Origin of the sequence: Planktotalea sp., from assembly GCF_965659345.1 — a bacterium.
Taxonomy (GTDB): Bacteria; Pseudomonadota; Alphaproteobacteria; order Rhodobacterales; family Rhodobacteraceae; genus Planktotalea.
This window is the reverse complement of sequence record NZ_CBFHVK010000006.1, coordinates 1-55,154: the sequence shown is the minus strand read 5'-3', so window position 1 is coordinate 55,154 and position 55,154 is coordinate 1. Positions and strand designations below refer to the sequence as shown.

57 protein-coding genes (1 of these 57 running past the window's edge) are annotated in these 55,154 nt (G+C 53.3%); 23 read left to right on the top strand and 34 right to left on the bottom strand.

Annotated elements, in window-relative coordinates; all coding sequences use genetic code 11:
• The 4 genes from odhB to lpdA all read left to right on the top strand — a co-directional run.
• Nucleotides 1-1,166, top strand: partial view of a 2-oxoglutarate dehydrogenase complex dihydrolipoyllysine-residue succinyltransferase gene (odhB, locus tag ACTG3Z_RS06040; protein WP_439141916.1) — the 3' portion only. The gene continues 325 nt to the left of window position 1, outside the view; only the last 1,166 of its 1,491 coding nucleotides appear in the window; the start codon falls outside the window, past its left edge; its stop codon occupies nt 1,164-1,166.
• Between the two features lie 206 nt (nt 1,167-1,372).
• Nucleotides 1,373-2,356, top strand: coding sequence for a glycosyltransferase family 2 protein (locus ACTG3Z_RS06035; protein WP_439141914.1), 984 nt, complete (start codon nt 1,373-1,375; stop codon nt 2,354-2,356).
• Nucleotides 2,353-2,742 carry an MAPEG family protein gene (locus ACTG3Z_RS06030; protein ID WP_439141912.1) on the top strand — a complete coding sequence of 130 codons (390 nt, stop codon included), beginning with the start codon at nt 2,353-2,355 and terminating at the stop codon, nt 2,740-2,742. Before ACTG3Z_RS06035 ends, ACTG3Z_RS06030 begins: the two co-directional genes overlap by 4 nt.
• An 88-nt stretch (nt 2,743-2,830) precedes the next feature.
• Complete coding sequence (gene lpdA / locus ACTG3Z_RS06025) at nt 2,831-4,219, top strand: dihydrolipoyl dehydrogenase (RefSeq protein WP_439141911.1); 1,389 nt, start codon at nt 2,831-2,833, stop codon at nt 4,217-4,219.
• 33 nt (nt 4,220-4,252) lie between these two features.
• Here the strand turns inward: lpdA and ACTG3Z_RS06020 are convergent, their stop codons facing one another.
• Genes ACTG3Z_RS06020 through ACTG3Z_RS06010 form a run of 3 tightly spaced genes read right to left on the bottom strand, consistent with a single transcriptional unit; the run spans nt 4,253 to nt 6,599 of the window.
• Complete coding sequence (locus ACTG3Z_RS06020; RefSeq protein WP_439141909.1) at nt 4,253-4,990, bottom strand: lysophospholipid acyltransferase family protein; 738 nt, start codon at nt 4,988-4,990, stop codon at nt 4,253-4,255.
• Nucleotides 4,987-5,889 (bottom strand): cell division protein FtsX, encoded by a 903-nt coding sequence (locus ACTG3Z_RS06015; RefSeq protein ID WP_439141907.1) that lies wholly within the window; start codon nt 5,887-5,889, stop codon nt 4,987-4,989. Before ACTG3Z_RS06015 ends, ACTG3Z_RS06020 begins: the two co-directional genes overlap by 4 nt.
• Nucleotides 5,886-6,599, bottom strand: coding sequence for a cell division ATP-binding protein FtsE (locus ACTG3Z_RS06010; protein ID WP_439141905.1), 714 nt, complete (start codon nt 6,597-6,599; stop codon nt 5,886-5,888). Before ACTG3Z_RS06010 ends, ACTG3Z_RS06015 begins: the two co-directional genes overlap by 4 nt.
• A gap of 193 nt (nt 6,600-6,792) precedes the next feature.
• On the opposite strand from ACTG3Z_RS06010, the gene ACTG3Z_RS06005 reads away from it, so the two are divergent.
• Nucleotides 6,793-7,614 carry a zinc-ribbon domain-containing protein gene (locus tag ACTG3Z_RS06005; protein ID WP_439141904.1) on the top strand — a complete coding sequence of 274 codons (822 nt, stop codon included), beginning with the start codon at nt 6,793-6,795 and terminating at the stop codon, nt 7,612-7,614.
• 9 nt (nt 7,615-7,623) lie between these two features.
• On the opposite strand, the gene ACTG3Z_RS06000 is transcribed toward ACTG3Z_RS06005, so the two are convergent.
• The 5 genes from ACTG3Z_RS06000 to argH all read right to left on the bottom strand — a co-directional run bounded on the left by ACTG3Z_RS06000 (nt 7,624) and on the right by argH (nt 13,530).
• Entirely contained in the window at nt 7,624-10,215 is a 2,592-nt protein-coding gene (locus tag ACTG3Z_RS06000; RefSeq protein ID WP_439141903.1) for a TIGR02302 family protein, read from the bottom strand.
• Nucleotides 10,216-10,249: 34 nt separating this feature from the next.
• Complete coding sequence (gene lysA, locus ACTG3Z_RS05995; RefSeq protein WP_439141901.1) at nt 10,250-11,515, bottom strand: diaminopimelate decarboxylase; 1,266 nt, start codon at nt 11,513-11,515, stop codon at nt 10,250-10,252.
• A 122-nt stretch (nt 11,516-11,637) separates the two neighbouring features.
• Nucleotides 11,638-11,955, bottom strand: a complete 318-nt coding sequence (locus ACTG3Z_RS05990; protein WP_439141900.1) for a DUF2834 domain-containing protein — start codon at nt 11,953-11,955, stop codon at nt 11,638-11,640.
• A 16-nt stretch (nt 11,956-11,971) separates the two neighbouring features.
• On the bottom strand, nt 11,972-12,142 hold the full coding sequence (locus ACTG3Z_RS05985) for a hypothetical protein (protein WP_439141898.1): 171 nt from the start codon (nt 12,140-12,142) through the stop codon (nt 11,972-11,974).
• Nucleotides 12,139-13,530 (bottom strand): argininosuccinate lyase, encoded by a 1,392-nt coding sequence (argH, locus tag ACTG3Z_RS05980; protein ID WP_439141896.1) that lies wholly within the window; start codon nt 13,528-13,530, stop codon nt 12,139-12,141. The genes ACTG3Z_RS05985 and argH overlap by 4 nt, the downstream gene beginning before the upstream one ends.
• 21 nt (nt 13,531-13,551) lie before the next feature.
• Between argH and ACTG3Z_RS05975 the strand changes: the two genes are divergently transcribed.
• Nucleotides 13,552-14,124, top strand: coding sequence for a TlpA disulfide reductase family protein (locus ACTG3Z_RS05975; protein ID WP_439141895.1), 573 nt, complete (start codon nt 13,552-13,554; stop codon nt 14,122-14,124).
• Between the two features lie 109 nt (nt 14,125-14,233).
• On the opposite strand, the gene ACTG3Z_RS05970 is transcribed toward ACTG3Z_RS05975, so the two are convergent.
• The 3 genes from ACTG3Z_RS05970 to ACTG3Z_RS05960 all read right to left on the bottom strand — a co-directional run bounded on the left by ACTG3Z_RS05970 (nt 14,234) and on the right by ACTG3Z_RS05960 (nt 16,994).
• Nucleotides 14,234-15,298, bottom strand: a complete 1,065-nt coding sequence (locus ACTG3Z_RS05970; protein ID WP_439141894.1) for a Hint domain-containing protein — start codon at nt 15,296-15,298, stop codon at nt 14,234-14,236.
• A gap of 109 nt (nt 15,299-15,407) precedes the next feature.
• A complete protein-coding gene (locus ACTG3Z_RS05965) occupies nt 15,408-16,343 on the bottom strand; it encodes a lipid A-modifier LpxR family protein (RefSeq protein WP_439141893.1) in 936 nt (311 codons plus the stop codon).
• Between the two features lie 192 nt (nt 16,344-16,535).
• Nucleotides 16,536-16,994 (bottom strand): Lrp/AsnC family transcriptional regulator, encoded by a 459-nt coding sequence (locus ACTG3Z_RS05960; protein WP_439141892.1) that lies wholly within the window; start codon nt 16,992-16,994, stop codon nt 16,536-16,538.
• A 140-nt stretch (nt 16,995-17,134) separates the two neighbouring features.
• Between ACTG3Z_RS05960 and ald the strand changes: the two genes are divergently transcribed.
• A complete protein-coding gene (ald, locus tag ACTG3Z_RS05955) occupies nt 17,135-18,250 on the top strand; it encodes an alanine dehydrogenase (protein ID WP_439141891.1) in 1,116 nt (371 codons plus the stop codon).
• A gap of 55 nt (nt 18,251-18,305) precedes the next feature.
• Here the strand turns inward: ald and mscL are convergent, their stop codons facing one another.
• Nucleotides 18,306-18,719 carry a large conductance mechanosensitive channel protein MscL gene (gene mscL / locus ACTG3Z_RS05950; protein ID WP_439141890.1) on the bottom strand — a complete coding sequence of 138 codons (414 nt, stop codon included), beginning with the start codon at nt 18,717-18,719 and terminating at the stop codon, nt 18,306-18,308.
• Between the two features lie 147 nt (nt 18,720-18,866).
• Between mscL and ACTG3Z_RS05945 the strand changes: the two genes are divergently transcribed.
• The gene (locus ACTG3Z_RS05945) at nt 18,867-19,568 is read left to right on the top strand and encodes a glutathione S-transferase family protein (RefSeq protein WP_439141889.1); all 702 of its coding nucleotides are present in this window, start codon (nt 18,867-18,869) and stop codon (nt 19,566-19,568) included.
• Here ACTG3Z_RS05945 and ACTG3Z_RS05940 read toward each other — a convergent pair.
• From ACTG3Z_RS05940 to pheS, 4 genes are read right to left on the bottom strand one after another with little or no spacing between them, the layout of a single operon-like run.
• Nucleotides 19,565-20,011 (bottom strand): YtoQ family protein, encoded by a 447-nt coding sequence (locus ACTG3Z_RS05940; RefSeq protein ID WP_439141888.1) that lies wholly within the window; start codon nt 20,009-20,011, stop codon nt 19,565-19,567. The two genes, ACTG3Z_RS05945 and ACTG3Z_RS05940, sit on opposite strands and share 4 nt — an antisense overlap.
• A 57-nt stretch (nt 20,012-20,068) precedes the next feature.
• Entirely contained in the window at nt 20,069-22,465 is a 2,397-nt protein-coding gene (gene pheT / locus ACTG3Z_RS05935; RefSeq protein ID WP_439141887.1) for a phenylalanine--tRNA ligase subunit beta, read from the bottom strand.
• A gap of 14 nt (nt 22,466-22,479) precedes the next feature.
• On the bottom strand, nt 22,480-22,797 hold the full coding sequence (locus tag ACTG3Z_RS05930) for a hypothetical protein (RefSeq protein ID WP_439141886.1): 318 nt from the start codon (nt 22,795-22,797) through the stop codon (nt 22,480-22,482).
• Nucleotides 22,797-23,861: a phenylalanine--tRNA ligase subunit alpha gene (pheS, locus tag ACTG3Z_RS05925; protein WP_439141884.1), complete on the bottom strand. Its 1,065-nt coding sequence runs from the start codon at nt 23,859-23,861 to the stop codon at nt 22,797-22,799. The genes ACTG3Z_RS05930 and pheS overlap by 1 nt, the downstream gene beginning before the upstream one ends.
• Before the next feature lie 222 nt (nt 23,862-24,083).
• Here pheS and ACTG3Z_RS05920 point away from each other — a divergent pair, with 222 nt between their 5' ends.
• Nucleotides 24,084-24,338, top strand: coding sequence for a hypothetical protein (locus tag ACTG3Z_RS05920; protein WP_439141883.1), 255 nt, complete (start codon nt 24,084-24,086; stop codon nt 24,336-24,338).
• Nucleotides 24,339-24,539: 201 nt separating this feature from the next.
• Here ACTG3Z_RS05920 and rplT read toward each other — a convergent pair whose 3' ends face one another.
• The 4 genes from rplT to pyk all read right to left on the bottom strand — a co-directional run bounded on the left by rplT (nt 24,540) and on the right by pyk (nt 26,938).
• Nucleotides 24,540-24,905 (bottom strand): 50S ribosomal protein L20, encoded by a 366-nt coding sequence (gene rplT / locus ACTG3Z_RS05915; RefSeq protein ID WP_072632075.1) that lies wholly within the window; start codon nt 24,903-24,905, stop codon nt 24,540-24,542.
• A gap of 13 nt (nt 24,906-24,918) precedes the next feature.
• Nucleotides 24,919-25,119: a 50S ribosomal protein L35 gene (gene rpmI / locus ACTG3Z_RS05910; protein WP_375264335.1), complete on the bottom strand. Its 201-nt coding sequence runs from the start codon at nt 25,117-25,119 to the stop codon at nt 24,919-24,921.
• A gap of 117 nt (nt 25,120-25,236) precedes the next feature.
• The gene (locus tag ACTG3Z_RS05905) at nt 25,237-25,461 is read right to left on the bottom strand and encodes a hypothetical protein (protein WP_439141881.1); all 225 of its coding nucleotides are present in this window, start codon (nt 25,459-25,461) and stop codon (nt 25,237-25,239) included.
• Between the two features lie 31 nt (nt 25,462-25,492).
• On the bottom strand, nt 25,493-26,938 hold the full coding sequence (gene pyk / locus ACTG3Z_RS05900) for a pyruvate kinase (RefSeq protein WP_439141880.1): 1,446 nt from the start codon (nt 26,936-26,938) through the stop codon (nt 25,493-25,495).
• 143 nt (nt 26,939-27,081) lie between these two features.
• Between pyk and ACTG3Z_RS05895 the strand changes: the two genes are divergently transcribed.
• From ACTG3Z_RS05895 to ACTG3Z_RS05885, 3 genes are all read left to right on the top strand, one after another.
• The gene (locus ACTG3Z_RS05895) at nt 27,082-27,822 is read left to right on the top strand and encodes an N-formylglutamate amidohydrolase (protein ID WP_439141879.1); all 741 of its coding nucleotides are present in this window, start codon (nt 27,082-27,084) and stop codon (nt 27,820-27,822) included.
• A 6-nt stretch (nt 27,823-27,828) separates the two neighbouring features.
• Complete coding sequence (locus tag ACTG3Z_RS05890) at nt 27,829-28,722, top strand: DMT family transporter (protein WP_439141877.1); 894 nt, start codon at nt 27,829-27,831, stop codon at nt 28,720-28,722.
• Between the two features lie 84 nt (nt 28,723-28,806).
• A complete protein-coding gene (locus ACTG3Z_RS05885; protein WP_439141876.1) occupies nt 28,807-29,106 on the top strand; it encodes a DUF1244 domain-containing protein in 300 nt (99 codons plus the stop codon).
• Between the two features lie 40 nt (nt 29,107-29,146).
• On the opposite strand, the gene ACTG3Z_RS05880 is transcribed toward ACTG3Z_RS05885, so the two are convergent.
• The 5 genes from ACTG3Z_RS05880 to dgcN form a co-directional block, all read right to left on the bottom strand.
• Nucleotides 29,147-29,785 (bottom strand): hypothetical protein, encoded by a 639-nt coding sequence (locus ACTG3Z_RS05880; protein ID WP_439141874.1) that lies wholly within the window; start codon nt 29,783-29,785, stop codon nt 29,147-29,149.
• Between the two features lie 19 nt (nt 29,786-29,804).
• Nucleotides 29,805-31,244: an OmpA family protein gene (locus ACTG3Z_RS05875; RefSeq protein WP_439141872.1), complete on the bottom strand. Its 1,440-nt coding sequence runs from the start codon at nt 31,242-31,244 to the stop codon at nt 29,805-29,807.
• A gap of 164 nt (nt 31,245-31,408) precedes the next feature.
• Complete coding sequence (locus ACTG3Z_RS05870) at nt 31,409-32,272, bottom strand: D-amino-acid transaminase (protein WP_439141871.1); 864 nt, start codon at nt 32,270-32,272, stop codon at nt 31,409-31,411.
• A gap of 11 nt (nt 32,273-32,283) precedes the next feature.
• A complete protein-coding gene (gene dgcA, locus ACTG3Z_RS05865) occupies nt 32,284-33,249 on the bottom strand; it encodes an N-acetyl-D-Glu racemase DgcA (protein ID WP_439141870.1) in 966 nt (321 codons plus the stop codon).
• A 58-nt stretch (nt 33,250-33,307) separates the two neighbouring features.
• The gene (dgcN, locus tag ACTG3Z_RS05860) at nt 33,308-34,309 is read right to left on the bottom strand and encodes an N-acetyltransferase DgcN (protein ID WP_439141869.1); all 1,002 of its coding nucleotides are present in this window, start codon (nt 34,307-34,309) and stop codon (nt 33,308-33,310) included.
• Nucleotides 34,310-34,590: 281 nt separating this feature from the next.
• Between dgcN and ACTG3Z_RS05855 the strand changes: the two genes are divergently transcribed.
• Nucleotides 34,591-35,547: an L-malyl-CoA/beta-methylmalyl-CoA lyase gene (locus ACTG3Z_RS05855; RefSeq protein ID WP_439141867.1), complete on the top strand. Its 957-nt coding sequence runs from the start codon at nt 34,591-34,593 to the stop codon at nt 35,545-35,547.
• Here ACTG3Z_RS05855 and ACTG3Z_RS05850 read toward each other — a convergent pair.
• Complete coding sequence (locus ACTG3Z_RS05850; RefSeq protein ID WP_439141866.1) at nt 35,544-36,575, bottom strand: zinc ABC transporter substrate-binding protein; 1,032 nt, start codon at nt 36,573-36,575, stop codon at nt 35,544-35,546. The two genes, ACTG3Z_RS05855 and ACTG3Z_RS05850, sit on opposite strands and share 4 nt — an antisense overlap.
• A gap of 90 nt (nt 36,576-36,665) precedes the next feature.
• Between ACTG3Z_RS05850 and ACTG3Z_RS05845 the strand changes: the two genes are divergently transcribed.
• The 7 genes from ACTG3Z_RS05845 to ACTG3Z_RS05815 all read left to right on the top strand — a co-directional run bounded on the left by ACTG3Z_RS05845 (nt 36,666) and on the right by ACTG3Z_RS05815 (nt 43,628).
• Nucleotides 36,666-37,148, top strand: a complete 483-nt coding sequence (locus tag ACTG3Z_RS05845; protein WP_439141865.1) for a transcriptional repressor — start codon at nt 36,666-36,668, stop codon at nt 37,146-37,148.
• Complete coding sequence (locus ACTG3Z_RS05840) at nt 37,145-37,909, top strand: ATP-binding cassette domain-containing protein (RefSeq protein WP_439141863.1); 765 nt, start codon at nt 37,145-37,147, stop codon at nt 37,907-37,909. The genes ACTG3Z_RS05845 and ACTG3Z_RS05840 overlap by 4 nt, the downstream gene beginning before the upstream one ends.
• Nucleotides 37,909-38,715, top strand: a complete 807-nt coding sequence (locus tag ACTG3Z_RS05835) for a metal ABC transporter permease (protein WP_439141862.1) — start codon at nt 37,909-37,911, stop codon at nt 38,713-38,715. The genes ACTG3Z_RS05840 and ACTG3Z_RS05835 overlap by 1 nt, the downstream gene beginning before the upstream one ends.
• Nucleotides 38,716-38,718: 3 nt before the next feature.
• Entirely contained in the window at nt 38,719-39,582 is an 864-nt protein-coding gene (locus ACTG3Z_RS05830) for an FAS1-like dehydratase domain-containing protein (RefSeq protein ID WP_439141860.1), read from the top strand.
• Between the two features lie 130 nt (nt 39,583-39,712).
• Entirely contained in the window at nt 39,713-40,105 is a 393-nt protein-coding gene (locus tag ACTG3Z_RS05825; RefSeq protein WP_439141859.1) for a rhodanese-like domain-containing protein, read from the top strand.
• Entirely contained in the window at nt 40,102-41,316 is a 1,215-nt protein-coding gene (locus ACTG3Z_RS05820; RefSeq protein ID WP_439141857.1) for an NAD(P)/FAD-dependent oxidoreductase, read from the top strand. The genes ACTG3Z_RS05825 and ACTG3Z_RS05820 overlap by 4 nt, the downstream gene beginning before the upstream one ends.
• A gap of 122 nt (nt 41,317-41,438) precedes the next feature.
• Nucleotides 41,439-43,628 carry an NADP-dependent isocitrate dehydrogenase gene (locus ACTG3Z_RS05815; protein ID WP_439141856.1) on the top strand — a complete coding sequence of 730 codons (2,190 nt, stop codon included), beginning with the start codon at nt 41,439-41,441 and terminating at the stop codon, nt 43,626-43,628.
• Between the two features lie 42 nt (nt 43,629-43,670).
• On the opposite strand, the gene arsJ is transcribed toward ACTG3Z_RS05815, so the two are convergent.
• Both arsJ and ACTG3Z_RS05805 read right to left on the bottom strand, forming a co-directional pair.
• Nucleotides 43,671-44,897 carry an organoarsenical effux MFS transporter ArsJ gene (gene arsJ, locus ACTG3Z_RS05810; RefSeq protein ID WP_439141855.1) on the bottom strand — a complete coding sequence of 409 codons (1,227 nt, stop codon included), beginning with the start codon at nt 44,895-44,897 and terminating at the stop codon, nt 43,671-43,673.
• Between the two features lie 7 nt (nt 44,898-44,904).
• Nucleotides 44,905-45,903 carry an ArsJ-associated glyceraldehyde-3-phosphate dehydrogenase gene (locus tag ACTG3Z_RS05805; protein ID WP_439141853.1) on the bottom strand — a complete coding sequence of 333 codons (999 nt, stop codon included), beginning with the start codon at nt 45,901-45,903 and terminating at the stop codon, nt 44,905-44,907.
• A gap of 33 nt (nt 45,904-45,936) precedes the next feature.
• On the opposite strand from ACTG3Z_RS05805, the gene ACTG3Z_RS05800 reads away from it, so the two are divergent.
• Nucleotides 45,937-46,482 (top strand): REP-associated tyrosine transposase, encoded by a 546-nt coding sequence (locus ACTG3Z_RS05800; RefSeq protein ID WP_439141852.1) that lies wholly within the window; start codon nt 45,937-45,939, stop codon nt 46,480-46,482.
• A gap of 32 nt (nt 46,483-46,514) precedes the next feature.
• Here the strand turns inward: ACTG3Z_RS05800 and ACTG3Z_RS05795 are convergent, their stop codons facing one another.
• Nucleotides 46,515-46,949: a DsrE family protein gene (locus tag ACTG3Z_RS05795; RefSeq protein ID WP_439141850.1), complete on the bottom strand. Its 435-nt coding sequence runs from the start codon at nt 46,947-46,949 to the stop codon at nt 46,515-46,517.
• 65 nt (nt 46,950-47,014) lie between these two features.
• Nucleotides 47,015-48,814, bottom strand: a complete 1,800-nt coding sequence (lepA, locus tag ACTG3Z_RS05790; protein ID WP_439141849.1) for a translation elongation factor 4 — start codon at nt 48,812-48,814, stop codon at nt 47,015-47,017.
• A gap of 522 nt (nt 48,815-49,336) precedes the next feature.
• On the opposite strand from lepA, the gene ACTG3Z_RS05785 reads away from it, so the two are divergent.
• Nucleotides 49,337-50,026: an NAD-dependent deacylase gene (locus ACTG3Z_RS05785; protein ID WP_439141848.1), complete on the top strand. Its 690-nt coding sequence runs from the start codon at nt 49,337-49,339 to the stop codon at nt 50,024-50,026.
• A 9-nt stretch (nt 50,027-50,035) separates the two neighbouring features.
• Here ACTG3Z_RS05785 and ACTG3Z_RS05780 read toward each other — a convergent pair whose 3' ends face one another.
• From ACTG3Z_RS05780 to meaB, 4 genes are all read right to left on the bottom strand, one after another.
• The gene (locus ACTG3Z_RS05780; protein ID WP_439141846.1) at nt 50,036-50,533 is read right to left on the bottom strand and encodes a copper chaperone PCu(A)C; all 498 of its coding nucleotides are present in this window, start codon (nt 50,531-50,533) and stop codon (nt 50,036-50,038) included.
• Nucleotides 50,534-50,574: 41 nt separating this feature from the next.
• The gene (locus ACTG3Z_RS05775; protein WP_439141844.1) at nt 50,575-50,922 is read right to left on the bottom strand and encodes a hypothetical protein; all 348 of its coding nucleotides are present in this window, start codon (nt 50,920-50,922) and stop codon (nt 50,575-50,577) included.
• A gap of 101 nt (nt 50,923-51,023) precedes the next feature.
• Nucleotides 51,024-51,314, bottom strand: coding sequence for a 50S ribosomal protein L28 (gene rpmB, locus ACTG3Z_RS05770; protein WP_375264363.1), 291 nt, complete (start codon nt 51,312-51,314; stop codon nt 51,024-51,026).
• A gap of 228 nt (nt 51,315-51,542) precedes the next feature.
• Nucleotides 51,543-52,520: a methylmalonyl Co-A mutase-associated GTPase MeaB gene (gene meaB / locus ACTG3Z_RS05765; protein ID WP_439141841.1), complete on the bottom strand. Its 978-nt coding sequence runs from the start codon at nt 52,518-52,520 to the stop codon at nt 51,543-51,545.
• A gap of 84 nt (nt 52,521-52,604) precedes the next feature.
• On the opposite strand from meaB, the gene hrpB reads away from it, so the two are divergent.
• A complete protein-coding gene (gene hrpB / locus ACTG3Z_RS05760; protein WP_439141839.1) occupies nt 52,605-55,034 on the top strand; it encodes an ATP-dependent helicase HrpB in 2,430 nt (809 codons plus the stop codon).
• The last annotated feature ends 120 nt before the right edge of the window (nt 55,035-55,154 follow it).

Below are 55,154 nucleotides of genomic sequence, written 5' to 3'. Positions count from 1 at the left end.
CAACTTTGGGCGAGTCAGTGACAGAAGCGACAGTAAGCACTTGGTTCAAAAAGGTCGGCGATACAGTCGCGCAGGACGAAATGCTGTGTGAGCTGGAAACCGATAAGGTGTCCGTCGAAGTCCCCGCACCGGCATCTGGCGTTCTCTCAAAAATTGTCGCGCCTGAGGGCACTACCGTCGATGCCTCTGCAAAACTTGCCGTTATTGGTGGCGCAGTTGCCAGCGCAAGTGATGCCCCATCCGCTCCAGCAGCTGAAACAGGTGGCAACAGCGGCAAAGACGTTGAAGATGCGCCATCCGCAAAGAAAGCAATGGCTCAAGCAGGTGTGTCTCGCGATGCAGTGACCGGCTCAGGCCGCGATGGCCGCATCATGAAAGAGGACGTCGCCAAAGCACTTGCTGCGGCACCTGCCCCAAGCGCTGCGCCGGCAAGCGCACCGCGCGCACCTGTCACGGCCGACGATGCTTCGCGCGAAGAACGCGTAAAGATGACTCGCCTGCGCCAAACAATTGCGCGACGCTTGAAAGAAAGCCAGAACACAGCAGCAATGCTCACCACCTACAATGAGGTCGATATGACCGAAGTGATGGCGCTGCGCAAAGAGTACAAAGAGCTGTTCGAAAAGAAACACGGCACGAAGCTTGGCTTCATGTCCTTCTTCACCAAAGCCTGCTGCCACGCTCTGCGTGAAGTGCCTGAAGTGAATGCCGAAATTGATGGCACTGACGTGGTTTACAAAAACTTCGTCCACATGGGTATTGCCGCTGGCACGCCGACTGGTCTTGTTGTTCCGGTCATTCGTGACGCAGATTCCATGTCCTTCGCAGACATCGAAAAAGCGATCTCGGAAAAAGGTAAACGCGCGCGCGACGGCAAACTCTCAATGGCAGAAATGCAGGGTGGGACGTTCACCATTTCCAATGGCGGCGTATACGGCTCTCTCATGTCTTCGCCTATTTTGAACCCGCCGCAGTCGGGCATCCTTGGCATGCACAAGATCCAGGATCGTCCTATGGCGATCAATGGTGAAGTCGTGATCCGCCCAATGATGTATCTCGCCCTGTCCTACGATCACCGTATCGTTGATGGCAAAGGCGCGGTCACCTTCCTTGTTCGTGTGAAAGAAGCACTGGAAGATCCGCGCCGCCTGCTTATGGATCTGTGATCCAACCCGATGGCCTACCTGCAACCCAAAACGCTAACCTGCCCAAGCTGCAGTTTTAGCGCTGAGGTGAAATGGGTCGTCGGTGTCGGACCAAATAGCAAACCCGGAGAGACGCCCTATCGGCGTCTCCATCATATTGCGCCGTTCACACGTGATCCCGAGGATCGGAATATTTTGATCTGTCCTGAGTGCAAAGCAATTGTCACATGAGCCCTACTGAGAAAACATGCGTGGTCGCTTGTATGCGCAACGAAGGGCTCTTTATCGTTGAATGGGTCGCATATCACCGCGTCATCGGCTTTGACGACGTGGTGATCTGTTCCAACGATTGTACTGATGGTTCTGATATTTTGCTCGACGCGCTTCAAGCAGTCGGGGCACTCACGCATTTGCGCCACACAGTACCTGCAAACAGCACCCCACAAGACAGCGGTATCCGCACTGCATTTTCGCATCTTGCGGAAACCGACGTTGAATGGCTCGCCCATATAGACGCCGACGAGTTCATCAACATCGGGCTCGGGGACGGCAACGTTTCAGATTTACTCAACAGCGCCGGCGACGGCGACGTAATCGCACTACCTTGGTGGGCTTATGGCGACAATCATCACACCGCTTGGCCCGGCGATGTGTTAAGTCAGTTCACCCAAGCGGAAGATCACCCTTCTGAAAAGCGCGTGAAGTTTAAATCCATGTTTCGCTTTCGCAAATTTAGCCATGCGAACGATCACATGCCAATCGGCACTAAAAAGCCTGTCCCTGACGTACGCTCCGCTCTTGGCGCACGCTTGAGTGATGAAGGGCTCTATGATCAAAAGCGCTCTAAGTATCGCCCGCTTGATCTTGCACTCAAGCCAAAGGCAGCTTGCATAAACCATTACGCAGTCCCGTCGCGTGACGTCTACTTGATGAAGAACGACCGCGGTGATGGGCAAGGTAAAACAACTGACAAATACCATCTTGGATCGCGCTGGCATCAGATCGCCAACCAAAATTCGAAACGAAACACGTCGATCCAACGCCACCTCGCAGCCACTCAAGAAGAAATAAAACGCCTGCGCGCCTTTCCAGACATCGCAAGAGCCGAACACGCCTGCCAAGACTGGTTCAATACGCGCAGCAAGGCTATTCTCACAGCTGATCAAATCAGAAAATGGTCAAAACCAAACGCAAGGAATGCAAAAACATGACACCTGAACTCATGGCTCTCACGCTCGCTGCACTCCTGCAAGTCCTGCAGTTTTGCGCATATTCGGTGGCTTCCATCATGCAAGTTGGGGTGAACAAGGCTGCTGGCCCACGCGACAAGGCCATTGTGCTGACAGGCACCGCTGGCCGTCTGCAACGCGCGATGAACAACCACTTTGAAGGCCTCATCCTCTTCACTATCGCTGTCGTCGTCATCACATACACTGACCAATCTGACAGCAAAACTATGCTCTTCGCCTTCACATATCTCGGGGCGCGTATTCTATACGTCCCCGCCTACGTCTTCGGGCTCGCGCCATGGCGCTCGCTCATCTGGGTCATTGGACTGGCTGCGACCGTTGCCATGCTCATTTCGGCCCTGATTTGACTCTTCATTTTTCCAAATAAACTCTGGGGGAGACTCGGCGCGCCGAGACGGGGGCAAAGCCCCCCTCCCAAAACAAAAAGGATCCATCATGTCTGACTATGACGTTATCATCATCGGTTCTGGTCCCGGCGGCTATGTCTGTGCGATCCGTTGCGCACAACTTGGCCTAAAAACAGCGTGTGTTGAGGGGCGCGATACGCTCGGCGGCACATGTTTAAACGTTGGCTGTATCCCGTCCAAAGCGCTCTTGCACGCGTCACACCAGCTGCACGAAGCCGAACATAACTTCGCTAAAATGGGGCTCAAAGGCAAAACGCCGTCCGTCGACTGGACACAAATGCTCGCCTACAAAGACGAGGTAATCGAGGGCAACACTAAAGGGATCGAATTCCTGTTCAAAAAGAACAAGATCGACTGGCTCAAAGGCTGGGGCAGCATTCCTGAAGCAGGCAAAGTCAAAGTCGGTGATGAGACGCATAGCGCGAAAAACATCATCATCGCATCTGGATCAGAACCCTCCTCACTGCCAGGGATCGAAGTCGATGAAAAGATCGTCGTCAGCTCAACAGGCGCGCTTGAACTGGGCAAGATTCCAAAGAAGATGGTTGTAATCGGCGCAGGTGTCATCGGACTTGAGCTAGGCTCTGTCTATGCACGTCTCGGCGCTGATGTGAGCGTCGTTGAGTTCCTCGACACAATCACACCTGGCATGGACGCCGAGGTGCAAAAATCTTTCAAACGCATCCTTGAAAAGCAGGGGCTGAAATTCGTGCTTGGTGCCGCCGTTAAAGGCGTTAGCACCAACAAGACCAAAGCCAAGGTCACCTATAAACTGCGCAAAGACGACAGTGAACATGTGATCGACGCGGACACTGTGCTTGTGGCAACAGGGCGCCGCCCCTTTACCGACGGTCTGGGTCTTGAAGCACTGGGCGTTGACATGTCAGAGCGCGGCCAAATTAAAACGGGCGGCGATTGGCAAACCAATGTCAAAGGGATCTATGCCATTGGCGATGCTATTGACGGTCCAATGCTCGCACATAAAGCCGAAGACGAAGGCATGGCCGCCGCTGAGCAAGTCGCAGGCAAACATGGGCATGTGAACTACGGTGTTATTCCAGGTGTGATCTACACCCACCCAGAGGTCGCTAATGTTGGCAAGACAGAGCAAGAGCTGAAGGAAGCTGGCGTAAACTATAAAGTTGGTAAGTTTTCCTTCATGGGCAATGGCCGTGCAAAAGCGAACTTTGCCGCAGATGGCTTTGTAAAAATCCTAGCGGATAAGGACACAGACCGCATTTTGGGGGCGCATATCATTGGGCCAAGCGCAGGTGATCTTATTCATGAGGTCTGCGTTGCGATGGAATTTGGTGCCTCTGCAGAAGATCTCGCCATGACCTGTCACGCGCATCCCACCTATTCAGAGGCCGTGCGCGAAGCCGCGCTCGCCTGTGGTGATGGTGCAATCCACGCCTAAAAAACGATTGATTTTTCGACAAACGTCGGGCTCTTAAATATCGAAACCCGCTTCGCGCATCAAAGCATTGGAGCGGGTTTCAACACGTTCTTCCAAAACGCGCATAAATTCACTGCGTTCCAAGCCCGCTTCAATCGGTTCCAAAAATTCAACAACCGCGACACCGGGCTTGCGATAAATACCGGTCTTTGGCCAAAAAACACCCACATTGGTTGCGACGGGATAACAAGTCTGTCCCATCTGCTCATAAAGCACGCCTGTACCAACCTTATAGGGCAACTGTGAACCCGGCGCGACGCGGGTCCCTTGGCTGTAAATGATCAACTGACCTGCTTCGAGCAATCCCGCTTTCACGTCTTTGACCATCTTTTCGATAGCCGCGCCACGTTTGCCGCGATCAACTGCGATACAGTTTAGAAGCTTGGCATACTGACCAATCACGGGCGTCCACAAAATCTGCTTTTTCATAATAAACTTGCCAGCAGGAATCGCTGTAAAAATCATCATGATATCAAGAAAGCTCTGGTGTTTCGCCGCAACTAGCCCCGGCTCTGTCGGGGGTGTCCCACGTACTTCGACCTTTAAGCCGACCATCCAACTGGCCGTCCAAAACACCCAACTGCTATAGCTTTTGCAGCACGCGCGCGCGCCACGCTTAGAGAACAATGCCCACGGCGCGAACAAAAGCCCGATGATCGGCATCATGAAATAGATCTGTCCAACAAACAGGAGTGAGCGTAACCATTGCACCGGGTTCTTCTTCTCGCTCATGTAAGGCTCCTAAGCGTATTGTGCGCTGCCAGGCGGGTCGCAAAGAATGCAACGACCGCGGCTAAGATGGGTATCAAGATCAGCAAAAACCAATGCGCGCCCTGTAGGCCAAGTCCCGTCAAAAAGCCACCTTCTTCAGAGGCGCTCGGTAAAAGCAAAAGCGCAAACGCCCCAAACAAAGTACCACCCGCAGCCCCTGCAAGTGCGCGAAGGGTGAAACGGCGCATAAACGCCTGAGCAATATAGCTGTCGCGCGCGCCAACCAGACGCATCACTGCGATCACTTGCGCGTTGGCTGCGAGCGCTGCGTTGGCCGCCAATGTTATCATGGCACCCGTGGCAAGGGCGATCAGGACGATCGAAACCCAACCCAGCAAGCGCAATGAACTGGCCGCTGATACAAGCGGGCCGCGCCAACGTCCGTGATTGTCAAGCACCGCACCCGGCACTTCCCCCGCAAGGCGTAAACGCAAGCCATCCCCATCGAAACCTTTCACTGTTTCGATCACTTCGATCATCTGCGGCAACGGCAATGCATCAAGCGGCAGTTCTGGGCCGAACCAAGGAGCAAGCAACGCACGTTGCTCATCCAAAGAAAGTGCGCGCGCCGATTCAACGCCTTCAGTCGTGCGTAGGACGTTCAAGGCCGCTTCTGTTTGTGCCGCCATTTGCTCAGCAGGTGCGGAAATACGCACAGTTGCGCTCCGCGCCAGTTCATCACTCCAAAGATCCGCGAGCCGCCCTGCAGCAAGGGAAAGAGCCAAAGCAAAAACTACCAAAAAAGCCATCGCAGCAGCACTGAACACTGTAAGCCGTACAGTAAAACCGGTCGGCGGCACGGCTTTTTCAGCCTGTGCGTCGCCTATCGCGAAATCAATGACCGAGCGAAGCACACTCATAAGTCTGCCCCCGCAAGCTGCAAGCGACGCTCTGAAATGCGCAGCACGCGCGCTTGCACGTGGTTTTTGGCAGCTCGGATCAAGCCCAAATCATGGGTCGCGATCATGATCGTTTTGCCCATGCGGTTGAGTTCAATCAGCAATGTCAAAAGCCTTTGTGACATTTCCCAGTCCACGTTTCCTGTCGGTTCATCCGCCAAAATGACATCCGGCGACATGATCAAAGCGCGTGCAAGGGCTGCGCGTTGACGCTCACCACCTGACAATTCCGGCGGTAGCGCGTCTGCACGAGACGTAAGGCCAACCCACCCCATCAGTTCCTTTAGATTTGCGTCATCATCAAGCGCTTCATGGCCGCTTACCGTTAAAGGCAATGCAAGGTTTTCGCGCAAAGTGAGATGGTCAAGAAATTGGCAATCTTGATGCACAACGCCAACGCGACGCCGCGCCAGAGCAATGTCATCACGGCTCATTTGACGTACGTCTTCCTCAAAAATCCGCACAACGCCGGATGAAGGCACCAAAGCGCCGTAGCACAATTTCAAAAACGTCGTTTTGCCAGAGCCTGACGGGCCCGTCAAAAAGTGAAACGACCCCGGTGCGAGGCGCAATGAGACCTCATTGAAAAGCTCTCCGCCGCTGTAGCTATGAGCCACCCTTTCGAACTCGATCAACTTTCGACCTTTCTGACGCATCACTTCCGCGCGCATATCGGAGCGCGAAATAATTAACCTGTTGTGCCTGAGCTTGCCGTTGGTTTCAATCACCTGTCTGCGCAGATGATTTATGAGCGCAGCACTGCTTGTTTGATTGGGATTTACGATATCTTAAGGAAGGCATAAGGTACCCTCAACGATGGCCTTTGTCAGGCTAATGAATGCGCCGAGAAGGCAAGGTAGTATTATGCGTTTGATTTGTCCAAATTGCGGAGCTCAATATGAGGTTCCAACGGAAGTCATCCCCACAGAGGGGCGTGATGTGCAGTGTTCCGCCTGCTCGAACACGTGGTTTCAAGCGCATCCAGATCATGACGCGGCCTTGGCAGATGAAGTGGATCGGCCAAGTGTTGAACCTGTCGCGCCGCCACCTGAACCAGAGCCGCAGCCAGAACCACAGCCGCAAATGCCAACATTGGAAAAACGCGAACTTGATCCAAATGTTTCAGACGTCTTACGCCAAGAGGCAGAGTTCGAAGCACAAGCACGCGCAGCTGAGCAAGGCGGCGGATTAGAGAGCCAACCTGAGCTTGGACTAGAGAGCCAGCCTGAGGACGAAGGTGAACGCCGCGCTCGCGAAGCACGCGAACGTATGGCTCGCATGCGCGGAGAACCTGTTCCCGCAGAAGTCGCTGTTGCCGCCGTAACCGCCACCGCTGGCTCGCGCCGTGATTTGCTCCCTGATATCGAAGAAATCAACTCAACGCTGCGCTCCTCCGGTGAGCGCCGCAGACCCGCAGAAGCAACAGATGCGGATCTGCCGGGTACGTCGCCCAAGGTTCGCCGCAAAGGGCACGGTTTCCGTCGCGGATTCTTTAGTATGATCGCTTTGGCAGCGCTATCGATTGGCGCTTATGTTTTCGGCCCCAAAATAAGCGAAATGATACCCGCTGCAGAGCCGCTGATTGCGCAATATAGCAATGGGATCGAAAGCCTGCGCGACGTGCTAGGCACGTCCGTCGACAAAGGTTTGGCATGGCTTGATCAGATGGCGTCTGAAAACCTCTAGGCTAAGGCCTTAAAATCTGTCCAAAAGGCGACGCAAGTAATCACGCTCTTCCTCAGGACGCAGGCTTTCGCCGCTACGCTTGCGAATTTCATCAAGCAACTCACGTGCGCGTCGGTACACGTCTTCGCCTTGTAGCAATCCTTGGTCCGTGCCAGCCTGACCATTCGCTCCGGGACTACGCCCGAGCGGGTCGCGTTGTTCGCCACCTTCACGCCCGTCAGCTGTGCCTTGCTGACCCTCACGGCCTTCGGCCTCTGCCATTGCCTCGCCCAGATTCTGCATGCCTTCGCGAAGCGCATCCATGGCCTCTGCCTGACGGTCTATCGCTTCAGGCAAGTCATCACGCTCTAACGCGTCGCCCGCCCCGCGCATGGCCTCCTCAGCCCGTCGCAAGGCATCGCGCGCAGCATCGCCTGCTTCGGACCCTGCCCCCGGGAGGGAGCCGCGTTGGCGCTCTACTTCGCGGCGCAGCTCATTTTGACGTTGTGCAAGCCCTTGACCTTGCCCTTCAGCTTGTTGGCCTTCTTGACCCTGACCAGCTTGACCCTCGCCTTGGCCCTGACCTTCTCCACCTTGTCCTTCGTGGGATTCGCCGCGACCTTGGCCGCCATTGCGACCTTCATTTCCTTGGCTCTCACCCGCTTGCGCATTCGGATTGTACTGTTCTTGCAGGTCACGAAACGCCTGATCTGACAGTCCTTGCTGATCGCGCAACGTCTCTGCAAGACCTTCCATGGCTTGCTGACCCTCCGATTGCTGACCTTGTCCCTGCTGGCCCTCCGCGATTTGCATGTTCTCCATCATCTCTTGGAGCTCTTGCAGCGCTTGTTCGGCTTCGGCCATGCGGCCTTGTTCCATCAGCTCTTGAATGCGATCCATCATCTCTTGCAGATCGTTCTGCGTCATTTGCATCGCGTCGTCTTGCGCACCCGGTTGACGTTGCTGAGGCTCACCATTTCGCGCAGCTTCGCGTTGCAATTGATTGATGTAGTTCTCATTTGCGCGGCGCAATTCATCCATCAGTTCTGCGATTTCCTCATCGCTTGCGCCATTTTTCATCGCCTCTGACAAACGCTCCTGCGCACGCCGCATCCGCTCTAGAGCATCTTCTACGTCACCGTCTTCAATAAACAGAGCGAGGTCCCAAAGGGCTTGCGCCGCTTCGTCACGTGTCTCGGGTGTAAATGCATCATAGGCAACTTGCGTCTCTATCCGACGTAGAATGACACGCAACTTGAGGTAAGCGGTTTCAGAGCGAAAGACATCATCAGGACGATGCGAAATTGCACGCAACATTTGTGCCGTGCGTGCACCGTTCGTCTTTGACCACAGTAACCACTGGCGTTGTTCAACCAAAGCCCTCGCCATTGGATCAAAGAAGCGTCGCCCCGGTAGCTCCATATGATAATCATAAGGCTCAGACGTTTGTCCTTTTGCATCTTGAACAGCCATCGAAAGAGTAACGGGCAAGTTCGCGAAAGGGTGTTCAGAAAAATCACCAAATAGCGTTTCACTAAAGTCGCTACGATCGCCCGCAATCGGCAAAGGCAAATCAAGCACAATGCTCTCGCGCGGTTCAGGGTCTGCTTCAAACCCGTAGCGTCGTGTGATTGCCGCTAGATCAAGCGTTATCTCTGCGTTGCCCGCTATCACTTCGTAATCATCGGACGCTGCAAAAGGCAGGGTCATCATTCCATCAGCGCCACGCTCTGGAGCAGCTGTAACTTCTACCTCCGGGGCACTGTCGGGCGTCACAGAGATGTCCCAACTACGCCCGTTTGGTCCTGCTATTTCTAATGTTCCACTGGTCTGCGCGATAAAATTCTGTTCAGGGTCCGCCGCGCTGCCTGTGTTTTCCAATCGCTGCGAGACGGTCTCTGCAACTGTAAGAGCACCAATCTCACCATAGAGCCGTAAGGAAATTCGGCTGCCTTCAGGAACAACGAATTGACCGTCTTGATCGTTCAAGTAAAGGCTCGGCTTACCCGTATATGCGGGCGGCTCTACCCAACCTTCCCACACGGGACCGCTCGCCAGATCTGCTGTCCCTTGCGCGATATCCGTAACCGTGCCGACCCGCCAAAGCGAGCCAAACAAAAGTGCAACCCCCAAGAACAAGGCTGCGACAAAGCGCAGAGCATATGGGTCCTTAGCTGCCAAACGCACGTTTGGCTGAACCGCTTTTGCATTCGCAGCACGCTCAGCCATACGCGCTTGGTGCGCACGCCAAACAGCGGCAGACGCTTCATCTTCAGGACCAATTGCTTGACTGTCGATCAAAGCTTGGATCGGTCGTCCTTTGAGACTGCTATCAAGGCGGGCGAGCGCATCCATTCGACTTGGCAATCGAAATTTGATGAATCCGCGCACAAGAAAGTAAAGCGCTGCGATGCTCGACAGGACGGCAACGCTCCACACCACTTCGATCGGGAAGCTTTCATGCCACCCCAGCATCAACGCGGCAAGCACAGCAATCACAACGCTCCAAAGAGGCCAGAGCGCGCGCGCAGCACGCTCTGCGATCATTCCGGCCCACGTCATAAAAAGCGGGCCGCGCAAACGCGCGATCACTTTGGAATGCTGAGATGGTTCAATACTCATTCAGGGCTCCCTGCTCTTTCGCGCAGGGCGCGCGTCAAAGCCACTCAGGGATGGTATCTCGATTTATCATTTCGTCAAAGGTAGGGCGTGCCCGAATGACAGCAAATTGATCACCTTTCACCAAAACTTCGGGAATAAGTGGTCGCGTATTGTACTCAGACGACATCACAGCGCCATATGCGCCAGCTGAGCGAAACGCGACAAGATCACCCGCTTTGAGCGGTGGCATTTCACGCCCTTTCGCAAACGTATCACCACTTTCGCAAACAGGCCCGACAATGTCGTAGGGCTGTGGCAACACCCCTGCTGCGGGCTCAATCACTGGAATGATATCGTGATACGCCTCATACATTGCAGGTCGGATCAAATCGTTCATCGCCCCGTCAATAATAAGAAATTTGCGATCTTCGCCAGATTTCACATAGATGACCTCACTGACCATCATACCGGCATTGCCAGCAATCAGGCGCCCAGGTTCAATCTCAATCTCACAGCCCAAATGACCCACGCATTTCTTGATCAGCGCTCCGTAATCCGTTGGTGACGGCGGCGCTTCATTCGAGCGCGTGTAGGGAATGCCAAGGCCACCCCCCAGATCCAAACGGGTGATTTCGTGACCATCGGCACGAAGTTGCTCAGTCAGCTCCGCAACTTTATTATAGGCGGCCTCAAACGGTGCTAAATCAGTCAGCTGGCTGCCGATATGTACATCGATTCCGATCACTTTGAGACCAGGCAAAGATGCCGCCAAAGCATAGACTTCGCGCGCTCGACTGATTGGGATACCGAATTTGTTCTCCGATTTTCCAGTCGCAATTTTCGCATGGGTCTTTGCATCAACGTCGGGATTCACGCGAATAGTAATCGGTGCTTCCAAGCCCAAATCCGTGGCGATCTCGGAAATGACCTTCATTTCCGGCTCGCTCTCTACGTTGAACTGACGAATGCCACCGCTCAGTGCAGTGTGCACTTCTTCGCGCGTTTTGCCTATCCCAGAGAAAACAATGCGCTCGCCAGGCACACCCGCAGCTTTCGCGCGCGCATATTCGCCACCAGACACAACATCCATACCCGCACCCAAAGCAGCAAGGGTCTTCAAAATCGCTTGATTAGAGGCCGCTTTCATCGCGTAACACACAAGGTGCTCCATCCCGTTTAGCGCATCATCAAACAGCTTGAAGTGACGCTCCAGCGTCGCTGTGGAATAGACATAAAAGGGCGTGCCAACACTGGCGGCGATCTCGCTCAGCGGCACATCTTCGGCGTACAAAGCGCCGTCTCTATAAAGAAAGTGATCCATGCGCGGGGAAGTAGCTTCAAAAGCGCTCGCTTTCAATCTTTAACCACCACACTGCTTCATCTTTCTAGATAAACTCCGGGGGAGTCTCAGCTTGCTGAGGCGGGGGCTGGCCCCCTTCTGGCTTAGACTACAGGACGCGAGCGCAAGAAGAGATAGAGCGGCAAGCCACAACTCACCCCAATGCAAAACGTCGCGGGGATAGCAATCAATGCCCCCCAATTACGCCGCGTGAAAACCTCTGCCAAAATCCAGATCGTTAACGTGATCGCAGCAATCGTCAGATCCCAAACAAGTCCAGAACTCGCAGCATTGGCGTGCCATGCATCCACCATATTCATGATGCTCCAGCCTTCAGTTTGAAACCACTGCACGAAATAATACATCGGATGGATCGCGCCCCACACGGCAAGCGCCAAGTAAATCATGCGTAAAACTGACATTTCAGCGTTCCTTTCGTTACTCTGCTTCGCCCAACTCATCCACGATTTGATCGCCTTTCGCCGCAACCTCGGCCGCTTTGTCTTCAAGACGCTCTTTTAGCGGTTTTGTGGGCTTGCTTGGCATCCCATCTGCACCACAGCTCACCAGTAAAAAGAGCGCCATGATTCCTGAGAGAAGACGGATCATGCCAAAACCTCGCGCCATCGCGCAATTTGGTAACGGACTTGATCCGGTGCCGTCCCGCCAAAGGAGGTCCGTGACGCGACCGACGCATCAACTGTCAAAACGCTGAAAACGTCTTGTGTGATTTCACTGTGAACGCTTTGCATCTGGGCCAGCGTTAAATCAGGCAAATCGCAATTTTCCTTTTCAGCCATTGCAACCAAAGACCCCGTCACATGATGCGCATCGCGAAAAGGCATGTTGAGCGCACGCACGCACCAATCTGCCAAATCAGTCGCTGTTGAAAACCCTGATCCCGCAGCGGCGGCAAGACTGTCACGGTTCGCGCTCATATCACGTACCATTCCGTCCATAGCCGCAAGTGCCAGCATCCAATTGTCCGCCGCATCAAAGACCTGCTCTTTGTCTTCCTGCATGTCCTTTGAATACGCCAAAGGCAGACCTTTCATCACAATCATCAGCGCAGTATTGGCACCAAAAATCCGGCCAATCTTGGCACGTATCAGTTCCGCAGCATCAGGATTTTTCTTCTGCGGCATAATCGAGGATCCCGTCGAAAAACGATCTGACAAAGTCACAAAGCGGAACTGCGCAGAAGACCAAATCACCAACTCCTCAGCCAAACGGCTTAGGTGCACGGCGCAAATCGACGCGGTGCTTAAGAATTCCAATGCAAAATCCCGATCGCTTACTGCGTCCAAAGAATTCGCAGAAGGACGATCAAACCCAAGTGCGTGCGCAGTCGCATCGCGATCAATAGGGAAGGATGTTCCAGCCAACGCAGCGGCCCCCAAAGGACTTTCATTCATTCGCGCGCGCGCGTCTCGCACACGAGACAGATCGCGCCCTAGCATCTCGACATAGGCCATCATATGATGACCCCAAGTCACAGGCTGCGCAGTCTGCAAATGGGTAAAACCGGGCATCACCCAGTCTGCCCCAGCTTCAGCTTGACCAAGCAAACCCTCGATCAAGGAAAGTATCGCCCCCTCTGCGGCATCAAGCTGGTCGCGCACCCAAAGTTTGAAATCAGTCGCGACCTGATCATTTCGCGAACGCGCTGTATGCAAACGCCCCGCAGGCTCGCCCACAATCTCTTTCAAACGCGCTTCAACATTCATGTGAATGTCTTCAAGCGCTGCGGAATATTCAAAGGTCCCAGCTTCAATTTCTGACAAGACCGTGAGCAGGCCTTCCCGAATGGTCTCAGCGTCGGTATCTGTGATAATGCCTTGTGCAGCGAGCATGCTCGCATGAGCGCGCGAGCCGTCGATGTCCTGACGCGCCATTCGCTTGTCAAACCCGATTGAGGCGTTAATTGCCTCCATAATCGCATCGGGTCCGGCAGCGAAACGGCCGCCCCACATCGCGTTGGAAGAAGATTTGGTCATGTGCCTACCCTTGGAGGGAAAATGAAAAAAGCTGTTGCTGCGCTGATGTATACCGCTCTGTTGATGGGTGCAAACCTTGCGCCACAAATTGTTCACGCTGATTTAAGTGAGATCGCAGCAATGCGCGAGGGCGATATGAAAAAGCTCAACTTCCATACAGAGCCGAAAGCCACCTCCGACACCCCATATGTAAAAGACGATGGCAGTGAGGGCACACTCGCCGATCACAAAGGGCGCGTCGTGCTATTAAATTTCTGGGCAACGTGGTGCGCACCGTGCCGAAAAGAAATGCCGATGCTGTCAGAGCTGCAAACAGAACTCGGCGGTGATGATTTTGAAGTCGTCACATTGGCCACGGGCCGCAACACGCCCCCAGCGATGAAGAATTTTTTTAAAGAAATCAACGTTGACAACCTGCCACTACACCGCGATCCAAAGCAAAAAATAGCGCGCGATATGGCTGTGCTTGGTTTGCCAATTACTGTTATTCTTGATCGCGACGGCGCTGAGATAGCGCGTTTGCGCGGTGATGCCGATTGGGCGTCAGACAACGCCAAAGAAATCTTGCGCGCTGTCATCGCGGAGAAAGAGTAAAGCCTTCACGTTTCCTAGAAAACTCCGGAGTTTGAGGCAGCGCCTCAAAAGGTTCATCAAATTTTGATGAACAAAACCTGCGCGCCCCTCTTCGGGGCGCACAATGTCGTTACGCAGCTTGATGTGCCAAGATTGCCGCTTCGGATTGTGACAAAATACGGCGCGCATACCCGCCATAACTGTTCGGGTCAGCTTCAATGCCACTATTCACGTCTGACAACCGCGCCAAGTCCGCTTCAGGAATGGTCGACAGCGCTGTAGAGGCAGGATGGAAACTTTCCGTTTCTACGCCGTTCGCCAACACGATTTCATGTTTGGGAAGCATCAAGTGAATGTAGGTTACCTCTTTCACCTGTGTATCCCGCATCACACTGGACCCGTTCACCAAGTCTTTCGCGGCAACCAGCACTTCTGATGTGTTAAACAAATCTCTCGCGATCGCGCCTTTCACCAACATGCGGTGGTTTGGCGAAACCAAGAACTCTTGATCAGGCTTTTCCAACTGAAACGCGCCGGCGCGAATGCGGATAGGGCGCAGTTCTGGCATAGCAAACAGACGTGCCCCAGTCATGCGTCGTGATCCAATCCACTCAATAGATTGCGCCCCGCTATCGCGCGTTTGGAGTTGATCGCCTTCACACAGCTCTTCTACCACACGTGGCCCTGATGGCGTATCGATCATCGTCCCCGGCGTGAAACAAATCACACCGCCGGATGATACAGACACCATGTCCTGCCCACGGATATCAATCGTGTGGTGAACGACCCATAAATCAACGTTCTTGGGTGGCATCTCGTCAAGGAACATCAAAAGCGGTGCCTTGCTGCCCGCCACATCAATTACCGTCAAAGTATAGCTTTGTGCCCCATCAGTGACCACGAAACTACTGTCCCGGATCGGATGCTCTACCTCGACACTCTGTAAGTTCTTCTCATCCGTCAGCGCAGCGCCAACCAGCTTGCGCACCATTTTTGCTGCGCGTTTGCGAATACTCGCATCGCCGTCTGCCTCATCCAATCGCAACAGCTCCGCAGGTCCGTCAACGCGCACTGCGTCTCCGGTCCAGCTCCAAGCCGTACCAACATCCAAGGACTGCAGTGGAACAGCCCCCATACCGTCTAACTTTGTTTGCGACCATGAAATGACAAACGTGCCTCGAAAGCCCGTTTTCATACTCTAGTCCTGCCTCGTTCGTCTTTTTTTATTACCAAAAGGTTAACAAACGAAATTTAAGCTGGAAAGAATATTCTCAATTGCACCTAGAGATTGTGGCTAGAATGTCTCAGAACTTCAAACCGAGCCTGATTGAGCCAACAACCTGTTCATCCGATTGGGTTGTAAATTCCCGACCCAAATAGGTCACGCCAAAGAAGCCATGGGTATTCTTGCGTTGCCAATGTACGCCCGCGCGCGCGCGGTCGCGACGGTCTGTTAATGTCAGACCAAGAGACGCAGGTAGATACACGCTTTCGCCTACAAAGGCCGTATCCACGCCGACAACAAAAGACAGACCAGCACCATCTGATAAGATCGTGCGGTAGCGTTGCCCAGTGATGCTATCACGAACCATCAGATCTCCGCGCGTCAGCTCGCCGATCTCGAAATCCACACCAGCGCGGATAAGGTTTTCAACGCCCACGCGACCTTCAACAAATGGGCGCAATCGGGAGCGGACACCAACATCAAAAGGCTTGCTAAATTCGACAACAGCGCCTGGGTAGGTCTTGTTTGCAATCTGATTTGCGCGCGTTCCGGCTGACAAAGGTGCAACGCCAAGCCCATCATGAAGCGCGGTTTGAAACTGGTCCAAACGCGTCTGTGGACCCACAACGACCAGCTCGCCACCATAGGAGACATCGAACCCAGCATGTTGATAATGCGTGTGTAATCCGAGACTTAGAGATCCTGCAAAGGGCCTATCACCTGCAAAAGGTGTGACAAGATCATCCGGCGCTTTAACGTCTGCCTGCAATCGGAATTCGAGAATTTCACCAGCGCGGTCTGGCAGTGAGCCATTCCAAGCTTTGCCCAAAATACGGCTCGAGACATAAGAACCGGTTTGGCCACGATCCTTCAAATCACCAAGAAAATCATTTGTGATGAGTCGCCCATACCCAAGCTGCACCACATCTTGTGCGGCAACAATCGTAGGCAACAAGACTGCGCAGGAAACACTAAAGCTGCGCAAGATATGCGTGAGACTTCGAAAATTTTTCATCGCAATTTCGTTCCTCTAGACCGCCCATGCCTTACCCGTTTGCCGTGCATGGAGCGAGTCATCAAACATGTTTTGACTGAGCAGGTTACACGTTGTGTCAATTCAGCCGCGCATCACGCCGACCAAAACACAGAGCTATTCTCTAGGTACTAATAATGTCTGAAATTTGACAAGAAGCGCCTTTTGTTGATCCTAAACTGGCAGTGCCGTCGTTTTGAATACGGTCCTTAACGCGAACGAACTTTGCATCTGCGCGACACCGGGAAGCCGAGCAAGGTACTGACGATGAATGCGCGCAAAATCCTCCGTATCCTCCGCTACAACCTTAAGTAGGTAATCCGCTGAACCTGCCATCAGGTGGCATTCCAACACATCAGGAATGCGTGCGACTGATTTTTCGAAAGCATCAAGCACATCATCTGCCTGGCCACGAAGTGTAATTTCTACGAAAACCGTCGAAGGAACACCGATTTTACGAGCATCAAGTAACGCGACATAGTCACGAATATACCCATCAGCCTCTAAATGCTGAACGCGCCTGTGACATGCCGAGGGCGAAAGATTCACCTCTTCAGAGAGCGCCGCGTTCGACATGCGCCCGCTTTTCTGCAAGGCTCGGAGTATACGCTTATCTGTTGTGTCCAAGCTCATAAGATCAATTTCCTTGCGAATTCTGTTAAGTCGTTCGAAGAATCTTGCGAACTTATACCCTATCATAGGCATACTTTCACAACACTTTCCGCTTCTTCCTTGGCATCTTCGATCCAAATCGTACAGGGAGGAGATGCGAAATGAAGATTGGGTGCCCAAAAGAGATCAAACCACAGGAATACCGCGTTGGAATGACCCCAAACGCGGCGCATGAAGCTGTCGTACATGGTCATAGTGTGTTGGTGCAGACATGTGCAGGCGTCGGTGCGGGTTTCACGGATGAAGACTACATTGCAGCCGGCGCAGAAATAGCGGGCACCGCAAGCGACGTCTTTGCCAAAGCGGATATGATCGTGAAAGTAAAAGAGCCTCAAGCAAATGAGCGCAAGATGCTGCGCGAGGGCCAGCTCCTGTTTACGTACCTACATCTTGCCCCTGATCCGGAGCAAACAAAGGATCTGCTCGCGTCTGGCTGCACGGCGATTGCTTATGAAACAGTGACGGATCGCAGCGGTGGTTTACCTTTGCTTGCCCCGATGTCGGAGGTTGCGGGTCGTCTCGCTCCGCAGGTTGGCGCATGGACGCTGCAAAAGGCAAACGGCGGGCGCGGTGTTTTGATGGGCGGCGTCCCTGGCGTTGGTCCTGCGCGTGTCGCTGTCATTGGCGGTGGCGTTGTTGGAACACATGCTGCGCGTATTGCGGCTGGAATGGGTGCAGATGTAACCGTACTGGACCGTTCTTTACCGCGTATGCGATATCTTGATGACGTTTATGGCGGCACATTCAAGACCAGCTATGCCAGTGCGGGCAACACCGCTGAATTGGTCGCACAAGCGGATATGGTTATTGGAGCCGTTCTTATCCCTGGCGCAGCTGCCCCAAAGCTCGTTACCCGCGAACAGCTTTCAAGCATGAAGCAAGGTGCGGCTATCGTAGATGTCGCGATTGACCAAGGCGGGTGCTTTGAGACGTCCAAAGCGACAACGCATGATGACCCGATCTACGATGTGGATGGCATTATGCACTACTGTGTTGCCAATATGCCTGGTGCTGTGGCGCGCACGTCTACGATTGCACTTGGTAATGCAACGATGCCTTTCATGCTCGCACTTGCCGATAAAGGCTGGAAACAGGCCTGCGCGGATGACCCTCATCTGTTGGAAGGGCTAAATGTTCATGCGGGTCAATTAACCTATTTTGCCGTTGGCAAGGCCCTTGGTTTGGATGTGATTTCACCCCAACTGGCAATTAAATAAAGAAAAAGGGCGGCTCAAACAGGAGCCGCCCTTTCAAAACTGTTATAACATTAGCTTACTTCTTCAAAGCCGCAAGAATGTCCGCGAGCAACTCTTCCTGAGTTGGGCCTGCTGGTGCTGGCTCTGGTGCTGGCTCTTCCGCCTTCTTTGTTTTGTTCACAGCTTTAACAAGCATGAACACAACAAATGCGATGATGAGGAAGTTGATGATCGCCATGATAAAACGGCCCCAAGCAAAGACTGCTGCGCCTGCTTCTTCCGCTTCTGTGATCGAGCCATACTCGCCCTCACCCAACAACGTGTACTGACCCGCAAAATCGATGCCGCCCATAAAGAGGCTGATAATCGGGTTGATCAAATCACCCACAAGCGATGTCACGATTGCCGTGAACGCCGCACCAATGATGATACCAACCGCCATGTCCATGACATTGCCCTTGGCGATGAAATCTTTGAATTCTTTAATCATTTTAAGTCCCTTTATTTCCGTTACCCTAGTCGTGCGCTTTTCTTTTTTTGTGTTTTCGCAGATCACATATGTTGATTTCGCACAGACTTGTCACTGTTTTAATGGGAAAACGCGCCTATGTTCGTCAAAATCAGAAGGAGACGAATTATGACCTCGCTAAACGAATTTGGGATTACCCAGCGCTGGCCCGCTAAAGATCCCAGCATTATTCAACTTTATTCATTTCCAACGCCCAACGGTGTGAAAGTATCCATTGCACTTGAAGAAATGGGATTGGCCTACGAACCGCATCTGGTCACACTGTCAGACGTAGACGTCAAAAGTGACGCTTTTTTATCTTTGAATCCAAACAACAAGATCCCAGCCATTGTTGATCCAAATGGACCTGATGGCACGCCTATCGGGCTCTTCGAAAGCGGTGCAATACTTTTGTATCTGGCTGAGAAAACAGGAAAGCTCATCGGCTCTAGTGCAACAGATAAGGCCAAAATCGCGCAGTGGTTGATGTTCCAAATGGGCGGACTCGGCCCGATGTTTGGTCAACTTGGCTTCTTTTACAAGTTTGCAGGTGCACAGATCGAAGATCCGCGCCCGCGTCAGCGCTACATAGACGAAGGCAAACGCCTTTTGGCCGTCGTTGACAAACAGCTCGAAGGTCAAGACTGGATCGCTGGCGACTACTCCATCGCAGATATCGCCATCGCACCTTGGCTAGGTTCGCTTGAATTTTATGGCGCGCGCGATGTGCTTGGTTGGGAAGATCACAAAAATGCTGTGGCGTATCTAAAACGTTTCCTCAACAGGCCCGCCGTTCAAAAAGGCAGGGCCACCCCTGCCCGCCCAACTTAACCGGGTAGCTTGCTCGTAAGAACATAGCGCAAAATATCAGCGACTTGTTGCGGCTCTTTGCAAACGGCAAGGGCCGCAGCATCAACTTCTTTAAGTGCGTGCTGATGTTCATCTTGATGCAGAATAATCAGTGATTTGCCTAGCGCCGCTGCATAACCCGCATCAAACGCCGCGTTCCACTGTTTGTACTTCTCACCAAACCGCACGACCACAACGTCGGAATCACTGATACCCTTGCGCGTGCGAATGGCATTCATCTGCGCGCCTTTATGATCATGCCAAAACTTGTTTGGCTCTTCACCAAGGATCGCAACGCCGCAATCATCACTCGCAGCATGATCCGTTACTGGCGCAGAAAACGACACATCAAGACCCTTCGAGCCTTCAATGATTTGCTCGCGCCAATCCGTGTGTATCTCACCTGACAAATAGACTTTTAGCATCTCGTTTTCCTCTCTCAAAAAATATCCCCGCCGGAGGCATCGAAACTTTTAAGTTCGCTACCCTCGTAGAACCCCGCCCGTTGCTTTGCTGACTTTTTCGATGATCTTCGCACCAACTGCTTCGATCTCCGCCTCTTTCAAGGTCGCCTCAGACGGTTGCAAACGCACTGTCACTGCGATGGACTTTTTGCCCTCACCAAGTGACCCACCGATAAACTCATCAAACACACGCACGTCTTCAATCAGCGATTTATCTGCGCCCGCAGCCGCATTTACCAACGTCAACGCTTCAACATCTGCGTCCACGACAAAGGCAAAGTCACGCTCGACCGCTTGCAGATCACGCAGAACCAAAGCAGGACGCGTCGCACTTTTCTTCTTTGGCAAAGGCACTTCAGCAGGCCAGATCGTAAAGCCCATTGCAGGCCCTTTGACGTTCATTGCGGCCAGAACACGCGGGTGGATTTCACCAAATACGCCCATGACTTTTTTAGGACCCAAACAAATCTTGCCGTGACGCCCGGGATGCCACCATTCCTCTGCGCCGCGCAGAATTTGCACTTTCGCTGGAGCACCAATTGCTGCCAAGATCGCTTCTGCATCGGCCTTCACATCAAATACATCGACACCGCGAGCCGCGCCATGCACATCTTTGGGCCCTGTCCGCCCGACAATCAAACCCGAAACCTGAACATGCTGTTCGCCCGGCTCCCCACCATGAAACGCGGTGCCCACTTCGAACAAAGCTTGATCCATCGCCCCGCGCGCCTGATTGCGCGCAGCCGCCTGAAGCAAACCGGGCAGTAGTGCCGGACGCATATGGCTCATTTCAGAACTGATTGGATTGGCCAACATTGTCGCGTCAGACCCACCACCAAACAACGCGGCAGAGGGTTGATCAGTAAAACTATAGGTGACGCATTCATTGTACCCGAGTGCAGCTGCAGTGCGCCGCGCCGCGCGTTCGCGCAGTTGAGCAGGCGACAGGATCGCGCGCGTGACGCCATCGTGCAAACGCGGCAAAGGCTTACCTACTAGACCTGTGAGGGATTCAATGCGCGCAACCTCTTCAACCAGATCTGCTTCGCCTTGCACGTCAGGACGCCAACTTGGAACGGCCGCCATATCGCCATCCATCACAAAGCCGAGCGACTCCAAAATAGTCCTCTGACGATCTGCCGCAATTTCCATCCCAACCAAGGATGAGCAACGATCCGTATCTAGCTTATAGCTGCGCGATACATCCGGCACCGCGCCCGCTTGGATCAGCTGAGACGCTTCACCACCGGCATGATCTACGATCATGCGCACCGCATGCTCTAAGCCAACAGGTGTGAATGCAGGATCAACGCCACGCTCAAAGCGGTAGCGCGCGTCGGAATTGATTTTCAAAGCACGACCCGTGTAGGCAATCTGAATCGGATCCCAATAGGCGCTTTCCACAAAGACATTGACCGTCTCTTCGGTGCATCCGCTTTCTAAACCACCCATCACACCCGCGATGCTTTCTACGCCATTGTCATCCGAGATGACCATATGACCAGAGTGCAGGGTGTATTCCTTGTCATCAAGCGCAACGATGGTTTCGCCACCCTTGGCACGATGCACACGCAGGTTGCCTTTGACCTTGTCCATATCAAAAACGTGCAAAGGACGGTTTTGATCGTAAGTGAAGAAATTAGTGACATCCACAAGGAAGCTGATCGGACGTAAGCCAATCGCACGCAGTGCATCTTGTAGCCACGCAGGGGATGGTCCGTTCTTAACACCTGTGATCACACGACCACAAAAGACCGGGCATCCGTCCAAAGTATCGTCCTCAATGACGACCGACAGCTCAGATGCCACCGTCGCAGGCACCGGATCAACCTCATTTGTCTTCATCACGCCAAGCCCGCGCGCAGCCAGATCACGCGCAATACCACGCACGCCCAAAGCATCAGGACGGTTCGGCGTAATCGCGATTTCGATCATCGGATCAACCTTGCTCGGATCATTCTGCGAGAGCCAATCCACAAACAACTCACCGACTTCGCCAGAGGGCAGCTCGATAATGCCGTCATGCTCTTCGCTGAGTTCCAACTCGCGCTCGGACGCCATCATGCCGTGACTTTCAACGCCGCGAATATTGCCAACCGAGAGCGTTACATCAATGCCAGGCACGTAATCGCCGGGCTTGCACAGAACGACTGTGATCCCCTCACGTGCATTCGGTGCACCGCACACGATCTGCTGAAGACCTTCGTTCGTCTCCACTTGGCATACACGCAGACGATCCGCGTCGGGATGCTGTTCAGCTGATTTCACCTTTGCCAAAGTAAAGGATTTCAGAGCATCCGCAGGGTTGCTTACCTCTTCCACTTCGAGACCAAGATCAGTCAAAGCATAAAGAATACCATCAAGCGTCGCATCTGTTTCCAGATGATGCTTTAGCCAGGACAGTGTGAATTTCATCGCGTCGTTTCCTGTTACCTAAGGCCCAGCGCTTCACGCGCCAAAGCCTGCCAATCTGTATCAATGCCCTCAGGCACTTGCACCCAATCCTTGAATGGTCTGCCTTTGCCTGATGGGTCAAACTGCACGGCCTCCGGATGGGACGCATAAATTTCTTGAACGCGCGTTGCGCCCAGTTTGAAGACCATGCTGTCTTGATAAAACGACAACACAGGTTTGGCCCCGCCAAGCTTCGCACAAGGCTTCCCGAACATCTGCGTGATTTCGAGGCTTGGGGCCTCAGCGCGCATCTCGTCGATGAAGTCTGCGAAAACTGGGGGGATTGCAGCCATTACAGCCCCGTTGCCAAATTCGGCTGTTGCAAGCTCGCAAACCCATAGTGGCGCAACCAACGCAGGTCTGAATCAAAGAACGCGCGAAGATCGGGGATGCCGTATTTCAACATCGCCATGCGATCGATCCCCATGCCGAAGGCAAAACCCTGCCACTCAGCCGGATCAATGCCGCCTGCTTGCAGAACCTTGGGGTGCACCATGCCAGAGCCGAGCACTTCGAGCCAATCATCGCCCTCGCCCACTTTGACAGAGCCGTTTTCCCAGCGACACTGGATGTCCACCTCTGCGGAGGGTTCCGTAAACGGGAAATGCGAGGCGCGGAAACGGGTTTTAACTTCTGTGCCGAAGAAGACAGAAAAGAACTCTTCCAACGTCCATTTCAGGTTCGCCATGGAGATGTCCTTGTCGATGGCCAACCCCTCGACCTGATTGAACATCGGCGTGTGCGTTTGATCGTAGTCAGCGCGGTAGACGCGACCCGGGCAAATGATACGGCACGGCGCGCCGTTGGCTTCCATGTGACGGATTTGAACAGGTGACGTGTGCGTGCGCAAAACGTGTGGCGGACGGTTATCGCCTTCTGCACGGTGCGTGTAGAACGTGTCCATCTCTGCGCGCGCGGGGTGATGGCCAGGGATGTTCAAAGCATCAAAATTATACCAATCACTTTCAATCTGTGGGCCTTCGGCGACGGAAAAGCCAAGATCTGCAAGAATCGCGATGACCTCTTCTGTGACTTGGGAGATGGGATGGATAGACCCTTGAGGGCGCTCACGTGCTGGCAGCGTTACATCGAGCCATTCGCCTTTGAGACGTTCGTCCAAGGCAGCATTCGCCAAAGCAGTCTTCTTCGCTGAAAGAGCCGAGTTAATCTCATCCTTCAAGGCGTTCAACTTCGGGCCTGCGATCTGACGCTCTTCCGCGCTCATCTTGCCGAGCGAACGCATCTGCAGGCTGATCTCGCCCTTTTTGCCGACCGCTTGCACGCGCAAATCTTCCAACGTGCTTTCATCGGACGCAGCCGCGATCAAACCAACGTATTTCTCTCTTAGATCATCCATCACGGACCTCGCCTACTGTGTTACTGCGTGAGTTACCCGCTTGACCCAGCGCGCGCAAGCGACAGGGGCGCACAGATGCCGCAGTCTGTTTAATAAAATCGCATAAGTTCTGCCCAATTTCGCCACTTTCTTGCCGCGAGCCCTGCCCCAAACGCGCGGCAAGTAGGGTCAAGGTCCGCTGCTGGACCTTCATTGATAAGCCAAGATAAGGGGATAGAACCTATGAAACTCGTTTTTGCTCTCACCGCGGCAACACTCACTTTCGGCGCTGTAACTGCGGACGCGCAAGTCGCGCCACGTAGCTTCAATACACAGGCTTTGGCGCAGACTGGCCAGTGGTATATCGCACCAAACGGTTGTTCCTACACACGCACGCAAGCGCCAGGCCAGAGCGTTGTCTGGATGCTTATTCAGAACCCACATCACATTGGTGGACGCACTGCGACAGCAGCCTGCCCACGTATGCTGCGCGGCTAAACGAGGGCTTTCTGGAAACGTCAGAGTTCAAGTTCAAAAGGGGCTGCAAGCGTGTCGAGAAAGATCATCGCAGTGCGCAGGCCTTAAGTTCTCGGCCACGAAATCCACGCAAGATTGCTAAAGTCCCGTTTGTTTAGACACAAACGAAAAAGGCCCCAACCGATTGGTTGAGGCCCTCTATACTTTAGATCGCTTTAGTGCTTACGCGGCCATTGCTGCTTTCGCCTGATCTACGATTGCTGCGAACGCTTCTGGCTCGTGCACTGCGAGGTCCGCGAGAACCTTACGGTCCACTTCGATACCTGCCAGTGTCAGACCATTGATAAAGCGGCTGTATGTCAACGCCTCGTCGTGGCTACGCACAGCAGCGTTGATACGCTGGATCCACAATGCACGGAAGCTACGCTTACGATTCTTGCGGTCGCGTGTCGCGTATTGGTTCGCCTTATCGACGGCCTGTGCTGCGACTTTGAATGTATTTTTACGGCGTCCGTAGTAGCCTTTGGCTGCTTTGACGACTTTACGGTGACGGGCGTGGGTTACTGTACCACCTTTAACGCGTGACATCTCTCAAATCTCCTTAGCGAGCGTAGGGCATCATCGACTTGACGATTTTCTCGTCAGCAGCCGCGAGTGTGGTTGTACCACGTGCATTGCGAAGGAATTTGTTCGTGCGCTTGATCATGCCGTGCTGTTTTCCGGCCTGAGCTGCGACCACGCGGCCACTGGCCGTTGTTTTGAACCGCTTTTTGCAGCTCGACTTTGTCTTCATCTTAGGCATTTCCGTCTCCTCTTTCGGGTCGGTAGAAACGCGCGCACTCGGCATGCCAAATTAGCCGGACGCGCGGATTAGAGATCGCCGTTTAGGACAGGCCATTAGATTCCGCAAGAGTTAAGTTTAACCAACGAGATCGCGGACAACCTTCATGAAAACATCCGGGATTTGATCCATCGTATATCCACCCGGCTTTTCCATAACGGCCCAAGCAATCAGGCCGCCCCCCATTAGAACCATTAGCGATGCTGCGCGTGGTGCTCGGCTATCAGAAAACGCAGACACAATCGCGGGAATTGAAAACCCCGCAATGACGATTCCTAAGACCAAAGCAAGATCATAACTCATATCGCACTCCTAAACGTATCGTTTAAGGATGCTACTCTGGATCAGAGGCGTAAATCAAACGTTCGTCACAGGGTGCTACACGAAGAATGTTCGTCGTCCCCGGAACGTTGAACGGTACACCGGCAGTCACAACGATCTGATCAGTCTTTTCAGCGAAACCACCGGCGCGCGCAGCACGCGCTGAGGCGACAACAGCGCCTTTAAAGCGGTTGAATTCATCAGTCATCACGCAAAGCGTGCCCCACGTCAGCGCAAGCCGGCGCGCTGTGCTGCGTTGGGACGTCATCGCGATAATAGGAACACGTGGACGTTCACGCGCGGTCAAAAGCGCCGTCGTACCGCTTTGGGTAAAGCAACAAATTGCTTTGATCTCTGTAGTTTCCGCAATCTCGCGCGCAGCGGCAACGATACCATCAGCAACAGATGTCCGGCTCGCAGAGCGCGACGCTTCCATCACTTCCGTAAACGTCGGATCGCTTTCCACCTCTTGCGCGACGTTATCCATGGTTGAAACTGCTTCAACCGGGTAGTCGCCTGCGGCACTCTCTGCGCTAAGCATGATCGCGTCTGCGCCTTCATAGATCGCCGTCGCAACGTCAGAAACTTCGGCGCGCGTGGGCATTGGGCTTTCAATCATAGACTCAAGCATTTGTGTCGCAACGATCACAGGCTTTGCCGCCGCACGACACTTCCGAACAAGGCGCTTTTGAATTGGCGGAACGTTCTGAACAGGAAGCTCAACACCTAGATCGCCACGCGCGACCATGATGCCATCAGACGCATCGAGGATCTCTTCGAAACTACTAACCGCAGAAGGCTTTTCAATCTTCGACAGAACAGATGCACGCCCTTTCACAAGGTCACGCGCGTCCCAGACGTCTTTGGCGCGCTGGACAAATGACAAAGCGAGCCAATCAACACCAAGCTCACAAACGAACTCGAGATCGGCGAGGTCTTTCTCGGACAATGCCGCCAAAGGCAGAACCACATCAGGAACATTTACGCCTTTGCGATTAGAAATCGTACCACCAATGACAACTTCGCAATCTGCAAAGTCAGCGCCGCACTCTTTTACCTTCAAGCGAATCTTGCCGTCGTTCACCAACAACGAAGCACCTTCTTCAAGAGCTGCGAAGATCTCGGGATGCGGAAGTGTCACGCGCGTCACATCACCGGGTGCTTCATCCAGATCAAGACGGAAGTCAGCGCCTATTTCCAACTCCTCAGAGCCGTTTTTGAACTCGCCCACGCGCAGCTTCGGCCCTTGTAGGTCCGCAAGAATCGCGATCGGGCTATCCAAGTCTTCTTCAACCTTGCGAATAGCTGCGTGCAATTCAGCAATTTTTTCGTGACTTCCGTGGCTCATATTAAGACGAAACACATCTGCGCCCGCTTCATGCAACTTACGGATCATCTCGTAATTGTCAGAGGCTGGCCCCAGCGTTGCTACGATTTTTACACTGCGTTCGCGTTTCATATCTTTCTTCCATTCCACTTCGGCGTCACACGACCTTCACTTTTCGTCCAAAAGTGTTATCGCTAACAATTCGTGTCGCTTATTGCGCATTTCAGATCGCTCGGCAACTATCCTGTTATCTAATTCGGCTAGGAAACAGATTTGTGACTTACCAGCCTTTCTTTGAATTTGGCGCGACGCGCAAGAGCAGATGGACTGTTTCAAGCGATCATGCCGCCAATACCGTGCCCGCGTTCGTGAATGGTGGTGATCTCGGCATAAGCGCGCAAGATATGAACCGTCATATCGCCTACGATATTGGCGCGGCGGGGGTTGCGCAAGAATTAGGCGTTTTGCTTGATGGTCCTGTGATTTGTTCAAATTTCTCAAGGCTTGTGATTGATCCCAATCGCGGCAGTGATGACCCAACTTTGTTAATGAAACTTTACGACGGCACGATAATTCCCGCGAACCGCCACGCTGGGCCTGAGGAACTAGAGGAACGCATGGCTGCGTGCTACCGTCCTTATCACACTGCGCTCAGCGCCTTAATGACACGGCGTGATGATCCCGTGTTGCTTTCAATCCATTCTTTCACGCCCCAACTGAAAGGACGCCCCAAACGCCCTTGGGAGATCGGGGTTCTTTATGCAGATGATGATCGTCTTGCACAGGCCTTGATGGAGATTTTGAAGGCCGAAAAGGACCTGTCGATTGGCGACAATGAACCTTATTCCGGACATCTTCCCGGCGATGCGGTGGACACGCATGCGCTGCGACATGGGCACCTTAATGTCCTGATCGAGCTACGCAATGACCTGATCGAAACTGAAGCGCAGCAAAAAGCATGGGCGCAAAGACTAGCGCCATTGCTTGAACGCGCGCTTTCTGACGTGGTCGCTTAAAAAAGGATGAACGCGCGCAACGACTTTTTAACAGGTATTGGTCTGCGACTTCTTGCGACCTTTTTGATGACAGCTATGTCTGCTGCTGTACGCGTGACGGCGGACACTGTGCCGCTTGGGCAATTGATCTTTTGGCGCTCTTTTTTAGCCTTGTTCCCAATCTGCCTATACATGGTGTGGTGGCGTGAATTTCCGAGTGCGCTGCGCACCAAACATCCCCGTCTGCATGTCACGCGCAGTTTGCTTGGCATATTTGCCATGGCGATGTTTTTCACAGCACTTGCATATCTGCCTTTGGCCAACGCACAGGCGCTTGGCTATCTCGCGCCTATCCTTGTTCTTCCACTTGCTGCATTTTTGTTGAAAGAAAAACTCACGGTACACATTTTTGGCGCGGTATTTTTTGGCTTTACAGGTGTTCTTTTTTTGCTTTGGGATGCGTTCACACTGCCGAGCGAAGGCGCTTTGATCGGCGTCGCGGCTGGTTTGATCTTTGCGTTCACAATGGCCTTTGTCAGGGTCCACACCAAGACCATGACCCAAACGGAAAGCAGCGCATCAATTGCTTTTTATCTTGCTTTGGTCGGATCAGTTGTTGGACTTGCAACGATTGCGTTCGGCTGGATCACATTAAGCACTACGATGTTTGGCTGGCTTGCGCTGGCAGGATTTTTGGGTGGCATCGGGCATATTGTTGCAAATGAAGCGACAGCACGCGCGCCTGTAAGCACCCTTGCACCGTTTGATTTTGCGGGTTTGATTTGGGCGCTTGGCTTTGACGTGATCTTATTTTCCACCGTGCCCGGTCCCATGGGGTTGATCGGCGTCTTCGCAATCACGTTTGCCGCATTGATGGTGACCTTTTTAGGGCCTAGCACATCTAAACCCGTTGAACATTAACGACAGCACGCGCGGTTTAGCGCTTGATCCAAGCCAGCGTGGACCACATGTTGCTTCAAAGTCGTATAGATAGGAGCCTGCCCAATGGACGCACAAACGCAACTCGAACTTGAAGCTGCCGCGTTTCGCCGTCTGCGCGATCACTTGGCGAAGCGCACGGATGTTCAAAACATTGATATGATGAATCTAACTGGCTTTTGCCGCAACTGCCTATCGCGCTGGTATCAAGAAGCTGCGAATGAGCGCGGGATCGAGATGAGCAAAGATGAAGGGCGAGAAGCGTTCTACGGCATGCCCTTTGCAGAGTGGCGCGCGAAGTACCAAGCAGACGCATCCGATGCGCAGAAAGCTGCTTTTGAAGTGTCACACAAGGACGCGAGCTAACGCGTATTGCTCTGCGAGAGTGTCCCGCAGAGCAACGCATTTAATAGACGTCGCCGCCTTCAACGCGTTTAGAGAATTCTGTTTCTTTGCCTGCCGCAAGCAGCTTGGCTTGGGCAATCCATTCATCTCGGCTGACACGGCCTTTGAACCCTTCAAGGTTCGCATTGACCCACGCTTCTTCTGCCGGAGTCCAAGCCGCTATTTGATCAAAGTGGAAGAAGCCAAGTGCATTGCACATCTTTTCCATCTTCGGCCCAATGCCTTTGATTTGCTTGAGGTCGTCCGCAACGCCACCGCGCGCTGCATCTAGGGTCGCAGGCTTTACGCCTTCGTTCTCTCCCTCGATCACACCGTCGCTGTCATAATCGACCGCCGCATTTTCCTCAGCTGCTTCGACCTGCTCGACCTCAGCTTGGACCCCCTCAACCTGAGGAGACTCCGCAGATTGAACCCGAGACTCCGCAACATCGGCTTCTAGCGCAGCGATACGTGCGTCTTTATCAGAATGCTTGGCTTTGCAAGCGTCCAGTTCACGACGAAGACGATCTGCTTCGCTCGTATCAACCGTAACCGCACTGCGGCGCCCCCAAATCAACCAGCCAACGAACAGCCCCAGAAGTGCTGCCAAAAGGATCAGCACGACCATTTCACTTACCAAAAAGCCCCATTCACGAAACATACTCTTATCCTTTCAAAACTTATTGTTGCGTCCAACGCACTGTCGTGCGGCGGTTGGCGGCGCGGCCTGCTTCGGTCGCGTTGTCTGCTATTGGTTTACTGGGGCCAAAACCCACCGCCGAAATCGCTTCGCGCGGGACACCGCGTGCAATCATAGCTTCACCGACGACGACCGCGCGTGCGGCGCTCAATTCATAGTTCCCAGACCCTGTATTGTCGGTGTGCCCGCCAAGCTCGACCGCCAACCCTGCACCAACACAGCGCGCCATGATCGACGCAAGCGCATTGATCGCACGTTGACTACGAGGGCCAAGATCAGTGGATCCGCTCAGGAAATTGATCTTCGTGGTTGCGAGCAATTTGTCCGCCTCACTCGCGCAATTGGCAAGCGAAGGTCTAAACTCTGCTTTGGGCAACCAAGAACCAAACTGAAATTGCTCTGTGATCCCCGTCGCGGCATTTACCCGCTCTGCGCCTCTTTGCACGCTACTGTTGGCCGGTTTGAAATCCAGAGTTGCGGTGTCCGCAAAATCCGTCGCTAGGGCATCAGTAACAAGCGAAACGTTCACGCCCGGCGTCGTGACGCCAGCCACTGATGTCCCGCTTTCACCCACATTTACAGATGCGCTGTCGAACTCAGGGAGCCAATCTTTCAGCCTGCCCAGCGCGGCAAGCAAAGTGCTTGGGTTGCCATCCATCGCGTTTGTGACGTCGCCGCTGATATTGCTCACGCCCAGCGCTCCACCGATTTGGGCAAGATCCAAACCATTCGGCAATTTGCCATCAACGTTCACACCTTCAGATGCGTCGTAGTTGATCGTGTAGGCGATTGGCGCGCCGTCATCGCGGGTTTCGATATCATTTTGCAACGTGTAGCCATCAGGCAAAGCAATGGAACCGATCAAAGCATCGCGATCACTTGGCTGATCCACAAGACCCGTCAACCGCAAGGCCTGTCCAGTCAAAGAAACAGAGCCTTCGTCCATTTGCGTCAAAGCACCAAGACCCGCGCCAATCGCAGCTTCCCACCGCTCTGGTGCGCCAGATGCAAGCGTTAAGCCCTCCACGCCCGCAGCGCCGGTGTCCATCAAAACACTGCGCATCGCTTCGCTTGGTACATTTCCTTGCAGAAGCGTTTGTCCATCTTTCCGGGTCGCCGCGATTGTGTAGGGATCGGCACTTGGCAAAACGTCAATTTCGTCAAGTACGACCCGACGGCCTTCAACCGCATTCAACACGCTGAGCAATGCGTCACGTTCGGCTTCGCTGTCTGCCAAACCTGTCACACGAATGTCGCGGCCCTCTACGCTTGTTTCAATGCCGTGCACAGCACCCGCAACCGCGGCCGTCGCCCGCTCCGAAATCGCGTTTTGCATATCGAGCGCATGATCTTTCGCGCCCCAATATCCTAAACCACCAACACCCGCTGCCAGCACCACTATGCCAAGAAATTTCCGCATCACCGCACCTACTTTTTGTTCAATATAATCGCTAGATTACAAATTTTTCTGAGTGCTACAAACTGGATCAGCGGACCTCTGCGCAAGGGGAAAGCGCGCTAACAAAACGCAAAACGCCCGCGCAATGCTAGACAAGACGCGGGCGTTTCACTAAATAAAAAAGCTTAGATCGCTTTCTTAAGGCTTTCTTCAAGGTAAATTTCGCGCAAACGCGGCGCGACGGAGCCAACCTGACCATCGCCAAGTGACACATCGTCGATCTCCACCACAGGCATCACAAACGTAGATGCTGAGGTGATGAAGGCCTCATCCGCCTCTTTTGCTTCGTCGATGGTGAAGTTGCGCTCTTCCACTTCCATCTGCGCTTCACGAGCAAAACGCAAAACCGCAGCGCGTGTGATGCCATGCAAAATTTCATTCGACAAAGCGCGCGTAATGATCTTGTTACCTTTGACGATATAAGCGTTGTTCGATGTGCCTTCGGTTACGAAACCATCTTCAACCATCCAAGCATCATCTTTGCCTGCTTTTTTGGCCATCATCTTACCCATGCTCGGATATAGCAGCTGCACCGTTTTGATGTCGCGACGCCCCCAACGCTCATCATCAATAGAGATCACTTTAATCCCTTTTTGCGCGGTCGGAGCATTGGCGAGACCCGGTTTATTCTGCGTGAAAAGTACGATTGTTTGTGGCGTTGTCTCCGGGTCAGGGAAGACAAAATCACGATCATCAGGCGCGCCGCGTGTGATCTGAAGGTAGATCAAGCCCTCATCAATCTCATTCGCGCGCACAAGTTCGCGGTGTACCTCAAGCAAGTCTTCCTTTGAGATTGGATTGTTCATATCCAGTTCATCAAGCGAGCGTTGAAGCCGCACAGCGTGGCCGTCGAAATCAATCAGCTTACCCTCAAGCACAGAGGTCACTTCGTACACGCCATCAGCCATAAGAAAGCCGCGATCAAAGATGGAAATCTTTGCTTCGTTTTCCGGAAGGTATTCGCCGTTTACATATACAGTGCGGGTCATTTCGGTCTCCTTTAACCCCAAAGGGCAGGTTTAGGGGGGTGGACGCCATCAGCATCAAACTCAAGAGGTGTCGCACGGTCTTCGGCCAGTAAGAGCGGGCCGTCAAGGTCTGTAAAAAGCGCACCCTGCGCCAACAGCGTCGCAGGGGCCATCGCAAGTGAAGATCCGACCATACAACCCACCATAACACCGTAGCCCTGCGCCAAAGCGTCTTGCTTCAAAGCAAGTGCTTCAGTCAGACCACCGGTCTTGTCCAGCTTGATATTTGCCACATCGTATTTGCCCTTTAGCTTGGGCAGGCTGGCGCGGTCATGACAGCTTTCATCGGCGCACACAGGCAACGGGCGCTCTATCTCGCTCAGCATATCATCCTCACCAGCGGGGAGCGGTTGCTCGACCAGCTCAACCCCAAGGCCGACAAGATGCGGGGCGAGCTCGGCATAAACCTCCGCGGTCCAACCCTCGTTCGCGTCAATGATAATCCGCGATTTAGGCGCACCACGACGAACCGCTTCAAGGCGGGGCATATCATCGGGTGTGCCGAGCTTGATCTTGAGCAAAGGTCGCGCCGCATTTTCAGCAGCTTGGATTTGCATTTTCTCTGGCGTGTCGAGCGACAGTGTAAACGCCGTGATCTCTGGGCCAGGCTTGCCAAGGCCAGCCAGCTCCCAAACAGGTTTCCCAGCTTGTTTGGCTTGCAAATCCCAAAGCGCGCAATCAACGGCGTTGCGCGCCGCACCTGGCTCAAGCAGATCATACAAAGATTGTCGATTGAAATCCTCAGGAAGCGCGCGAATTTGCGCCTCGACGCTTTCCAGCGTTTCACCGTAGCGCGCATATGGCACACATTCGCCCCAACCGGACACATGGCCATCGGTCAGACACACTGTGAGAACTTTAGCCTCCGTGCGGGAGCCACGCGAGATGGTGAACACCTGCGCAAGTTTGAACACGTCATGCGTGACGTCGATGTGCATGAAGACTTCCTTTAAATCGTGTCTGCGTGCACTGGCAAACCAATGCACGCTATAGGCATCAGATCGCGGCGAGCGCGTCAACCAGGCGATCTGCACCATGGCGATATGGATCAACCGTTGGCAAGCCCATACGCTCTTCTGTTTCCTTCAAATAGGCGTTGGCTTCATCCTTGGACATATGCTGTGTGTTCACCGAAATGCCAACGATTTTGCATGCGGGGTTACCCACTTGCGCCAAAGGCAATGCTGTGTCGCGCAGTGTTTCAAGCGATGGTGGCGTGAAGGTTGGCAAGCCACGCATATGCGTGCGTGTTGGCTCGTGACATAGGATCAAGGCATCTGGCTGACCGCCATGAACCAAGGCCATGGTGACGCCAGAGTAGGAAACGTGGAACAAGCTGCCCTGCCCCTCGATCATATCCCAGTGATCTTCATCATTGTCCGGTGTTAGGTACTCGACCGCACCCGCCATAAAGTCCGCGACAACAGCGTCGAGCGGAACACCATGACCTGTGATCAAGATACCTGTTTGACCTGTTGCGCGAAATGTCGATTTAAGCCCACGTTCTTGCATGACTTTGTCCATGGCCAGTGCCGTGTACATTTTACCTGCGGAACAATCCGTACCGACTGCCAAGCAACGCTTGCCTGTCCGCTTTACACCGTTTGCGATGGGATACCCAACCGTTGGAACACGCACGTCATGCAACGTTGTACCGGCAACCTGTGCCGCGGCCACCAGATCGCCCTCATCGCGCAAAAGATTATGCAGGCCAGATGCCAGATCATAGCCCATTTCGATCGCGGCGATCAGCACTTCTTTCCAAGCTTGGCTAATAATGCCACCACGGTTCGCGACACCAATCACTAGCGTTTTGGCACCGGCGGCTTTCGCTTCCTCCAAGGTCATCTCGGTCAAACCAACATCTGTCCCACAACCGGGCAAACGCATTTGTCCGACGCAATTCTCTGGGCGCCAGTCTTTGATACCTTGCGCAACCTTTGCAGAAAGCTGATCAGGCGCATCGCCCAAAAACAATAGATATGGTGTTTCGATCATGATGGTCTCCTTGGAATCAGGTGTTGCATCACTTTTGAAGCGTATTGCTTGCGATTTTCTCTCGATTGCACGTACTTTTGAATCAATTTTCGAATTTTATTGCGCAAAATACCTAATTCATCGACGAAAGTTTCAATTTTATCTCTTGCTACACAAGAATCCAGCCAACTCTGCATTGCAGCAAACACAATGCAGTCGCAGAAAATATCTTGCACTGAACTCGGTAACGAAATAACTCAGCACCCAAGAAAAACGTAATTAAATTACTCGAAAGAATCATCATGAGCTTCCGCATCCAACCTACTCCTGTCGCCCGCCCCAATCGCTGCCAGCTTTTTGGGCCAGGATCGCGCCCTGCGATCTTTGAAAAGATGGCGGGCAGCGCTGCTGATGTGATCAACCTCGATCTTGAGGATTCAGTTGCGCCATCAGACAAAGACAGCGCTCGTGAGAATGTGATTAACGCGATCAGTGAAGTTGATTGGGGCAACAAGACGCTTTCCGTGCGCATCAACGGACTTGATTCACCTTATTGGTATCGTGATGTTGTTGATCTTCTTGAAAAAGGCGGCGAGCGTCTTGATCAGATCATGATCCCAAAGGTCGGCTGCGCGGCTGATATCTATGCAGTCGATGCACTCGTGACCTCTATCGAAGCTGCGATGGGGCGCAAAAAGCCAATTGCGTTTGAAATCATTATTGAGAGCGCCGCCGGTATATCGCACGTTGAAGAAATTGCTGCTGCTTCGTCACGCTTGCAAGCGATGAGCCTAGGCGCGGCTGATTTCGCTGCTTCCATGGGTATGGCGACAACTGGCATTGGTGGCACACAAGCCGGGTATTACATGCACCATGAGGGCGCGAATTATTGGTCTGACCCTTGGCATTGGGCGCAAGCGGCTATCGTTGCAGCCTGCCGCACACATGGAGTTTTGCCCGTCGATGGGCCGTATGGTGACTTTTCTGACGAGGAAGGCTTCCGAGCCCAAGCGTTGCGCTCAGCCACGCTGGGCATGGTTGGCAAATGGGCCATCCACCCCAAGCAAGTTGCCCTGTCAAATGAGGTCTTCACCCCATCCGAAGCAGCCGTGACCGAGGCTCGCGAAATTCTTGAAGCCATGGAAACGGCAAAAGCCAACGGCGAAGGCGCAACAGTGTACAAGGGCCGCTTGGTGGACATCGCGTCAATCAAGCAAGCCGAAGTCATCGTGCGCCAATCTGAAATGATCGCGGGTTAGCCTTCAGCGCAGATCTCAAAGCTGTCTGCAAGACCTTGTAGCAAAGCTGCATAAAGTTCGGGGCCGGGCGAAAGTCTGGCCCCGATTGCATCTAGCTGACCCAATTTTACATCAGTGCCTTCGATCACAACCTTGACGAGCTTGTCGTTTTGCTGTGGCTCGGTGAAGACACAAGCGACGTTGCGGTCCTTCAAAACATCTTGAGCTTTAGCAATCCGAGCAGGGCTTGGTGCACTTGCATCGCCCAGCGCAATGCCACCTGCGAAGTCCAACTCGAACCGACGATCAAAATATTGAAATGCGTCGTGTAGAACGAGATAGGGCTTGCCTTTCACGGGTTCTAGCTGCGCGCGGATAGCATCTGTAAGCACGTCGATTTCTTTGGCAGCCGTTTGCGCATTGTCGCGATAGATTTTCGCATTCGCCGGGTCTTGCTTCGAGAGCGTGTCAGCAATTTGGCTCAGCCAGCTCTTTGCGTTCTCAGGGTCAAGCCAACCGTGTGGATCAAGGCCTTCGTCACTATGATCATCGCCATGGGCTGCGTCATGCGCGTCAGCATGATCGTCGCTATGCTCATCCGCGTGATCCTCGCCTTCATGCTCATCGTGACCATGTTCGTCATGACCATCATCGTCGTTGTCATCGCCATGGCCGTGGTCATGCTCGTGATCATGATCTCCACCCGACTCGCGGTACTCAAAATGTACAAGGGAATCTTCCGTCATAACCTCAACAACCAAGGCATTATTCGCAAGCGTCTCGAGCGGCGTCATGATCCAAGGCGTTAATCCTTGGCTCGTGAAGAACACCACGTCCGCGTTTTCGAGTGCCGATGCTTGAGACGGGCGTAGCGCATAGGAATGCGGCGATGCCGTCGTTTCAATCAACAATGTTGGCTCTTCAACATTCTCCATTACCTTGGCGACAAGCGAATGGAGCGGTGCAATATCCGCTACAACACGTGGCGCATCTGCATAAGCAGACGTGGCAAAGAACAAGGCGGTAGCAAGTGCGATGGGTCTCGACATAAGTAAGCGTATCCATTTACAGTTTGCGGATGTATGTTATATCATAACACCAAAGGTCAACCATATATCTGACTCATCGAAGGCATGCCCATGGATCCTATTGGATTTTCTAAACACGATCACACCCATTGTATCGCGGACAATCTCGCACAGATCGAAGCGCATTGTGCGAAAGCAGGGCTGCAACTTACGCCAGTGCGCAAGCGTGTGGTCGAAATTTTGCTACACCAGCACCGTGCGCTCGGAGCGTATGATATTCTAGACCGTTTGCGCGCCGAAGGACTTGGCTCGCAACCCCCTGTCGCTTATCGCGCTTTGGATTTTCTAGTGAGCCATGGGTTTGCCCACAAAATCGAACGGCTGAACGCGTTTGTCGCCTGTGCGCATCCAGGTGAAGTTCATGATCCGGCCTTTTTGATCTGTCGCAAATGCGATGGCGTTGCCGAGGCACAAACCAAAGCAAATGCAGGACAATTGGGATCGAGTGCAAAACTCGCTGGGTTTCAAATCGAACGCGCAGTTGTAGAGGCAGAGGGCATCTGCCCGAACTGCACATCGGACGTCGCCCCATGAGTTTGATCAGCGCTAAAGGCATGGGTGTCAGCCACGGCAAAAACCATGTTTTGAAAAACGTAACACTTGAAATCAAGTCAGGTGAAATCGTTACAATCGTCGGGCCAAACGGGTCAGGAAAGTCAACACTGTTGCGCGCGCTTATTGGGGCCGCCAAACTTTCCAAAGGCACGCTCACGCGCAAGGAAAACTTGCGGATCGGCTACGTGCCTCAAAAGTTGCACATCGATCAAACCCTACCTATAAGCGTGTCGCGGTTTCTCTCGTTGCCCAACAAAGTTTCAGACGAAACGTCGCGCGCCGCGCTCGCTCAAGCAGGTGTTGGCAACCTAGCGCAACGCCAGATGAGTGACCTTTCAGGGGGCCAATTCCAACGAGTCTTGCTCGCACGTGCTTTGCTCGGAAATCCAGAACTTTTAATCTTGGATGAAGCGACACAAGGTCTCGATCAACCGGGCTCCGCATCGTTTTATCGACAGATTGAGAGTTTACGCGAAACGCTCGGCTGCGCGGTGCTCATGGTGAGCCATGAATTGCATGTGGTTATGGCGGCATCTGATCGGGTCATTTGCCTAAACGGCCATGTTTGCTGCGAAGGCGCACCCGAAGTTGTTGCGTCCGCGCCTGAATATCGCGCCTTGTTTGGGTCTGGCACGCAAGGGGCTTTGGCGCTTTACCGTCATGATCATGACCATCACCACGATCACCAGCACGATCATCATGACCATTCCCATGATCACGAACAGTCCGAGGACGCGTGATGGACTTTCTAGACAGTTTTCTCGTGCGCGCAACGCTTGCGGGACTTGGCGTTGCGTTGGCCGCCGCCCCCTTGGGGTGCTTCGTTGTGTGGCGTCGTATGGCCTATTTCGGCGAAGCAACTGCACATGCCTCAATCCTCGGGATCGCACTCGCGCTTGCCTTTTCCACCTCGATCTTTGGGGGCGTTCTTGTTGTCGCTTTATTGATGGGGTGGACCGTATCAACCCTATCAGGGCGCGGCTACGCGATGGATACGTTACTTGGTGTTATGGCCCACTCAGCTTTGGCGGTTGGTCTCGTCGCGGTCTCATTCTTGCAAGGAGTACGCATCGATTTGATGGCCTATCTCTTTGGTGACATCCTTGCTGTCTCACGGATTGATCTTGCCATTATTTGGGGCGGCGCGGCACTTGTGATGTTGATGCTTTGGTGGCGCTGGTCTGCGCTGCTCACAGCAACGCTAAGCACAGATCTCGCTTTCGCAGCGGGGATAGAGCCACGGCGCGAACAGATGGTTCTGACCATCGCGCTCGCCCTTGTCGTCGCCGTTGCTATTAAAGTCGTCGGCGTGCTTTTAATCGCTGCGCTTTTGATCATTCCCGCAGCTGCTGCGCGCCCATTTGCACAGACCCCTGAACGCATGGCGTTTCTCGCGGCGGCGATTGGCGGTTTCTCTGCCCTCGCGGGTCTACGTGCCGCGTATATTTTTGACACGCCCACAGGCCCAACGATTGTCTGTGTTGCGGCCGCTTGCTTTGTCCTTGGCAGCCTGTTCAACCTGTTACGATCCCCTAGCTCTGGATAGATCATGGGCAAAATTAACATTGACCACCTTCAAAGCTGGCAAGGCCAAAGTGAAACCCGCGATGACCTGATAGCAACATTTCCAGCGAACGCCTTAGCAGCAACTCTGGATCGCGATGAGAGCTATGAGACCGGCGATCCGCTTCCTCTGCTCTGGCATTGGCTGCATTTTCTGCCAATCCATAAGTTGAGTGACTGCGGCTATGATGGTCATGCGAAACTTGGGACATTTTTGCCCCCAGTTCCATTGCCACGCCGGATGTGGGCAGGCAGTCGATTGAACTTTCACGCCCCGATCAAAATTGGCGCAAACGCGCGTCGACATTCAAGCGTACGCAGTGTGACTCACAAATCTGGGCGCAGCGGTGATCTGGTTTTTGTCACCGTTGTGCATGAGGTCATTGAAGACCGCTCAATCTGCGTAAGTGAAGTGCAAGACATCGTTTATCGCGCCCTGCCAAGTCCTGACGCACCCATACCCACACCAAAGCAAGCCCCTCAATTCAGCGATTTTTCGAGAACGATTCATCCAGACCCAATACTTCTGTTCCGCTACTCAGCTCTCACCTTCAATGGGCATCGCATTCATTATGATCATCCCTTTTGTACGAGTACCGAGGGGTATGACGGTATCGTTGTGCATGGGCCTTTACTAGCAACGTTGATGATGGACCTTCTACGCAGGCAATACCCCGACACGGATGTTGCTCAGTTCGAATTCCGCGCGCTTGCACCTGTATTTGATAACCAGTGTTTCACTGTTCACGGAAAGCTTGTGAAAGATCATAAGATCGAACTATGGATCGCACGACAAGACGGCGCTTTGGCCATGCAAGGCACGGCGACAATAAAAAGTGACTTCCAATAAGGTATCCACACAAAACGATAGCGCAATGCGGGACGAAGACGCGCGCACCCTTGCGAACTTGCGAAGATTAGGCTTCAAATTACACGCAACATACGCGTGAAAATCGTATGGTTTGATCTAAGGAAACCCAATGAACACATTAACAACAACAGCTGCTGAAATGGTCGCCAAAGCACGCGCTGAAATTGATGAAATTGAAACATCAACGCTTATTGGTATGCTCGATGATCCAAACTTTGTTGTAGTAGACATACGGGATGTGCGCGAACGTCAGCGCAGTGGCTTTATCCCTGGCAGCTTTCACGCGCCGCGCGGTATGATCGAATTTTGGGTCGATCCCGACAGCCCCTATTTCAAACCGATCTTCGGCGAAGACAAAAATTTCGTCTTTCATTGCGCATCTGGCTGGCGGTCTGCTTTGACATGTCAAACCCTGAAGAACATGGGGTTTCAAGCCGCGCATCTACGCGAAGGGTTTAGCACTTGGGAAGCACAAGGCGGACCCGTCGAGCGCGTTGAATGAACTCGTTTCAGGCACCCAAAAGAACCAGTTACGACGTTGTAATCATCGGCGGCGCGATGATGGGGTCATCAACCGCTTGGTTCTTGTCAAACACGCCAGACTTCAACGGCTCTTGCCTCGTCGTTGAGATGGACAGCAGCTATATAAACACCTCTACCGCGCATACGAATTCTTGCATGCGTCAGCAGTTTTCCAACGAGTTGAATGTGCGCATCTCGCAGTTTGCCGCTGATTTCGTGAAAAATCTTCGCAAATACATGGGCGGTGACACACGCGTGCCAGAACTCGGCATTCAAAACTACGGCTACATGTATCTTGCAGACAACGACACCTTTGCCAAAACGCTACGTGAGAACCAGAAAGTGCAACGCGCGGCGGGCGCAGAGACCGAACTGCTTACCGCCGATCAGATCAAAGCACGCTATCCCTTTTATAACGTGGATGATGTCTTGCTTGGCTCCATCAACCGAAAAGATGAAGGGTATTGGGACGGTGGCACTGTGTTCGACTGGTGGCGCAGGTCAGCAAAAGACAACGGGGTTGAATATGTCACCAACCGCGCTGTCGCGATGGATGTCGATGGCGGCAAAGTACGCTCAATCACACTAGAGACGGGCGAAGTTATTTCTTGCGGACAGGTGGTGAATGCCTCTGGCCCACGCGGTGCTTTGACCGCGCAAATGGCGGGCATCCAGCTCCCCGTTGAACCGCGCAAGCGCTTTACTTGGATCTTCAGCGCGGAACAGCCATTGGATCAAGAGCTCCCCCTGACCATTGATCCTTCGGGCGTTCATGTCCGGCAGGACGGGCCGAAAACCTATTTGGCCGGCGGAGCACCCGAACCTGACGATGACGTCGCTGTTGATCCCAATGATTTTGGAATGGACCATGGCCGCTGGGAAAACCATGTCTGGCCAATTATTGCGACACGCATCCCCCAGTTTGCGGCAATCAAAGTCGTCACTGAATGGGCGGGGCATTACGCTTATAATACGCTTGATCAAAACGCAGTCATTGGCGCGCATCCCGAAATCAGCAACTTTATCTTTCTCAACGGTTTTTCAGGGCATGGTTTACAACAAAGCCCTGCAATGGGCCGCGCTACGGCTGAGCTGTTGGTTTATGGCGACTACCGCACGCTTGATATGGCACCTTTTGGGTTTGAACGCATTGTCGCTGGTCGTTCCTTTGAGGAGAAAGCGATCATCTGAGCAGATGAGTTAAAAGTATCAAAAATTGTCGTCGTCTGCCGCAATGCATACAACGGTATACTGTAGACGACTCTGTATTGATCCTCTAAAGACAGGCCAACTCCCTGACTAATGAGGTTTTCATGTCTGATATCATCTACACCAAAGTCGACGAAGCACCGGAACTTGCATCTGCATCCTTCCTGCCGATCATCCAGAAATTCGCCGCAGCTGCTGGCGTATCTGTTGGCACCAAAGACATTTCTTTGGCTGGACGCATTTTGGCGACCTTCCCCGAAGCTTTGAGCGCAGAGCAGCAGCAATCAGACGACCTCACAGAGCTTGGCCGCTTGGTAAAAACGCCAGACGCAAACGTGATCAAACTGCCAAACATCTCTGCGTCTGTCCCGCAGTTGGTGGAAGCTGTGAAAGAACTGCAATCGCAAGGCTACGCGCTGCCGGATTATCCAGAAGCGCCTGAAAGTGATGCAGATAAAGCTGTGCGCGCGAAATACGACAGCATCAAAGGGTCTGCCGTGAACCCAGTTTTGCGTGAAGGCAACTCTGATCGTCGCGCTGCGAAAGCTGTGAAAAGCTACGCGCAGAACAATCCGCACCGCATGGGCAAGTGGACAAGTGACAGCAAGACACGCGTATCTTCCATGTCTGGCGGCGACTTCTTCTCGAACGAAACGTCTGCGACATTGAAAGCTGAAACAGGCGCAAAGATCGTGCTTGAGACCGCAACGGGCGAAACAGTGCTCAAGGACGGCCTGTCCTACCCAGCAGGTACAGTCGTAGATGCAACCTTCATGAGCGCGGCAGCACTTGACGCATTCCTCGCCGAGGAAATCTCAAGCACGCAAGACGACGGCACGCTGTTTTCCTTGCACATGAAAGCGACGATGATGAAGGTCTCCGACCCAATCATCTTCGGTCATGCGGTCAAAGTCTTTCTCAAGCCGGTCTTCGACATTTATGGCGCAGAAATGGCCGACCTTGGCGTGAATCCGAACTCCGGCCTTGGTGACCTGCTTGAGCGCGTGAAAGACAAGCCAGAAATTATGTCTGCAATAGATGCGTGCATGTCCAAACGCCCACCCATGTACATGGTCGACAGTGACAAAGGCATTACCAACCTTCACGTCCCGTCGGACGTGATTATCGACGCGTCTATGCCAGCGTTGATCCGTGCAGGCGGCAAAGGTTGGGGCCCGGATGGGAAAGAAAGCGACACGAACTGCGTTATTCCTGACAACTCATACGCGCCTGTTTATGACGAATCCGTTAAGTTCTTCAAAGAAAACGGCGCGCTGAACCCGGCAACTGCAGGCACAGTACAAAACATCGGCCTGATGGCACAAAAGGCGGAAGAGTACGGCTCGCACCCGACAACATTTGAGATGCCAGCAGCGGGGACGGTCAAAATGATCCTCGACGATGGCACTGTTTTGCATGAGCACAAAGTCGAAGAAAACGACATTTGGCGTTCTGCCTCCGCACGCAAAGCACCGATTGAAGATTGGGTGAACCTCGCGATTTCGCGTCAAAAGGCGGAAGGCTGCGAAGCGATCTTCTGGCTCGACGCAAACCGCGCGCATGACGCAGAGCTGATCGCTTATGTGATCCCAATCCTCGAAGCAGCAGGCGTTGCAGACAAGTTCAAGATCATGGCCCCACGTGAAGCAACACGTGCTTCGCTGGAGACGATCACAAAGGGTGAAAACTCCATCGCGATCACGGGCAACGTACTACGTGACTACCTGACCGACCTCTTCCCCATTCTTGAGCTTGCGACTTCCGCAAAAATGCTCTCCATCGTGAAGCTAATGAACGGCGGCGGTCTGTTTGAAACAGGTGCTGGCGGTTCTGCTCCAAAGCACGTGCAGCAGTTGATGGAAGAAAACCACTTGCGTTGGGATAGCCTTGGCGAGTTCTGTGCCTTAGGGGAAAGCTTGAAGTTCCTTGCAGATGCCAAAGGTAACGGCAAAGCACGTGTACTGGGTCTTGCGGTAGAAGCCGCGACGCAGGGTATCCTCGACAACGGCAACTCGCCTTCGCGCAAAGTGGGTGAGCCCGACAACCGCGACAGCCACTACTGGTTCGCGCGGTATTGGGCAGAAGCCCTTGCAGCACAAAGCGATGACGCTGATCTTGCAGCGCATTTTGCACCAATCGCAGAGGCGCTTGTATCTGGCGAAGCAGCAATCTTGTCCGAACTGGCAGGCGCGCAAGGTCCCGCTGTTGATCTGGGTGGCTACTATCACGGTGATGCGGCGAAAACCGCAGCCGTTATGCGCCCCTCCGTAACGTTGAACGCGATCATCGGATAAAACACTTAGCCGCGTGCGGAACATTTCGCGCGCGGCTTTTCTTTACGCCAGCTTAACCTCTGGCAACTGGCGCGCTGCTACAGCGCTGATCACCAGCATCACAGCCGCGACGCCCAAACATGCCGCCAGTCCACCGAGCTGATAGCTTAGCCCGGACATTACGGTACCCAAGAGCCGCCCTGTTGCATTGGCCATATAGTAAAACCCTACGTCCAACGTCACGCGGTCTGCCGTTGTAAAGCGCAAGATCAAATAAGAATGCAGTGCTGAATTCAGCGCAAGCAAGGCTGCGAAGATGAACAGTCCGATGATCAGTAAGACTGTGAGAGATGACATTTGCATCCACACAAAAACCGCTAGCACCATTGGTACAAGCGCAAGGCTGATCACCAACCCAGCGGCGCTTTGCACTGGCAACCCGCTCAGCAATTTTGGCGCGATCCCTTGAATGACCCCATAAAAGATCACCCAAGCCGCCATGAAAGTGCCAATCATGAAAAAGGCGGCTTTGTTACCCTCAAGCGTACCGTCTGACCAAACCGAATAGAAGTAAATCGGGATGCCAACGACGAACCACACATCACGCGCACCAAATAGGAATACCCGCGCAAGACTGAGCCAATTCACCGCTGCGTTCTTTGAAAAAACAGCGCTGAACTTCACGCCTTTCATGCCCTTGGGTAGCCCTTCAGGCATGCGCAGAATTACCAGCAAAAAGAGAAGTGCGAGTACGAAGGTCATTGCATAAATCGCCCCTTGGAACCCAAGTATCGCGAGCAAAGCAGCCCCTAACAGAAAGCCGAAACCTTTCACCGCATTCTTTGACCCAGTCAGCAATGCGACCCACTTGAAAAGACTGTCACCCTCGTCCGGTGCAAGGAGCTTTACAGCCGATTTGCTACTCATCTTTGCGAGATCTTTCGCAACTCCCGACAGCCCTTGAACACACATCACAAACACCACAGATGCAGTGATGCTCCACGTTGGATCAAGCTGCGCCAGCGCAATCAGCGCGATGATTTGCAAACCCAGCCCTGCATAAAGCGTAAACGTCAGCCCAAATCGCGCAGCAAGCCAGCCAGCACATAGGTTGGTGACAACGCCCGCGATTTCATAAAGCACAAAGAGATAGGCAAGCTGAACCGGCGAAAAACCAAGCGTGTGAAAATGCAAAAGCACCAACATCCGCAAGGCCCCATCCGTGAGCATGAAGGCCCAATATGCGCCGGTCACGACAAGATAGGCAGCAAAACCTGCAGGTCTGCTCACGGCCTCATCACAGGGCATCGCCCACCATGCGCGCCACATCAATCAAGCGGTTCGCATAGCCCCACTCATTGTCATACCAAGCGTAAATCTTAACCTGCGTGCCATTCACGACCATCGTCGAAAGCGCATCAACGATGGTACTGCGTGGATCGTTTACATAATCAGCCGAGACAAGCGGACGCGTCTCATATCCAAGAATACCCTCAAGCGCACCCTCAGCGGCCTCTTTGAAAAATGCGTTTACCTCATCTTCGGTTGTAGCGCGCTCGACTTCAAAAACACAATCGGTGATCGAAGCATTTAGCAAAGGGACGCGTACGGCATGACCGTTCAGCTTTCCTTTAAGCTCTGGATAAATCAGCGTGATCGCGGTCGCAGACCCTGTGGTCGTTGGAATCAATGAATTCAACGCTGAACGCGCACGCCGCAAGTCTTTCGCAGGGCGATCCACGATAGTTTGGGTATTAGTGACATCATGAATTGTGGTGATCGAGCCATGTTTGATGCCTAAGTTCTCATGGATGACCTTGACCACAGGCGCAAGGCAATTGGTTGTACACGATGCCGCTGTAATGATGTTTTGCGTGTTCGCATTGTAATCATGATTGTTCACACCATAGACGATATTCGCGGCATTGCCGTCTTTCACAGGGGCGGACACGATGACTTTCTTCACGCCCGCTTTGAAATAGGGGGCGAGCTTGGCTTCGCTCTTGAAAGCACCTGTGCAATCAATCATGACATCGACCCCTGCAAGCGGCAGTTCTTCAAGGTTTCGCGCATTGCAGAGCGGAAACGTCGTTCCGTTGATGCTTATGGTGTCTTCGTCGTGACTAAATTCAGCATCCCAACGCCCATGGACTGTGTCAAACTCCAGCAAATGTGCGTGCATTTCAGGGTCGCCCACCGCATCGTTGAGAAAAGCGATTTTTGCGCCACTCTCGATAAGAGGGCGTAGGGCTAGTTTTCCGATTCGACCGAGGCCATTGATTGCGTATGTTGTCATGAGCTTCCCCTAACCAATGATTGTAACAGACGAATGACGGTGCGTGATATCACGCACCTTACGGCGATTCATCTGTTCTTAAACATGATCTTCCACAAAGGAAGCATGTCCAATTACTTACGCCCTCACAGTCCCGGCGCAACGGTCTTCTTCACCGTTGGTCTTCGCGCGCAAGACTCAGATACGCTGTTGCGCGAAATTCACCTGTTACGCAGCGCGGTTGCGCGTACACTTCGCGAACGGCCAGTGACTGTGAACGCATGGGTCGTTCTGCCTGATCATATGCATTGCATTTGGACTTTGCCTGCGGACGATCATGACTATTCGACACGATGGCGGATCATCAAATCCCGATTTTCGCGCAATCTGGCGAAAGGACCTCTTCGTGCAAGCGATATTAAACGGCAAGAGCGCGGAATATGGAACAGGCGGTTCTGGGAGCATCACATACGTTCAAAAACCGACTTTAATGCACATATGGAGCACTGTTGGATGGATCCTGTGCGTCATGGTTATGTGCAACGCCCAGAACACTGGGAGTTCACTTCATTTGCAAAGTTGAGAAAAGTGTCGGCGTAAGGTGCGTGATATCACGCACCTTACCTGTCACCCTACGGCTTTACGTAGGCAAAACCATCTTCTTGCAGTTCGATCAATCGCACCACGCCGGAGGGCACCATGTTGGCTTCGTCCAGCAGCGCGATATCTTCGCCCTTCTTCTTAGACATCTTTCGATGCGTGTTGCCACAAGCTGCAAAACTCAGGTTATCCATTTCTAACGACATCGTCGCGATACGATCTGCAACTGGCGATTTACCATCGATCAACATGTTCAGGCCCGGACCATAGGTCACCACCTCAACTTCAACGGTATCTCCTTTCGACTGATAGTAGTTCGTCAGATTTTGCACGTTGTTGAGCGCGATATTCATAACCGCTGGGTCGTTCTCGTTCACGTGTACCGCAACTTTGTGTACCATTCCTTCAGCAAACAAAGCGCCAGCGCTAAGCGACATTGCAATCGCTATTCCAAGTATAGTTTTCATTGATAGTCCTCCCATGAGGGCTACGAACCTAGGCGAACATGCTTGGTCAAATCAAGCGCGCGAGATCAGCTATCCATCTTCAGCGCAGAAATAAACGCTTCCTGCGGGATATCGACCTTGCCGAATTGACGCATCTTCTTCTTACCCGCCTTCTGCTTTTCCAGAAGTTTCTTCTTGCGGGTCGCATCGCCGCCATAGCACTTGGCCGTCACGTCCTTGCGCATCGCAGACAATGTCTCGCGCGCAATAACCTTGCCGCCAATCGCTGCTTGAATCGGGATTTTGAACATATGGCGCGGGATCAAGTCTTTCAGCTTTTCAACCATCGCCCGCCCGCGCATTTCTGCGCGATCACGGTGCACCATCGTTGAAAGCGCATCCACAGGTTCATCGTTCACAAGGATCGACATCTTTACCAGATGATCCTGACGATAGCCGGTCATCTGATAATCAAACGACGCGTAGCCCTTGGTCACAGACTTCAAGCGATCGTAAAAATCAAAAACCACCTCATTCAAAGGTAGATCATAGACAACCATCGCACGCGTACCTGCATAGGTCAGGTCCTCTTGAATGCCGCGACGATCCTGACACAGCTTCAAAACATCACCAAGGTACTCATCGGGAACAAGAATCGTCGCCTTGATGCGCGGTTCTTGCATGTGATCAACGAACGTCAAATCCGGCATATCCGCAGGGTTATGCAACTCCTGCATCGTACCGTCTTTCATGTGGATATGATAAATCACAGATGGTGCAGTCGTGATCAGCTCGATATTGTACTCACGCTCGATACGGTCGCGAATGACCTCAAGGTGCAACAAGCCAAGGAAACCACAACGAAAGCCGAAACCAAGGGCGGCGGAGGTTTCCATCTCAAATGAAAAGCTCGCGTCATTCAGAGCAAGCTTGTCGATAGCGTCGCGCAAATCCTCAAACTCAGCACTATCCACAGGGAAAAGACCACAGAAAACAACTGGCTGAGCAGGCTTAAAGCCTGGCAAAGCGTCGTCTGTACCCTTTTTCTCATGGGTGATCGTGTCACCCACACGCGTGTCGCGCACTTGCTTGATCGACGCCGTCAGAAAACCCATCTCGCCGGGTCCAAGTTCAGCGATTTCTTCGCGTTGGGGTTTGAACACGCCAATGCGATCTACGTGATGAACCGAATTGTTAGACAGCATCTTGATGCGCTCGCCCTTTTTCAGCACGCCATCAATAATGCGCACCAGAACAATCACGCCCAGATAGGCATCATACCAACTATCGACCAGCATGGCCTTTAGCGGCGCATCACGCTCGCCTGTCGGAGCCGGCAGGCGGGTGACAATCGCTTCAAGCGTTTCGTGAATGCCCTGCCCCGTCTTCGCGGAAACTTGGATAGCGTCAGTCGCATCAATGCCGATCACATCTTCGATCTGCTCAGCAACGCGGTCACAGTCAGACGCGGGCAAATCAATTTTGTTCAGGATCGGAACAATCTCATGATCCGCATCAATCGCATGATACACATTCGCGAGCGTCTGCGCCTCGACCCCTTGCGAACTGTCCACAACCAAGAGCGAGCCCTCAACCGCGCGCATGGAGCGTGACACCTCATAGGCGAAATCCACGTGGCCAGGCGTGTCGATCAGGTTCAGGACATAATCCTCGCCATCATCCGCCTTATAGTCGATGCGAACCGTGTTGGCTTTGATGGTAATACCGCGCTCACGCTCGATATCCATGCTGTCAAGCATTTGCTCTTGCATGTCACGATCCTTCACTGTGCCCGTCTCTTGAATGAGGCGGTCAGCGAGGGTGGATTTCCCGTGGTCAATATGCGCCACGATGGAGAAATTACGGATTTTGCTCAGCTCTGTCATAGCTCGGATATGAGTTGGTTTTACGCCTTGGTCAAGGTGGCGAATGTGTCGCGCTTTATGGAGAGGGTTGGCAAAGCTTTGCCTATGTAGGGTCGGAATTGAATCTTAACTGTTTTTGCGCTATGTTTGGGCCGAGAGTAATCGGCATGTGAGACGTTGGGCACAAGATCCAAGCCCATGCCGGCAAATAGGCAGACCATATGAAACACATTATTTTGTCGCTCGCTTTGGCGGGTATACTAGCCCCTGTAGTCCCAACGCCCGTAGACGCAGGTACAATCACGCGCGCATGTATGAAATCTGACCGCAAAGCCGCGAATCGCAGGCTATGCAGTTGCATCCAGAAAGCAGCGCGCGGCACGTTGAGTTCTTCTGACCAACGTTTGGCAGCGACGTTTTTCAAAGACCCGCACAGAAGTCAGGAAATCCGTCAATCTGACCGCTCCAGTCATGAAGTTTTTTGGAAGCGCTACAAAAAATTTGGCCAACGTGCACAGCAGATGTGTTCTTAATATCTAACACATGAGCAAGATCGTCATTCTCACCGGTGCTGGCATTTCTGCGGAAAGCGGGCTTGGCACATTTCGTGACGAGGGCGGCCTTTGGGCCCAACACCGGATCGAAGATGTTGCAACGCCCGAAGGCTTCGCGCGCGATCCGGACTTGGTGCATGAATTTTATAACGCACGACGTGCGCAATCGCGCGCGGCACAGCCCAATGCAGCTCATTTTGCCTTGGCCAAGCTGCAAAAAGAGCATCGTGGCGATATCGTTCTCGTCACTCAAAACGTTGACAGCTTGCACGAAGCGGCAGGCGCACAAAATGTTTGCCATATGCACGGGTTTCTAGACGGCGCGCTTTGTTCCAGCTGTGATACCCGTTGGCCTGCTCCGCCTGTGATGAGCAAAACACGGCAATGTCCGTCCTGTAACGCCCAAACAACGCGTCCTGATATCGTGTGGTTCGGTGAGATGCCGTATCACATGGAAACGATCTACCACCATTTGAGCGAAGCGGATCTTTTCGTGGCAATCGGCACGTCTGGTAACGTCTACCCTGCTGCAGGCTTCGTACAAGAAGCAGCACTATCCGGTGCAGACACGCTCGAACTCAACCTCGAAGCCAGCGCAACAATCTCTCAATTCGCGCAGGCCGAGTTTGGCAAGGCAAGCGAGATCGTTCCAAACTGGGTTGAAACGATCTTAAGGTAATGCAGACCGCTATTTATCGGCGCTATGGCCAGTATGATCCATATCGCCATGCTTCATAGCACCGTGATCCTGCCGCTCCGAATCAACTGGGATTTGAACAATCATTTCGCCAGCCTTTTCAAAAGTAAGAGTCACTTGCACGCTTTCACCCTGAACCATGGTCTGCGTCAAACCCATAAACATCACATGATCGCCACCGCGCGCCAATGAATGCATACCACCAGCGGGGATAACAAAGCCGTCTTCGACTTCCATCATTTTCATCACGCCATCGCCCATATCTTTGTGCGTGTGAAGCTCAACACGTTTGGCAATATCTGCGGACGCACTGATCAAGCGATCCTCTTCATCACTGTGGTTCATAATCTGCATAAACGCAGCGCCTGACTTAGCGCCTGCCATAGCCGTGCGCGCATAGGCGTCTTTGATCATTATGTCGCCCGCATACGCAGGAAACGCTAGGTTCGCCGTCACAATGAGGGCCAAAAATTTGGAACTGAGGGACATTGGGTCTCTCCTTATCTGTCTGAAGGATTAAAATAGTTGGTTTAATCCAAGACAGGCGGTGCCCTTGCGTTCGGAACAGCCCGCCGAAGAGCAGCCTGTTTCCGACCATGCTCTTTCGAACGTAATTCGAACCAAACCCCTTGCGCAGACATGCTCAAAGCAGCAGGTGCCACCGCGACGATCAACGACAGCGCATATTCCGGACAAATCTGTGGCGCGCCTGTGGGTATACCATCTGCGTCGACAAAGATCATCATCGGGCCAGCGCCCGTGCAAATCACCATCTGACCCGTCGCGTCTGGCATCGTGCGCGCAGCCGCGGCGCTTTGCGCTGTCAGCGCAATAAGAGCGACTAAGAAGGCACGGATGATATGAGAAGCGCGTGTCATGTTGGAAGGATTAAACGCTCATTAAAGCGACTTCAACGGACAAAAAGAAGCGCCCCGCAACATCAGTTGCGAGGCGCTAAAATCTTTACAATGTGAAACGCTTAGGCAGCTGCAGCTTGCGCCTTTGCAATCTCTTTTTTCACTTTCAACGCGCCGTCAGACAGTTCGCTGTCCTTGGACTTTGCAAAGAACTGGTCAAGACCACCGCGGTGATCGACCGTGCGCAAAGCCGCTGCACAAATCTTGAGCTTGATACCACGACCTAGAATTTCGGACTGTAGCGTCACATCATTCAGGTTTGGCAAAAACCGACGGCGTGTACGGTTCTTAGCGTGGCTTACGTTGTTGCCCGTCATCGGGCCTTTTCCGGTCAGTTCGCAACGGCGCGACATGGGCGTATCCTCGTGTTCGTGCGGTCTAAGCGTATCTTAGAAACGCAAAATGGGGCGCAGCTCTCGCAGGCGCAAATTAATCTCTGCGCGGTATTAGGTCGATAAGCGTGAGCCGTCAAGCGATTCACTCCCCCTTCCCCTTCATCTTTCCAAATAAACTCCGGGGGAGTCTCAGCTGGCTGAGACGGGGGCTGGCCCCCACCTCGCGCATAATGTTCGGTATGCGACTTATTTTCGTAGCAATTCTTGCATTTGTTGTGCTGCAAACGCCGATGTAACATCGCCGCATGCGACTGCAGACCCTAGATCATCCATCGCGTCGCGCAACGCACCTGCTTGTGACAATCGCGCCAGCAAACTTTGGCGCACCTCCTCTTCAAACCAGAACCGCGCTTGCTCTGCGCGCGTGTGCTCGAAAAAGCCATTGTCGCGCCGCCATTCGATCAATGCATTCATTTCATCCCAAGCTTGGTCTAACCCGTTTTCTTCTAACGCAGAGACCGCCAAGGCCTTTGGAAAATCGCTCGGATCCTGCGCGCGCTTGCGCAAAAGGCGCAACGCACCTGCGTAATCTGCCATCGTACGGGTCGCTGCGGCTTTCAAATCACCGTCGGCTTTATTAATCAAAATCAGATCAGCCATCTCCATGATCCCACGCTTTACACCTTGCAACTCATCGCCACCGGCAGGGGCTAACAACAAGACGAACAAGTCTGCCATTTGCGCCACAACCGTTTCAGATTGCCCAACCCCCACAGTTTCAATGAGAACCACATCAAAACCAGCAGCCTCACACACCGCAACGGCTTCACGAGAACGGCGCGCAACACCGCCCAAATGGGTTTGCGACGGGGAAGGACGGATAAACGCAGCCGCTTCACGTGACAATCGATCCATTCGGGTCTTATCCCCCAAGATGGACCCGCCAGAGCGTGTGGAACTAGGATCAACCGCCAAAACGGCGACGCGCAAGCCTTTGTCAATCAAGCTCATGCCAAAGCTCTCGATGAACGTGGATTTGCCCACACCAGGTGTCCCTGACAGACCAATCCGCAAAGCCTGCTTGCCATCTTGCGCAAGCTTTTCCAGCAACTCAGCTGCTTCAACACGATGATCCGCCCGCGCACTTTCAACAAGCGTGATTGCCCGCGCAAGACCGCGCCGTTCACCGTTTTGAACTGACTGAGCCAGCGCTTGAATATCCATCGGGAACCTCTTGAAAATCTGACCTCGGTTTTCAACGAGCAAGCAAGCGTTGTCTAGCCCTTCGCTTTGAACGATACGTAGGCCATGCAAGGTAACCTACCCATAGATGACGTCCTTCCCGCGCTCTTAGAGGCGCTTGAGACCCATGGACGCGCCGTGCTGCAAGCGCCGCCCGGAGCTGGTAAAACCACGCGAGTTCCTCTCGCTGTGCTGCAAACAGCTAAGTTCGGCGGTAAAATCATTATGCTCGAGCCTCGCCGCCTTGCCGCGCGCGCCGCAGCGGAACGGCTTGCCAGTCAACTCAACGAACCTGTCGGGCAAACCGTCGGCTATGCGATGCGCGGAGAGCGCAAGACAACCGCGATGACACGTATCGAGGTCGTCACTGAAGGAATTCTCACGCGAATGATCCAATCCGATCCCGAACTGACGGGTATTGATTGCGTGATCTTTGATGAATTTCATGAACGCTCGCTGAATGCCGATCTCGGTCTCGCCTTGTGTATCGAGTGCCGTACAGCCTTGCGCGAAGACCTTGCGCTCATTGTAATGTCTGCCACGCTTGATGCTGCCCCTGTCGCCGAACTTCTCGATGCCGCGCCAATTATTACGTCCGAGGGGCGCGACTTTCCGGTCGAGCAGATTTTTCTGCCGCGTCCACCCTCGAAAGAACGCCGCATAGAGACACATATGAGCGATCTCATATCCCAAGCCTTGAACGAAACCGACGGTAGCATTCTCGCCTTTCTTCCAGGTGAGGGCGAAATTCGCAGAACTCAAAGCCTGCTCGCTGCACGTATCGCAAGCGACACGACCCTGCGTCCGCTCTTTGGCGCGATGAAGTTCCAAGATCAGCGCGCAGCGATCCAGCCAGAAACGGACGGACGACGCAAAGTCGTGCTTGCAACCTCCATCGCGGAAACCTCGCTTACGATTGAGGGCATCACCACTGTTGTTGATAGTGGCTTGGCCCGTCGAGCGCGCTTTGATGCAGGAACTGGGATGTCGCGCCTTGTGACCGAACGTGCCTCTCGGGCGGAAGCCACCCAGCGTGCGGGTCGCGCCGGCCGCCTTGGCCCCGGCACGGCATACAAGCTTTGGGCGAAAGGGGAAAACGGAACGCTACCTTCTTTTGCGCCCGCTGAAATCGAAACAGCCGATCTGACCGGTCTTGCGCTTGAGCTCGCACTTTGGGGCGCGCCGCCAGAAGACTTGCCCTTTCTGACCCCACCAAACCGGATCACATTGGGCGAAGCACAAACACTGTTGCAAACGCTTGGTGCGCTCGATCGAGACCTGCGCATCACAGCACATGGCAACGCGCTTGCACGCATGCCGCTACACCCCCGTTTGGGCCACATGCTGAGTGTCGCTGGCAAACAAGCAGCAACCCTTGCGGTCATTTTGAATGAGCGTGATCCGCTCGGGCGCGGCTCGGGGTGCGATCTGTCTTTGCGTCTGCGCGCCTTAATTGATCGTCGCGTACCAAAGGAGTATGCGAACCGCATAACGCAAGAAGTAAAACGCTTGAGCAAGCTTGCACCGAATGCGCCACAAGGCTCTCTCAATCTTGGTGCGATGGCCGCCCTCGCCTATCCTGATCGCATCGGTCAAAGACGCAAGGGGGATGCACCGCGCTATGTGCTTTCGGGCGGCAAAGGCGCTGTGATGGAAGAGAGTGACGTTCTTGGAAATACCCCCTTCATTGTTGTTACGGATACGGACGGCAATCCGCGCGAAGCACGCATCAGGCAAGCCGCACAAGTGGATCTAGCGGATATTCGAGAGCTATACAGCGACCAGATCGCTTGGATTGAAGAGTGCGCATGGTCCAAACGCGAGCGTCGCGTGATTGCTTATCAGCGCGAAAAGCTGGGCGCGCTGATTTTGGATGAGCGTCTTTGGAAAGACGCGCCAGATCAAGCGATTGCTCATGCAATGCTAGATGGTGTTCGCGCGTTAGGATTGACGTTTTCCGCTGCAGCACAACGCTTTCGCACACGTGTTGATCTGATGCGTCAAACGGGTGAAGACTTCCCTGATCTCAGTGAAACCGCACTTTTGGACAGTATTGAGCATTGGCTGTTGCCCTTTCTTTCTAACATCAGGAACGCGGCGCAACTCAAAGCATTGGATTTGCTTGACCCCTTGAAATCGCTTCTCACTTGGGAGCAACAACAACGCCTCGACAAAGCCGCGCCTTCACATGTGGAAACGCCCCTTGGGCGACGTGTTCCCGTCGATTACGAATATGGCACTCCTGAAATAGCGCTGCGCTTGCAAGAGATGTTTGGCACCACGGTCCACCCTATCGTTGCAGGCCAAGCATTGCGCGTTACGCTACTTTCTCCTGCGGGGCGACCTGTTCAAACCACCACAGATATTCCTGCGTTTTGGGACACGTCATACGCAGATGTGCGCAAAGATATGCGCGGGCGCTATCCGCGTCATCCTTGGCCTGAAAACCCGCGCGAGGCTGATCCGACCTTGCGTGCCAAACGCCGGTCTCGCTGAAAGTTGAACAAATTCAACCGTCTGTTAAGATAGTATGCATAATAATGGCTTTGTTGCACAAATCGGGCACTGTAGGATTCACTGTGTGAATCCAGCGTGATAGCTCGCGGACATGAGCAG

What these genes read in the sequence shown, in the direction of transcription:
- ACTG3Z_RS05800 (WP_439141852.1), top strand. Translation starts at nt 45,937, where the DNA reads ATGACGGTGCGTGATATCACGCACCTTACGGCGATTCATCTGTTCTTA.
- ACTG3Z_RS05845 (WP_439141865.1), top strand. Translation starts at nt 36,666, where the DNA reads ATGGATCCTATTGGATTTTCTAAACACGATCACACCCATTGTATCGCG.
- ACTG3Z_RS05815 (WP_439141856.1), top strand. Translation starts at nt 41,439, where the DNA reads ATGTCTGATATCATCTACACCAAAGTCGACGAAGCACCGGAACTTGCA.
- ald (WP_439141891.1), top strand. Translation starts at nt 17,135, where the DNA reads ATGAAGATTGGGTGCCCAAAAGAGATCAAACCACAGGAATACCGCGTT.
- pyk (WP_439141880.1), bottom strand. Translation starts at nt 26,938, where the DNA reads ATGAAACGCGAACGCAGTGTAAAAATCGTAGCAACGCTGGGGCCAGCC.
- mscL (WP_439141890.1), bottom strand. Translation starts at nt 18,719, where the DNA reads ATGATTAAAGAATTCAAAGATTTCATCGCCAAGGGCAATGTCATGGAC.
- ACTG3Z_RS05805 (WP_439141853.1), bottom strand. Translation starts at nt 45,903, where the DNA reads ATGACAACATACGCAATCAATGGCCTCGGTCGAATCGGAAAACTAGCC.
- meaB (WP_439141841.1), bottom strand. Translation starts at nt 52,520, where the DNA reads ATGGATATTCAAGCGCTGGCTCAGTCAGTTCAAAACGGTGAACGGCGC.
- ACTG3Z_RS05970 (WP_439141894.1), bottom strand. Translation starts at nt 15,298, where the DNA reads ATGAAAACGGGCTTTCGAGGCACGTTTGTCATTTCATGGTCGCAAACA.
- ACTG3Z_RS06035 (WP_439141914.1), top strand. Translation starts at nt 1,373, where the DNA reads ATGAGCCCTACTGAGAAAACATGCGTGGTCGCTTGTATGCGCAACGAA.
- pheT (WP_439141887.1), bottom strand. Translation starts at nt 22,465, where the DNA reads ATGAAATTCACACTGTCCTGGCTAAAGCATCATCTGGAAACAGATGCG.
- ACTG3Z_RS06030 (WP_439141912.1), top strand. Translation starts at nt 2,353, where the DNA reads ATGACACCTGAACTCATGGCTCTCACGCTCGCTGCACTCCTGCAAGTC.
- ACTG3Z_RS05825 (WP_439141859.1), top strand. Translation starts at nt 39,713, where the DNA reads ATGAACACATTAACAACAACAGCTGCTGAAATGGTCGCCAAAGCACGC.
- ACTG3Z_RS05830 (WP_439141860.1), top strand. Translation starts at nt 38,719, where the DNA reads ATGGGCAAAATTAACATTGACCACCTTCAAAGCTGGCAAGGCCAAAGT.
- ACTG3Z_RS05840 (WP_439141863.1), top strand. Translation starts at nt 37,145, where the DNA reads ATGAGTTTGATCAGCGCTAAAGGCATGGGTGTCAGCCACGGCAAAAAC.
- rpmB (WP_375264363.1), bottom strand. Translation starts at nt 51,314, where the DNA reads ATGTCGCGCCGTTGCGAACTGACCGGAAAAGGCCCGATGACGGGCAAC.
- ACTG3Z_RS05795 (WP_439141850.1), bottom strand. Translation starts at nt 46,949, where the DNA reads ATGAAAACTATACTTGGAATAGCGATTGCAATGTCGCTTAGCGCTGGC.
- ACTG3Z_RS06010 (WP_439141905.1), bottom strand. Translation starts at nt 6,599, where the DNA reads ATGCGCGCGGAAGTGATGCGTCAGAAAGGTCGAAAGTTGATCGAGTTC.
- ACTG3Z_RS05785 (WP_439141848.1), top strand. Translation starts at nt 49,337, where the DNA reads ATGAGCAAGATCGTCATTCTCACCGGTGCTGGCATTTCTGCGGAAAGC.
- ACTG3Z_RS05870 (WP_439141871.1), bottom strand. Translation starts at nt 32,272, where the DNA reads ATGACCCGCACTGTATATGTAAACGGCGAATACCTTCCGGAAAACGAA.
- ACTG3Z_RS05885 (WP_439141876.1), top strand. Translation starts at nt 28,807, where the DNA reads ATGGACGCACAAACGCAACTCGAACTTGAAGCTGCCGCGTTTCGCCGT.
- ACTG3Z_RS05890 (WP_439141877.1), top strand. Translation starts at nt 27,829, where the DNA reads ATGAACGCGCGCAACGACTTTTTAACAGGTATTGGTCTGCGACTTCTT.
- hrpB (WP_439141839.1), top strand. Translation starts at nt 52,605, where the DNA reads ATGCAAGGTAACCTACCCATAGATGACGTCCTTCCCGCGCTCTTAGAG.
- ACTG3Z_RS05850 (WP_439141866.1), bottom strand. Translation starts at nt 36,575, where the DNA reads ATGTCGAGACCCATCGCACTTGCTACCGCCTTGTTCTTTGCCACGTCT.
- ACTG3Z_RS06000 (WP_439141903.1), bottom strand. Translation starts at nt 10,215, where the DNA reads ATGAGTATTGAACCATCTCAGCATTCCAAAGTGATCGCGCGTTTGCGC.
- argH (WP_439141896.1), bottom strand. Translation starts at nt 13,530, where the DNA reads ATGACCAAATCTTCTTCCAACGCGATGTGGGGCGGCCGTTTCGCTGCC.
- pheS (WP_439141884.1), bottom strand. Translation starts at nt 23,861, where the DNA reads ATGGATGATCTAAGAGAGAAATACGTTGGTTTGATCGCGGCTGCGTCC.
- ACTG3Z_RS06005 (WP_439141904.1), top strand. Translation starts at nt 6,793, where the DNA reads ATGCGTTTGATTTGTCCAAATTGCGGAGCTCAATATGAGGTTCCAACG.
- ACTG3Z_RS05880 (WP_439141874.1), bottom strand. Translation starts at nt 29,785, where the DNA reads ATGTTTCGTGAATGGGGCTTTTTGGTAAGTGAAATGGTCGTGCTGATC.
- dgcN (WP_439141869.1), bottom strand. Translation starts at nt 34,309, where the DNA reads ATGATCGAAACACCATATCTATTGTTTTTGGGCGATGCGCCTGATCAG.
- ACTG3Z_RS06020 (WP_439141909.1), bottom strand. Translation starts at nt 4,990, where the DNA reads ATGAGCGAGAAGAAGAACCCGGTGCAATGGTTACGCTCACTCCTGTTT.
- ACTG3Z_RS05960 (WP_439141892.1), bottom strand. Translation starts at nt 16,994, where the DNA reads ATGAGCTTGGACACAACAGATAAGCGTATACTCCGAGCCTTGCAGAAA.
- ACTG3Z_RS05775 (WP_439141844.1), bottom strand. Translation starts at nt 50,922, where the DNA reads ATGACACGCGCTTCTCATATCATCCGTGCCTTCTTAGTCGCTCTTATT.
- dgcA (WP_439141870.1), bottom strand. Translation starts at nt 33,249, where the DNA reads ATGCACATCGACGTCACGCATGACGTGTTCAAACTTGCGCAGGTGTTC.
- ACTG3Z_RS05820 (WP_439141857.1), top strand. Translation starts at nt 40,102, where the DNA reads ATGAACTCGTTTCAGGCACCCAAAAGAACCAGTTACGACGTTGTAATC.
- ACTG3Z_RS05990 (WP_439141900.1), bottom strand. Translation starts at nt 11,955, where the DNA reads ATGTCAGTTTTACGCATGATTTACTTGGCGCTTGCCGTGTGGGGCGCG.
- lepA (WP_439141849.1), bottom strand. Translation starts at nt 48,814, where the DNA reads ATGACAGAGCTGAGCAAAATCCGTAATTTCTCCATCGTGGCGCATATT.
- ACTG3Z_RS05875 (WP_439141872.1), bottom strand. Translation starts at nt 31,244, where the DNA reads ATGCGGAAATTTCTTGGCATAGTGGTGCTGGCAGCGGGTGTTGGTGGT.
- ACTG3Z_RS05985 (WP_439141898.1), bottom strand. Translation starts at nt 12,142, where the DNA reads ATGATCCGTCTTCTCTCAGGAATCATGGCGCTCTTTTTACTGGTGAGC.
- ACTG3Z_RS05855 (WP_439141867.1), top strand. Translation starts at nt 34,591, where the DNA reads ATGAGCTTCCGCATCCAACCTACTCCTGTCGCCCGCCCCAATCGCTGC.
- ACTG3Z_RS05905 (WP_439141881.1), bottom strand. Translation starts at nt 25,461, where the DNA reads ATGAGTTATGATCTTGCTTTGGTCTTAGGAATCGTCATTGCGGGGTTT.
- ACTG3Z_RS06015 (WP_439141907.1), bottom strand. Translation starts at nt 5,889, where the DNA reads ATGAGTGTGCTTCGCTCGGTCATTGATTTCGCGATAGGCGACGCACAG.
- ACTG3Z_RS05965 (WP_439141893.1), bottom strand. Translation starts at nt 16,343, where the DNA reads ATGAAAAATTTTCGAAGTCTCACGCATATCTTGCGCAGCTTTAGTGTT.
- ACTG3Z_RS05780 (WP_439141846.1), bottom strand. Translation starts at nt 50,533, where the DNA reads ATGTCCCTCAGTTCCAAATTTTTGGCCCTCATTGTGACGGCGAACCTA.
- lpdA (WP_439141911.1), top strand. Translation starts at nt 2,831, where the DNA reads ATGTCTGACTATGACGTTATCATCATCGGTTCTGGTCCCGGCGGCTAT.
- ACTG3Z_RS05975 (WP_439141895.1), top strand. Translation starts at nt 13,552, where the DNA reads ATGAAAAAAGCTGTTGCTGCGCTGATGTATACCGCTCTGTTGATGGGT.
- rplT (WP_072632075.1), bottom strand. Translation starts at nt 24,905, where the DNA reads ATGTCACGCGTTAAAGGTGGTACAGTAACCCACGCCCGTCACCGTAAA.
- lysA (WP_439141901.1), bottom strand. Translation starts at nt 11,515, where the DNA reads ATGGATCACTTTCTTTATAGAGACGGCGCTTTGTACGCCGAAGATGTG.
- ACTG3Z_RS05945 (WP_439141889.1), top strand. Translation starts at nt 18,867, where the DNA reads ATGACCTCGCTAAACGAATTTGGGATTACCCAGCGCTGGCCCGCTAAA.
- ACTG3Z_RS05930 (WP_439141886.1), bottom strand. Translation starts at nt 22,797, where the DNA reads ATGGCTGCAATCCCCCCAGTTTTCGCAGACTTCATCGACGAGATGCGC.
- rpmI (WP_375264335.1), bottom strand. Translation starts at nt 25,119, where the DNA reads ATGCCTAAGATGAAGACAAAGTCGAGCTGCAAAAAGCGGTTCAAAACA.
- ACTG3Z_RS05835 (WP_439141862.1), top strand. Translation starts at nt 37,909, where the DNA reads ATGGACTTTCTAGACAGTTTTCTCGTGCGCGCAACGCTTGCGGGACTT.
- ACTG3Z_RS05940 (WP_439141888.1), bottom strand. Translation starts at nt 20,011, where the DNA reads ATGCTAAAAGTCTATTTGTCAGGTGAGATACACACGGATTGGCGCGAG.
- ACTG3Z_RS05920 (WP_439141883.1), top strand. Translation starts at nt 24,084, where the DNA reads ATGAAACTCGTTTTTGCTCTCACCGCGGCAACACTCACTTTCGGCGCT.